The organism is Pseudomonas sp. Root569 (assembly GCF_001427465.1).
Lineage (GTDB): Bacteria > Pseudomonadota > Gammaproteobacteria > Pseudomonadales > Pseudomonadaceae > Aquipseudomonas > Aquipseudomonas synxantha.
This window is the reverse complement of the sequence record NZ_LMGQ01000014.1, coordinates 1-57,671: the sequence shown is the minus strand read 5'-3', so window position 1 is coordinate 57,671 and position 57,671 is coordinate 1. Positions and strand designations below refer to the sequence as shown.

45 protein-coding genes and 1 pseudogene (1 of these 46 running past the window's edge) are annotated in these 57,671 nt (G+C 62.4%); 17 read left to right on the top strand and 29 right to left on the bottom strand.

The genetic code is table 11. The annotated features are described in order from the left end of the window. A protein-coding gene (locus tag ASD70_RS14580; RefSeq protein WP_043049514.1) for a type II toxin-antitoxin system VapC family toxin crosses the window boundary here: on the top strand, positions 1-189 show its final stretch. Its footprint begins 189 nt before the window's first position; only the last 189 of its 378 coding nucleotides appear in the window; its start codon lies beyond the left edge, outside the window; its stop codon occupies positions 187-189. Positions 190-216: 27 nt separating this feature from the next. Here ASD70_RS14580 and ASD70_RS14575 read toward each other — a convergent pair whose 3' ends face one another. From ASD70_RS14575 to ASD70_RS14555, 5 genes are all read right to left on the bottom strand, one after another. Then, positions 217-1,536 (bottom strand): Nramp family divalent metal transporter, encoded by a 1,320-nt coding sequence (locus tag ASD70_RS14575; RefSeq protein WP_056846795.1) that lies wholly within the window; start codon positions 1,534-1,536, stop codon positions 217-219. 42 nt (positions 1,537-1,578) lie between these two features. Continuing rightward, the gene (locus tag ASD70_RS14570) at positions 1,579-3,132 is read right to left on the bottom strand and encodes a DUF726 domain-containing protein (RefSeq protein WP_046072203.1); all 1,554 of its coding nucleotides are present in this window, start codon (positions 3,130-3,132) and stop codon (positions 1,579-1,581) included. Positions 3,133-3,427: 295 nt separating this feature from the next. After that, positions 3,428-3,733 (bottom strand): XRE family transcriptional regulator, encoded by a 306-nt coding sequence (locus ASD70_RS14565; protein ID WP_034120120.1) that lies wholly within the window; start codon positions 3,731-3,733, stop codon positions 3,428-3,430. Next, positions 3,726-4,091, bottom strand: a complete 366-nt coding sequence (locus ASD70_RS14560; RefSeq protein ID WP_046072202.1) for a type II toxin-antitoxin system RelE/ParE family toxin — start codon at positions 4,089-4,091, stop codon at positions 3,726-3,728. Before ASD70_RS14560 ends, ASD70_RS14565 begins: the two co-directional genes overlap by 8 nt. 199 nt (positions 4,092-4,290) lie before the next feature. Beyond that, a complete protein-coding gene (locus tag ASD70_RS14555) occupies positions 4,291-15,681 on the bottom strand; it encodes an autotransporter-associated beta strand repeat-containing protein (protein ID WP_056846812.1) in 11,391 nt (3,796 codons plus the stop codon). 329 nt (positions 15,682-16,010) lie between these two features. Between ASD70_RS14555 and ASD70_RS14550 the strand changes: the two genes are divergently transcribed. Then, positions 16,011-17,819 carry a monovalent cation:proton antiporter-2 (CPA2) family protein gene (locus ASD70_RS14550; protein ID WP_046072201.1) on the top strand — a complete coding sequence of 603 codons (1,809 nt, stop codon included), beginning with the start codon at positions 16,011-16,013 and terminating at the stop codon, positions 17,817-17,819. A 72-nt stretch (positions 17,820-17,891) separates the two neighbouring features. Then, positions 17,892-18,446, top strand: a complete 555-nt coding sequence (locus ASD70_RS14545) for a hypothetical protein (RefSeq protein ID WP_056846794.1) — start codon at positions 17,892-17,894, stop codon at positions 18,444-18,446. 255 nt (positions 18,447-18,701) lie between these two features. Here the strand turns inward: ASD70_RS14545 and ASD70_RS14540 are convergent, their stop codons facing one another. From ASD70_RS14540 to ASD70_RS14515, 6 genes are all read right to left on the bottom strand, one after another. After that, positions 18,702-19,421, bottom strand: a complete 720-nt coding sequence (locus ASD70_RS14540) for an alpha/beta hydrolase (RefSeq protein WP_046072199.1) — start codon at positions 19,419-19,421, stop codon at positions 18,702-18,704. Positions 19,422-19,433: 12 nt separating this feature from the next. After that, positions 19,434-20,189: a precorrin-6A synthase (deacetylating) gene (gene cobF, locus ASD70_RS14535; RefSeq protein ID WP_056846793.1), complete on the bottom strand. Its 756-nt coding sequence runs from the start codon at positions 20,187-20,189 to the stop codon at positions 19,434-19,436. 45 nt (positions 20,190-20,234) lie between these two features. Next, on the bottom strand, positions 20,235-20,789 hold the full coding sequence (locus ASD70_RS14530; RefSeq protein ID WP_056846792.1) for a histidine phosphatase family protein: 555 nt from the start codon (positions 20,787-20,789) through the stop codon (positions 20,235-20,237). 88 nt (positions 20,790-20,877) lie between these two features. Continuing rightward, complete coding sequence (locus ASD70_RS14525; RefSeq protein WP_056846791.1) at positions 20,878-22,197, bottom strand: MFS transporter; 1,320 nt, start codon at positions 22,195-22,197, stop codon at positions 20,878-20,880. Positions 22,198-22,230: 33 nt separating this feature from the next. Continuing rightward, positions 22,231-23,760: a class I adenylate-forming enzyme family protein gene (locus tag ASD70_RS14520; protein WP_056846790.1), complete on the bottom strand. Its 1,530-nt coding sequence runs from the start codon at positions 23,758-23,760 to the stop codon at positions 22,231-22,233. 3 nt (positions 23,761-23,763) lie between these two features. After that, positions 23,764-24,942 (bottom strand): acetyl-CoA acetyltransferase, encoded by a 1,179-nt coding sequence (locus tag ASD70_RS14515; RefSeq protein ID WP_043051716.1) that lies wholly within the window; start codon positions 24,940-24,942, stop codon positions 23,764-23,766. Between the two features lie 129 nt (positions 24,943-25,071). On the opposite strand from ASD70_RS14515, the gene ASD70_RS14510 reads away from it, so the two are divergent. Continuing rightward, the gene (locus ASD70_RS14510) at positions 25,072-25,644 is read left to right on the top strand and encodes a LuxR C-terminal-related transcriptional regulator (protein ID WP_046072192.1); all 573 of its coding nucleotides are present in this window, start codon (positions 25,072-25,074) and stop codon (positions 25,642-25,644) included. Between the two features lie 615 nt (positions 25,645-26,259). On the opposite strand, the gene ASD70_RS14505 is transcribed toward ASD70_RS14510, so the two are convergent. Further along, positions 26,260-27,327 (bottom strand): NAD(P)-dependent alcohol dehydrogenase, encoded by a 1,068-nt coding sequence (locus tag ASD70_RS14505; protein WP_046072191.1) that lies wholly within the window; start codon positions 27,325-27,327, stop codon positions 26,260-26,262. A 142-nt stretch (positions 27,328-27,469) separates the two neighbouring features. On the opposite strand from ASD70_RS14505, the gene ASD70_RS14500 reads away from it, so the two are divergent. The 3 genes from ASD70_RS14500 to ASD70_RS14490 all read left to right on the top strand — a co-directional run bounded on the left by ASD70_RS14500 (position 27,470) and on the right by ASD70_RS14490 (position 30,670). Then, positions 27,470-28,366: a hypothetical protein gene (locus ASD70_RS14500; RefSeq protein ID WP_056846789.1), complete on the top strand. Its 897-nt coding sequence runs from the start codon at positions 27,470-27,472 to the stop codon at positions 28,364-28,366. Next, complete coding sequence (locus tag ASD70_RS14495) at positions 28,363-29,751, top strand: alginate export family protein (RefSeq protein WP_056846788.1); 1,389 nt, start codon at positions 28,363-28,365, stop codon at positions 29,749-29,751. Before ASD70_RS14500 ends, ASD70_RS14495 begins: the two co-directional genes overlap by 4 nt. Positions 29,752-29,851: 100 nt before the next feature. Continuing rightward, positions 29,852-30,670: an alpha/beta fold hydrolase gene (locus ASD70_RS14490; protein WP_046072188.1), complete on the top strand. Its 819-nt coding sequence runs from the start codon at positions 29,852-29,854 to the stop codon at positions 30,668-30,670. A 54-nt stretch (positions 30,671-30,724) separates the two neighbouring features. Here the strand turns inward: ASD70_RS14490 and ASD70_RS14485 are convergent, their stop codons facing one another. Beyond that, positions 30,725-31,111: a DoxX family protein gene (locus ASD70_RS14485; RefSeq protein WP_046072187.1), complete on the bottom strand. Its 387-nt coding sequence runs from the start codon at positions 31,109-31,111 to the stop codon at positions 30,725-30,727. Between the two features lie 80 nt (positions 31,112-31,191). Continuing rightward, entirely contained in the window at positions 31,192-32,067 is an 876-nt protein-coding gene (locus ASD70_RS14480) for a LysR family transcriptional regulator (protein ID WP_056846787.1), read from the bottom strand. Positions 32,068-32,278: 211 nt separating this feature from the next. On the opposite strand from ASD70_RS14480, the gene ASD70_RS14475 reads away from it, so the two are divergent. Next, positions 32,279-33,277: an NAD(P)H-quinone oxidoreductase gene (locus tag ASD70_RS14475; protein WP_056846786.1), complete on the top strand. Its 999-nt coding sequence runs from the start codon at positions 32,279-32,281 to the stop codon at positions 33,275-33,277. A 192-nt stretch (positions 33,278-33,469) separates the two neighbouring features. Here the strand turns inward: ASD70_RS14475 and ASD70_RS14470 are convergent, their stop codons facing one another. The 3 genes from ASD70_RS14470 to ASD70_RS14460 all read right to left on the bottom strand — a co-directional run bounded on the left by ASD70_RS14470 (position 33,470) and on the right by ASD70_RS14460 (position 35,982). Next, the gene (locus tag ASD70_RS14470) at positions 33,470-34,600 is read right to left on the bottom strand and encodes an alkene reductase (RefSeq protein ID WP_046072184.1); all 1,131 of its coding nucleotides are present in this window, start codon (positions 34,598-34,600) and stop codon (positions 33,470-33,472) included. Positions 34,601-34,678: 78 nt separating this feature from the next. Beyond that, entirely contained in the window at positions 34,679-35,356 is a 678-nt protein-coding gene (locus tag ASD70_RS14465) for a type 1 glutamine amidotransferase domain-containing protein (RefSeq protein WP_056846785.1), read from the bottom strand. After that, positions 35,353-35,982 (bottom strand): TetR/AcrR family transcriptional regulator, encoded by a 630-nt coding sequence (locus tag ASD70_RS14460; protein ID WP_056846784.1) that lies wholly within the window; start codon positions 35,980-35,982, stop codon positions 35,353-35,355. Before ASD70_RS14460 ends, ASD70_RS14465 begins: the two co-directional genes overlap by 4 nt. Positions 35,983-36,155: 173 nt before the next feature. On the opposite strand from ASD70_RS14460, the gene ASD70_RS14455 reads away from it, so the two are divergent. Next, the gene (locus ASD70_RS14455) at positions 36,156-37,094 is read left to right on the top strand and encodes a GlxA family transcriptional regulator (protein WP_046072181.1); all 939 of its coding nucleotides are present in this window, start codon (positions 36,156-36,158) and stop codon (positions 37,092-37,094) included. Positions 37,095-37,272: 178 nt separating this feature from the next. Here ASD70_RS14455 and ASD70_RS14450 read toward each other — a convergent pair whose 3' ends face one another. Then, positions 37,273-37,911 (bottom strand): GNAT family N-acetyltransferase, encoded by a 639-nt coding sequence (locus tag ASD70_RS14450; RefSeq protein WP_046072180.1) that lies wholly within the window; start codon positions 37,909-37,911, stop codon positions 37,273-37,275. Positions 37,912-37,959: 48 nt separating this feature from the next. Between ASD70_RS14450 and ASD70_RS14445 the strand changes: the two genes are divergently transcribed. Next, positions 37,960-38,832, top strand: coding sequence for an undecaprenyl-diphosphate phosphatase (locus tag ASD70_RS14445; protein WP_056846783.1), 873 nt, complete (start codon positions 37,960-37,962; stop codon positions 38,830-38,832). A 115-nt stretch (positions 38,833-38,947) separates the two neighbouring features. On the opposite strand, the gene ASD70_RS14440 is transcribed toward ASD70_RS14445, so the two are convergent. Genes ASD70_RS14440 through ASD70_RS14420 form a run of 5 tightly spaced genes read right to left on the bottom strand, consistent with a single transcriptional unit; the run spans position 38,948 to position 43,416 of the window. Further along, positions 38,948-39,901, bottom strand: a complete 954-nt coding sequence (locus tag ASD70_RS14440) for a Dyp-type peroxidase (RefSeq protein ID WP_056846782.1) — start codon at positions 39,899-39,901, stop codon at positions 38,948-38,950. A gap of 50 nt (positions 39,902-39,951) precedes the next feature. Beyond that, complete coding sequence (locus ASD70_RS14435) at positions 39,952-40,770, bottom strand: sugar phosphate isomerase/epimerase family protein (RefSeq protein WP_056846781.1); 819 nt, start codon at positions 40,768-40,770, stop codon at positions 39,952-39,954. Between the two features lies 1 nt (position 40,771). After that, a complete protein-coding gene (locus ASD70_RS14430; RefSeq protein WP_056846780.1) occupies positions 40,772-41,971 on the bottom strand; it encodes an NAD(P)/FAD-dependent oxidoreductase in 1,200 nt (399 codons plus the stop codon). Next, a complete protein-coding gene (locus ASD70_RS14425) occupies positions 41,968-42,294 on the bottom strand; it encodes a MocE family 2Fe-2S type ferredoxin (RefSeq protein WP_046072175.1) in 327 nt (108 codons plus the stop codon). The genes ASD70_RS14430 and ASD70_RS14425 overlap by 4 nt, the downstream gene beginning before the upstream one ends. Before the next feature lie 30 nt (positions 42,295-42,324). Continuing rightward, a complete protein-coding gene (locus ASD70_RS14420; RefSeq protein ID WP_056846779.1) occupies positions 42,325-43,416 on the bottom strand; it encodes a fatty acid desaturase family protein in 1,092 nt (363 codons plus the stop codon). A 163-nt stretch (positions 43,417-43,579) separates the two neighbouring features. Between ASD70_RS14420 and ASD70_RS14415 the strand changes: the two genes are divergently transcribed. After that, positions 43,580-44,629 carry a LacI family DNA-binding transcriptional regulator gene (locus ASD70_RS14415; RefSeq protein WP_056846778.1) on the top strand — a complete coding sequence of 350 codons (1,050 nt, stop codon included), beginning with the start codon at positions 43,580-43,582 and terminating at the stop codon, positions 44,627-44,629. A gap of 712 nt (positions 44,630-45,341) precedes the next feature. Here ASD70_RS14415 and ASD70_RS14410 read toward each other — a convergent pair. Then, positions 45,342-47,303 (bottom strand): sigma-54 interaction domain-containing protein, encoded by a 1,962-nt coding sequence (locus ASD70_RS14410; protein WP_056846777.1) that lies wholly within the window; start codon positions 47,301-47,303, stop codon positions 45,342-45,344. A 184-nt stretch (positions 47,304-47,487) separates the two neighbouring features. Between ASD70_RS14410 and ASD70_RS14405 the strand changes: the two genes are divergently transcribed. From ASD70_RS14405 to ASD70_RS14395, 3 genes are read left to right on the top strand one after another with little or no spacing between them, the layout of a single operon-like run. Then, complete coding sequence (locus ASD70_RS14405; protein WP_046072171.1) at positions 47,488-48,507, top strand: Gfo/Idh/MocA family oxidoreductase; 1,020 nt, start codon at positions 47,488-47,490, stop codon at positions 48,505-48,507. Further along, entirely contained in the window at positions 48,504-49,283 is a 780-nt protein-coding gene (locus ASD70_RS14400; protein WP_056846776.1) for a TIM barrel protein, read from the top strand. The genes ASD70_RS14405 and ASD70_RS14400 overlap by 4 nt, the downstream gene beginning before the upstream one ends. Before the next feature lie 19 nt (positions 49,284-49,302). Then, positions 49,303-50,229 (top strand): sugar ABC transporter substrate-binding protein, encoded by a 927-nt coding sequence (locus tag ASD70_RS14395; RefSeq protein WP_056846775.1) that lies wholly within the window; start codon positions 49,303-49,305, stop codon positions 50,227-50,229. Between the two features lie 59 nt (positions 50,230-50,288). Here ASD70_RS14395 and yghU read toward each other — a convergent pair whose 3' ends face one another. Both yghU and ASD70_RS14385 read right to left on the bottom strand, forming a co-directional pair. Beyond that, complete coding sequence (yghU, locus tag ASD70_RS14390) at positions 50,289-51,119, bottom strand: glutathione-dependent disulfide-bond oxidoreductase (RefSeq protein WP_056846774.1); 831 nt, start codon at positions 51,117-51,119, stop codon at positions 50,289-50,291. A 42-nt stretch (positions 51,120-51,161) separates the two neighbouring features. Beyond that, complete coding sequence (locus tag ASD70_RS14385; protein WP_046072167.1) at positions 51,162-52,388, bottom strand: MFS transporter; 1,227 nt, start codon at positions 52,386-52,388, stop codon at positions 51,162-51,164. A gap of 65 nt (positions 52,389-52,453) precedes the next feature. On the opposite strand from ASD70_RS14385, the gene ASD70_RS14380 reads away from it, so the two are divergent. Both ASD70_RS14380 and ASD70_RS14375 read left to right on the top strand, forming a co-directional pair. Continuing rightward, positions 52,454-53,440 carry an AraC family transcriptional regulator gene (locus ASD70_RS14380; protein ID WP_056846811.1) on the top strand — a complete coding sequence of 329 codons (987 nt, stop codon included), beginning with the start codon at positions 52,454-52,456 and terminating at the stop codon, positions 53,438-53,440. An 85-nt stretch (positions 53,441-53,525) separates the two neighbouring features. Further along, positions 53,526-54,122: a glutathione S-transferase family protein gene (locus ASD70_RS14375; protein WP_056846773.1), complete on the top strand. Its 597-nt coding sequence runs from the start codon at positions 53,526-53,528 to the stop codon at positions 54,120-54,122. A 152-nt stretch (positions 54,123-54,274) separates the two neighbouring features. Here the strand turns inward: ASD70_RS14375 and ASD70_RS14370 are convergent, their stop codons facing one another. Then, positions 54,275-55,042, bottom strand: a complete 768-nt coding sequence (locus tag ASD70_RS14370; protein ID WP_046072165.1) for an SDR family NAD(P)-dependent oxidoreductase — start codon at positions 55,040-55,042, stop codon at positions 54,275-54,277. Positions 55,043-55,181: 139 nt separating this feature from the next. Between ASD70_RS14370 and ASD70_RS14365 the strand changes: the two genes are divergently transcribed. Then, positions 55,182-56,330: an aldose epimerase family protein gene (locus tag ASD70_RS14365; RefSeq protein WP_056846772.1), complete on the top strand. Its 1,149-nt coding sequence runs from the start codon at positions 55,182-55,184 to the stop codon at positions 56,328-56,330. A 53-nt stretch (positions 56,331-56,383) separates the two neighbouring features. Here the strand turns inward: ASD70_RS14365 and araH are convergent, their stop codons facing one another. Together araH and araG are read right to left on the bottom strand one after the other, a co-directional pair. After that, entirely contained in the window at positions 56,384-57,352 is a 969-nt protein-coding gene (gene araH / locus ASD70_RS14360; RefSeq protein ID WP_046072163.1) for an L-arabinose ABC transporter permease AraH, read from the bottom strand. Between the two features lie 9 nt (positions 57,353-57,361). After that, positions 57,362-57,671: pseudogene (gene araG, locus ASD70_RS29075) on the bottom strand (L-arabinose ABC transporter ATP-binding protein AraG); the annotation flags it as partial.

Sequence of the window (57,671 nt, the reverse complement as noted above, 5' to 3'; positions counted from 1 at the left end):
TGCCTGGAAAGCGGTTTCGTCGAACTCCCCATCACCTCGGAGCACGCCATTGCGGTCAAGGATCTCGAACATCATCACAAGGACCCTTTCGATCGGCTGATTATTGCAACCGCGATGAGTGAACCAATGAAGCTACTAACAGCCGATCCGCAGGTTGCCCAATACACATCCTTAGCGATGTTGGTTTAGGTCATGCCCCAGTAGCGCTATGTCCAATCAAAACAACCACTGCCCAATCAACCACGCATTCGCGCCGCTGATCACCGCGAACAGGCACCACGCCAACAGCCGCGTGGGCAGCCTGTTAACGAACGGCCCCATCAATTGTTTGTCGCCGGTCATGCGGATCAGCGGGTATAGCGCAAAGGGCAACTGCAGGCTCAGGACCACCTGGCTGAGGATCAACAGCTTGCCGATAGCGTCGTCACCCATCAGCCACACGCCGAGGAATGCCGGGATCAGCGCCAGCCCGCGAGTAATCAGGCGTCGTTGCCAGCAGGGTATGCGCAGGTTGAGGTAGCCTTCCATGATCACTTGCCCGGCGATGGTGCCAGTAAAGGTCGAGCTTTGCCCGGAGGCGAGCAAGGCGATACCGAACAGGATGCTGGCAAAGGCGCCGCCTACGAGCGGGTCGAGCAGGTGGTAGGCGTCCTGGATTTCCACCACATCGGTATGACCGGTCTTGTAGAACGCCGCCGCAGCCAGCACCAGGATCGCCGCGTTGACCAGCAAGGCCAGGGCCAGGGAGCCGATGGTGTCGATACGCGCCAGCTTGACCGCATCCTGCTTGCTCGCCAGGTCCTTGCCGACCAGGCGGGTTTGCACGATGGAGGTGTGCAGGTAGAGGTTATGGGGCATGACCGTGGCACCGAGGATACCGATGGCCAGGTACAGCGGAGCAGCGTCGCTGATGGCCGACAATGACGGGCTGAAACCGCTGAGCACATCGGGCCAATAGGGTTTGATCAGCACCAGCTCGATAAAGAAACACACGCCAATGGTCGCCACCAGCGCCAGCATGATCGCTTCCAGGCGGCGAAAACCGCGGTTTTGCAGGGCCAGGATCAACAGCGTATCAAAGGCGGTGATGACGATGCCGGTGGTCAGCGACACGCCAAGCAACAGGTGAAACGCCAGGGCGCAGCCGAGCACTTCGGCAAGGTCAGTGGCGATGATGGAGATTTCCGCCAACAGCCACTGGGTGCGCGAAGAGCGCTTGCTGTAGCGCTCACGGCACAGCTGCGCCAAGTCTTTGCCAGTGGCGATACCCAGGCGCGAGCACAGGCATTGCACCGCCATGCCCGCCAGGCTGGCCAGCAGCACCACAAACAACAGGCTGTAGCCGTAGCGTGACCCGGCTTCGATGGCGGTCGCCCAGTTGCCGGGGTCCATGTAGCCGATGGAGATCAACAGGCCGGGGCCGGCGAACATCAGCATCCGTTTGAAAAACGATGCCTTCGGGTCGACGATGACGGAGCCGGCCACTTCCGGCGGGCAGAACGGGGCGGTAGCGATTTTAGGCAGGCTGAATTTCACACGGTATTCCAGGCAAATACACAAGACTTGGGCAGCAGCTTATCAGTCGGACGCGACCGTGCGCATCACTGTATCCCGCGGCAAGTCGAACGCCTCCACCACTTGCACCACCAGGTCCAGCTCCTGGTTCAGCGCTTCGCGCTCCATGCGCTGGCGAATCACGCCAATCACCAACACCGCCAAGGTGGTGATCGAATACGCCGGGCCGGAAAACGCCCGGACACCGCTGACCAGCAGCATCGCCGCGGCCAGCGCCTGGCCCACCAGCGGAATCGCGGTGGCCGCACCCCGGCGCAGGATAAACCCGGTCAGCCCTGCCAGCGCGGTGCCGCTCAAGGCGGTGGTGGCCGAGCGGCCCACATCGAAGCGGGTGAACAGCCCCTGCTCTTTTTGCGCCGCAGCCTTGAGTTCGGCGTCGAACGCCTGGCGGTCGGCGCGGCTGAGTTTGTCCTTGTACTGCTCGATGAGCTTTTCTGCGACCTGCCCTTCGATATCCGCCAGCGCCACGCTTTCAAGCGCAGCGTCGAACTTGATGCCCAAGCGTTGCGCCACATCTTCGGCAATCTGCCGATAGCCCACGCCATGGCCACGGGCCAGGTTCATAAAGCTGTCGCCACCCATGCGCTGCAACTCGATGGCCAGCTTCAGCGGTTCGCGCACGCTGGCATCAATGGAGGCACTGCGTTTTTGCGCCATCAGCTCGGCAAGAAACTTCAACTCTTCCGGCCGCGCCTGCACCAGTGCCGGGTACAGGTCCCCATCCTCCTCGGCAAAACGCACTTCACTGCTGCGCAGGTCGGCGCGGATCAAACCGCGCCGCTCCTGCAGCAGGTCGGTGTATTGCACCACCGTCTTCAATTGCGGCCAGTAGGCGGCGTGATCGAAGCTGGCCAGGTGCACATTAGTGACCTTAGTCTTCAATGCGGGCGTTACGTCAATGGCATAACGGCCGATACAGCGCTCGGTATCCGGCTTCATCGCCAAGGCCCAGTCCTTGCTCGAATGACAATTGATCAGCCGGCCCTTGAGCGGCGCCGACACGTCATCCCAAGGGCTCGACGTACAGATCGCCCCGCCCATCAGCAATAGGTTATTCAACGGCAGTTCACGGGCGACTTCGGGGCTGGCCAGCAGGCTCTTGACCAGGATGCGCGCGCCCAGGGAATGGCCGATCAGGTTGATGCGCCGCACCGGCAGCGACTCGGCGTGCAGGTAGCCGGCCAGCTCGGGCAACAAGGTCTTGGCCACCTCGTCGACCCGCGCTTCGACACTTTTGTAATGGTCAAGAAAATAGGCAATCGCCTTGCCTACGCCTACCGTCGCCGCGCCCAGGCCACCGCCGCCAAGCATCGAGGTGATCACATCCTTGAACGGTGCAAACAGGTTTTCCAGGAAATGCCCCGCCGGCCAGAACAACATCAGGTTGGTCGAGCCTTCGATACCTGCCAGTTGTGCCTTGAAATTGCCCAGTTGCTGGCGGTTGAAGAAGGCCGAGTAACCGTGAACATAGAGATTGAGCACATCCCCCTGGGGCTCGCCACACAGGACAAACGTTGGCTTGCGGGTGCGGTGCATTTCATCCCACTGGTGTTGCATGGGCCGGTGACTCCTGGTGGCAAGGGAGGGCGATAGTAACAAACCGAGCCGAAAAAGAAGGTGAATCCTGACCAGCGTTCGGTCCTATCAGAACAAGAGTGCCGCCTTGGACCTGCCCAGGCAGGGCGTTGGGGAGTCTTCCAGATTACGGTGGAACACCGCGGTAAATGCGCTGCAAGAGTGATCGTGCACGACGATAGATAGTCATGTCAGGAATCTGGAACTTTGACTGTCCCACTACAAAGCAGATAGCAAAAAGCCCGGCTTGGCCGGGCATACGGTAGCTGTATCAGTATCAGCAAGCAAAGTTGTCAATCTTGACCTGGCCATCTGGGAAGGTAGCGATGATTTCCAACTCACCGCCCATCGCACGAATATAGTCACGCAACGTACTGATGTACATGTCAGTACGCCGTTCCATCTTGGAAACTGCAGCCTGATTGATGTTCAATGCCTTCGCCAGGCTTGCCTGGCTCAACTGCTGGGCCTTGCGTAGCTCATGCAGCGGCATTTCTTTCAAATGTTGCTGAAGTATCTGCTCGGCATCGGCGCGCGACTCGGGCGTCATGCGAGCTTTCAGTTCCGCGAATTTCTTAGCCATGGTCACGGCCCTCTTTACGCAATGTTTCTAAATGTACGTCGTACAACTTCTCTGCCAAGGGTACGTACCCGTGGTACCAACGGTGCTGTGCAGTTTTATCGCCACCTATGAGCAGCACCGCACAACGCCGGAAGTCAAAGGCGTACAACACTCTGTAAGGTCGTCCTGCATGCTGTACCCGCAGCTCTCGCAGGTTGCCGTGTCGAGCGCCCTTGATATCGCTGCTATGGGGAAAGCGCAGCCCCGGCCCGAACAGCCCCAGCAAATCAACACTGGCAGCCACCGAAGATTGCTCCTTTGCATCCAAGCCATCCCAACAGTCCCCGAATTCATCCGTGTATTCAATGTCCCAGACCATGCAAATATGCCACCCAAGGAATATAAACTCAAGGGCATAACTTTAGGTCGACGTTGGTTAGCCAGCCAACCGCGCTCCGGAATAAATTGTGTGCGCATTCTTCAGCCTGACGGTTGAGCAATAAACTCTGCGCACTCAGGAGCCAGTATTACTTCAAAAAAAACCGCCCTTTCGGGCGGTTCAAAAAACTCGGCCTTGATCAAAAACCGAGGGAGAAACTGACCGTTACCGCATGGTCCTTGTCATTGCGCGAGAGCTGACCCGAATAGCCCAGACCCAGCTTGCCGTTCTGGCTGATCTGGTAGTCCAGGCCCGCTTCCACCACCGCGCTGTCCTTGGCAATCGGCACGCCCTGGGTGCTGAACGAGCCACCGCCGTTGATAAAGCTCAGGTCGGCGTCAGGCTTGGTATCGCCGAACGCATGGCGCCAGCCGATGCTGCCCCTTGGGGTGAGTTTCGAGCCGTTGCCCAAGGTGATGGTCTGGCCGATGCGTACGCCCAAGGTCGAGTAGGTGATGTCCTGGTCGGCATCACCGCGCAGGGCTGCCGAACCGCCTTTTTCCTTGATGGTGTCGCTGTCGTAGTTGACATACGCCAGGCCGGCGAACGGTTCCAGGGCGACGCTGGCTGTCTGGATGGTATAGCCGACTTCACCGAACACCTGCGCACTGCGTGCCTTGTAGTCGGCTTTCAGGCGTTGGCCCTCGCCGCCCACGGCCACGTTGCGTTTGCTTTCGATGTCATGCCAGCTATATGCCACGCCCATGCGTGCGGCGAAGGCTTCCTGCTGGTAGGCGGTGTACGCCATCAGGTGGTAGCTGTCGACGTCGGCGCTGGAGTTGCGGCGCTTGGCATCCAGGTCGCTGCGGGTGTAGCCGGCAGCCACGCCTACGCGCCAGGCGTCATCCACTTGCTTGTCGGTGCCGAGCAGGAAGCCACTGAGGTTGCGATCCAGCTTGGCGGTGTTGCTGTCGCCGCCCAAGTGACCCCAGGTGCCGAGTACGCGCATCCAACCGACCATCTCGCCATGGCAACCGGCGCTGGTCAGGCGGTTTTCGCTTGGCGCCAAGGCATTGCGTGGGTCGTCCTCGCGGTAGCAGCCGGGTTGGCGCAGGCGCTCGTTGACCGCGTCACGTACGTAACGCGAATCTTCGAGCATCGCACTGGCGGTGCTGGCGTGGATCTCGCCGGACAAGCTGTCGAAGGCTGCACGTGCGCCTGCCACGTCAGCGTTAAGCAGTGCGTTCTGCACTGCCGCACCACCGACTGCCGCCCCGCTGCCCAACGCCGCCGCCACGCCGCGCTGGTTATCGGTGGCCGCCACGCTGGCGTAGCTGACGTTGTTACGGCTGACCGCCAGGGCCACCTGGGTCGGGCTGTAGTTGAAGGCGGTATTGAGAAACGCCAGGTTCTCCAGGTTAGTGGTGGCGAAGGTGCCGTTGACCGCACCTGCTGTCAGCAGTGTGTAGGTGGTCGCGCCAGCATAGGGTGCCAGGTTGATCACATTCAAGGTGCCGCCCAGGTTGGCAGTGCCGCCCACGGCCAGGGAGCCGGTGGTGGATGGGGTGATCACCAGGTTCAGCGCCCCGGTGCTGGCGTTGGTGAAGTTGCCAGCCACGCTCAACTTGCCGCCGTCAGGCGTCACCGAGCCGTTGTTGACCAGCGAACCGACACTGCCATTACCGGTGAGGCCCGCACCGCTGGCCACGCTGACTTGGCCGCCAAGCACTGCGCCAGGATTGGCCGCGTTACCCACCTGCAACACGCCTTCGTCCACCGCCACGGTGCCGCTGAAGGGCTGGTTGCCGGTCAACAACAGCGCGCCTGCGCCTTGTTTGACCAGTGCACCGGTACCGCTCAAGGTGCCGCTGAACTGTCCGTTGGTGCGCTGGACAAACAGCAGCCGCGCATTGTTGAGGATCCTGCCACGCAGGCTGGTGGTGGTACCCGCCAGGGTACCGCCGCTGACCGTGGTACCACCGGTGTAAGTATTGGCGCCGGTCAGCAGCAAGGTGCCGGCGTCGAGCTTGTTGATCCCGCCTGTGCCCACCAGCGGTGCATCGATCTGGGTGGTCACGCCGGAGTTGACCCGCACCGCAGCCAGGCTGCCATCCGCCGCATTGGTGGGGCTCAAGCTGCCGCCTTCCCCCGCCGCCAATGTGTAGCCGGCGTCGAGGAACTGCAGGCCGGTGAAGCCTTGGTTGCCGACCACTGTCACGGTGCCGCCCTGCCCGCCAAATACGGCGAACTGATTAGTGGTGGCCTGGCCCTGGGTGCCGGTCGGATCGGTCCAGTTGGTGCCTGGGCCCCAGGTGCCGCTGCCGCCGTCAATGCTGCCATCCGGGTTGGTGGTGCCGCCGTTCCAGAACTGGATCTGCCCGGGGGCGGTCTGCACCACCAGGTTGAGTTGGTTGGCCAGAGCGGTCTGCAGGCTCACATTGCTCAAGGCGACGGGCAAGGTACCTAAGGTGAGGCCGTTATCGGTCAGGCTGCCGCCGTAGCGGAACAGTTGGTATACCCCAAGGCCAAAGCTGCCCGCATCGCTGACGTTGAGCGTACCGTCCAGGGTCAGGTTGCCGCCGACATTCACCGCCGTGCTCGATGCACCCGGCGCGCCGAGGGCAAAGTCCAGGGTGGTGCCCGACGACAAGGCCAGCGCGCCCAGCGTCAGTGGCGTCGCTGCACCGGCCTTGAGTATCGAACCGTCCGCCATGTTCACCGCACCGCCCAGCGTGCCGCTGCCACCGAGGGTCGCACCGCTGGCAACTTGCACCGCAGCACTGCTCAAGGTGCCGTTGACCAACAGGCTACCGGTGTTGACGTTGGTCGTGCCGGTAAACGTGTTGTAGCCGGTCAGCAGCAATGCGCCGGTGCCGGTTTTGTTCAACACGCCAGTGCCGGTGAGGTTGCCGGTGTAGGTGCCGTCAGTGGCTTGCTCGAAGGTCAATGCTGCATTGTTGACGATGGCGCCTTGCAGGCTGTTGGTGCTGCCGGTGGTGCTGCCGCCATTGAGGGTAGTGCCGCCGCTGTAGGTGTTGGCAGCGGTGAGCAACAAGGCGCCACTACCGTTTTTCACCAGGCTGCCGCTGCCGCTGACCACGCCGTTGAGGGCCAGGTCGTGGCTGCCGGCCAGGCTCAGCGGGCCGCCCAGATTGATGGCATTGGCCAGTTGCAGGTCAGTGCCGCCATCCAGTTGCGCGGCGCCGCCTACCGTCAGTGCACCACTGCCCAGGGCGGCGTTATTGCCGAGCACCAATTGACCGGCGTTCAGGCCGGTGCCGCCGCTGTAACTGTTGGTGCCGTTGAGGGTCAGCGTCGCAGCGCCGTTTTTAACCAGGCTGCCGCTGCCGCTGATGCCACCATTGAGGGTCAGCGCATTGCTGCCGCCCACCGCCAGGGCACCGTTGAGTACCGCCGCGTTGGCCAGGGTGACCGCCGCGTTGCTGTCCAGCGTGGTGCCAGCGGCCGCCGACAATGCGCCGGTGCCCAGGGCACTGTTGTTACCGACCACCAGCGTACCGCCATTCAGCGCGGTACCACCGGTGTAGCCGTTGGCGCCGTTGAGCACCAGAGAGCCGCTGTCGAGCTTGGCCAGGGTGCCGGCGCCGTTGAGGGTCACGCCCAGGGTCGCGGTGACGTTCGGGTCGACGCGTACCGCGGTGTTGCCGGTGCCGCCATTGACCAGGTTGAGCACGCCCGCCGTGCCGGAGGCCAGGTTGTAGCCGTCGCTGACGAACTGCAGGCCGGTGATGTTTTGCGTGCCGTCCACCGTCACAGTGCCCGCCGCCCCTTGGAACACCGCGAAGCTGTTGTTCCAGTTTTGGTTGAGCGTGCCGTCGACATTGGTCCAGTTAGTGGTGCCTGCGGTCCAGGCACCGTTACCCCCGTCGATGGCACCGTTGCCGATCAGGCTATTACCGTCCCAGAACTGCACGGTGGTGTTAGGCGCAGTCACCAGCAGGTTGACCTTGTTGCTGATGGCGGTCTGCACTTGCAGGTCGCCCGGGATCACGCTGCCCGGCAGCGTGCCGAGCGTCAGGCCGTTATCGGTGAGTGCCCCGCCATAGTTGATGAGGTTGTAGACACCGCTGCCAAAGCCGCCGATATCGGTGACGTTGAGGTGGCCGTCCAGGGTCAGGTCGCCGCCGACATTCAGCAGCCCGCTGCCGCCACCCACGACTGGAGCGCCGAGACCGACATCGAGGTTGGCATTGCCACCCAGCACCAGCGAGCCCACCGACAGTGTGCTGCCGGCGTTCAGGCCGATATGGCCACCGTCGGCCACGGTAACGGCACCGGCAAGGGCACCGCTGCCGGCCAGGGTCGCACCGTTGTTCACTGCCACCGTGCCGCTGGCCAGGGAACCTGTGACATTCAAGGTGCCGCCGTTGACGTTGGCCGCGCCGGTGATGCCGTTGGTGCCGGTCAGGTTGAGCACGCCGCTGCCGTTTTTATCCAGGCTGCCGGCACCGCCCAGCGAGCCACCGAAGGTGTTGTCCAGGTTGCTGCCACCCACTGCCAGCGTACTGCCGCCAGCCACTTGCACCGCACCGTTGCCGGCCAGGCTGTTGAGGCTGGCATTGCCGCCCAGGTTGAGGCTCGCGCCTGTGCCAACGGTGACGCCGGAAGTATTGCCCAGTGCGCCATTGCCCAGCGTGGTCACGCTGCCGGCCGCCACGGTGAGTGGGCCGCTGAAGCTGTTGTTGCCAGTCAGCAATAAGTCTGCCGCGCCATTCTTGATCAGCGCCGCATTGCCGGCGAGTACACCGGCCAGGGTCAGGTTGTTGTTGCCAGCGACGGTGAGGTCGCCATTGAGGCTGACCGCATTGGCCAGCACCAGCGGCGCGCTGTTGGTCAGGCTCGCCGCACCGCCAACGGTCAAGGCGCCTGAGCCCAGGGCCGTGGCGTTGCCGAGGGTCAGCGTACCGGCATTGAGAGCTGTACCGCCGCTGTAGGTATTGGCGCCGTTGAGGGTCAGGTTGGCGCCACCGGCTTTGGTCAGCGAACCCGCGCCATCCACTATGCCGTCAAGGCTCAGGTCGTTGCTGCCGCCGACTGTCAATGCCGCATTCAGGCTGGTGTTGTTGGCCAAGGCCAGCGCGGTGCTGGTGTCCAGGGTCGCCACGCCGTTGACCGCCAAGGCGCCGCTGCCGAGTGCCGACGCGTTGCCCAGGGTCAACGACCCCGCGTTCAGTTGGGTGCCGCCGAGGTAGGCATTGGCGCCATTGAGGGTCAGGTTGCCCACACCGGTTTTGGTCAGGCTGCCGGCGCCACTGACCAAGCCGTTCAGGCTCAGGTCGGCGCTGCCCAGAATGCCCAGGTTACCGGCCAGGTTCACCGTGTTGGCCAAGGCCACTGCGGTGCTGCTGTCCAGGGTAGTGCCGGCGGCTGCGTTCAAGGCGCCGCTGCCGAGTGCGGTGCTGGATGCGAGGATCAGCCCGCCCGCGTTCAGTGTGGTGGAGCCTGTGTAGGTGTTGTTGCCGCTGAGGGTCAAGCTGGCGATGCCGTTCTTGATCAGGCTACCGGTGCCCGCCACGCTACCGGCCAGGGTCAAGGCATTGCTGCCACCGACAGTCAAGGTGCCGTTGACGTCCACAGAGTTGCCCAGGCTGACCGCGGCATTGCTGTCCAGGGTGGTGCCATTGGCGGTGGTCAGCAAGCCGCTGCCCAGGGCACTGTCATTGCCAACGATCAAGGTGCCGCCATTGAGCGCGGTGCCGCCGGTGTAGCTGTTGGCACCGTTGAGCACCAGGGTGCCGGTATCCAGCTTGGCCAGGGTGCCGCCGCCGTTAAGCGTGACGCCCAGGGTGGCGGTGACGCCAGGATCGACTCGCACGGCGGTGTTGCCACCGACGCCATTGAACAGGGTCAAGGCACCCGCCGCGCCGCCGGCCAGGTTGTAGCCATCGGTGACGAACTGCAGGCCAGTAACGCCTTGCGCACCGTCAACGGTAACCGTGCCTGCAGTGCCTTGGAACACTGCAAAGCTGTTCGGCGCCCAGCCTGTATCGAACGCGCCATTGACGCCGGTCCAGTTGCTGCCGCCTGCGCTCCAGGTGCCGCTGCCGCCTTCGATGGCGCCGTTGCCGCTGGTTTGGCTGCCGTCCCAGAACTGCACGTTGGTACTGCCGTTGACCAGCAGGTTGATCTGGTTGCCGATGGCGGTTTGCAGGTCCAGGTCAGCGGCCGGGATATTCACCGGCAGGCTGCCCAACAGCAGCCCGTTGTTGGTCAGGCCGCCGGTGTAGTCGATCAGGCGGTAGATACCTGCGCCGAAGCCGCCGATATCTCTGACATTCAGCGTGCCATCCAGGGTCAGGTTACCGTTGACCTGTACCAGTGCCGTACCGCCAGTGGATGGCGCGCCGAGGCCCGCGTCCAGGTTGGAGTTGGCGTTGAGCAACAACGAACCGGTGGTCAAAGTAGTGCCCGAGTTGACGGCCAGGTGGCCGCCATCGGCGATGCTCACATTACCCAGCAAGGTGCCGGTACCGCCCAGGGTCGCGCCGCTACCCACGCCTACATTGGCGCTGGCCAATGAGCCGTTGACGAGCAGGCTGCCGGCGTTGACCAGCGTATCCCCGGTCAACGCGCTGAGGCCGCCGAGGGTCAAGGCGCCGGTGCCTTCTTTGGCAAAGTTGCCGAGGCCTGCCAATACGCCATCGAACGAACTGTCGAGGTTATTGGCCCCGACGCTCAACGTGTTGCCCGCACCTACTGTCGCCATACCTGTGCCGGTGAGTGCGCCCAGGCTGGCGGTGCCGCCCAGGTTCAGGGATGTGCCGCTCGCCAGGTTGACGCCGGCGCCGACACCCAATGCCCCGCTGCCCAAGGTAGTAAGGCTGCCCGATTGCACATCAAACAAGCCGTTGAAGGTGTTGTTGCCGGTCAGGCTCAAATCAGCCGTGCCGGTTTTGATCAGGTTCCCACTGCCTGCCAGCACACCCGCGAGGGTCAGGTTGTTATTGCCGCCACCCACGTTCAGGTTGGCATTGAGGTTGACCGCATTAGCCAGCACCAGCGGTGTAGTGTTGGCCAATGTCGCTGCGCCGCCGACCGTCAAGGCGCCGGTGCCCAAGGCTGCGGCCGTGCCCAGGGTCAAGGTGCCGGCATTCAGGCTGGTGCCGCCTTGATAGGTGTTGATGCCATTGAGCGTCAGGTTGGCTGCACCGTCCTTGACCAGCGCGCCGGTGCCGGTGAGCAGGCCCCCCAGGGTCAGGTCATTGCTGCCGGCCACCGTCAGCGCCGCGTTCAACACGGCATTATTGCCGACGGTCAGCGCGGTGTTGTTATCCAGGGTCGCTGCACCGCCAACGGTGAGGTCGCCCAATCCCAAAGCCGTCGCATTGCCCAGGGTCAGCGTACCGGCATTCAGGGAGGTGCCACCGAGAAAGGCATTAGCGCCAGCGAGGGTGAGATTGGCCGCGCCTTCTTTGGTCAGTCTGCCGGCGCCATTGATCGCGCCCGCCAAGGCCAGGTCGGCCGTGCCGCCGATGCCCAGGTTGCCGGCCAGGTTGATTGCATTGTTGACGGTCAGTGCAGTGCTTGCATCCAGGGTGGTACCGCCTGCCGCATTCAGGGTGCCGCTGCCCAACGCTGTATTCGCCGCCAGGACCAGCCCACCTGCGTTCAGGGCCACCGGGCCAAGGAAGGTATTGCTGCCGCCGAGGGTCACGCTGGCCGCGCCATTTTTGATCAAGCCACCCGCGCCGCCAATCACGCCGTTGAGCGTCAGGGCGTTGCTACCCGCCAGGTTCAGGTTGCCGTTAAGGGTGATGGCATTGCCAAGCGTTGCCGCGGTATTGCTGTCGAGTGTGGTGCCCGCCGCAGCAGTCAGGGTGCCTGTGCCCAACGCACTATTGCCACCGACTACCAGTGTGCCGCCATTGAGCAAGGTGCCGCCGGTGTAGCCGTTGGTGCCATTGAGCACCAGGGTGCCGGTATCGAGTTTATCCAGGGCGCCCGCGCCGGTGATATCAACGCCCAGGGTCGCAGTAGCCAGCGGGTCGACGCGCACCGCGAAGTTGCCACTGCCGGTGTTCAATTGGCCGCCAGTGCCATTGGCCAGGGCGTAGCCATCAGTGACGAATTGCAGGCCGGTGAGGGTTTGCACGCCATCAACGCTGACAGTCCCCGCCGTCCCCTGGAACACCGCGAATCCGCCGCCCCAGGTCTGGTTGAGGATGCCGTCGGCCGAGGTCCAGTTAGTACCGCCCGCCGTCCAGGTGCCGCTGCCACCGTCAACACTGCCGTTGGCCACGTTGTTGCTTCCGTCCCAGAACCGAATGTTCGGCGCCGACACCACCAGGTTGACCTGATTGCTGACCGCGGTTTGTACCAACAAGTCGCCCAGGCCATAGCCCAATGGCACGCTGTTGACGTTCAACGCGCCGGTCAGGCCACCGGTGTAGTTGATCAACCGATACACACCGGCACCGAAGCCACCGGCATCGCTAACATTGAGGTTGCCGCCCAGGTTCACATTGCCGCCGACATTCAGCAGCGAGGTCAGCGAAGGCGCGCCGAGGGCCACATTCATATTGGCGCCGACATTCATATTCAAGCTGCCGGCCGACAAGGTCGTGCCACTGCTCAGCGCCAGTTGCCCACCACTGTTGATATTCACCGCCCCCAACAGCGAACCGCTGCCGGTGAGGGTGCCACCGCTATTGACGTCGACCACAGCGCTGCCCAGGGAACCGCTGAGGTTCAGGGTGCCCGCGTTGATCGTCGTGTTACCGGTAATGCCGTTGATACCGGTGAGGTCCAGGGTGCCGGTGCCGACCTTGATCAAGCCACCTGTGCCGCTAAGGCCACCGTCAAAGGTACTGCTGGTGCTCAGGCCACCCACGCTGAGGTTAAAACCGCCACCTACCGCCACGTCGCCCGTACCAGTGAGGCCGGCCAGGCTGGAATCGACATTCAGGTTCAGCGCGGCACCGGCTGCCACGTTGGCACCCGTACTGCCGGCCAGGGCATCGGCACTCAACAGCGTGACGCTGCCGGACAGAATATCCACGGCCCCGGTGAAGGTGTTGCTGCCGGACAGTGCCAGATCAGCCAGGCCATTTTTGATCAGCGCACCCGCGCCGCTGATCACACCGTTCAGGGCCAGGTCGTTGTTGCCGGCGATGCTCAAGTCGGCGTTCAACGCAATGGCGTTGCCGATGCCGAAGGCCGCGCTGTTATCCAGGGTGGCTGCTCCGCCGACCGTCAACGCACCACTGCCCAGGCCATTGGCATCGCCCAGGGTCAGGGTGCCGGCATTCAGTGTGGTACCGCCGCTGAAGCTGTTATTGCCATTGAGGGTCAGGTTGGCCCCGCCCTCCTTGACCAGTGCACCGGTGCCGCTGACGACGCCGCCCAACGTCAGCCCATTGCTGCCGCCCACACTCAGCCCCGCATTGAGGGCTATGTTGTTGCCCAGGCTGACGCTTGCATTGCTGTCCAGGGTCGCCGCACCGCCGACGATCAGGTTGCCAAGGCCGAGGGCCGAGTTGCTGCCGACGGTCAGGGTGCCGGCATTCAGGGTGGTGCCGCCGAGGAAGCCATTGGTGCCGTTGAGGATCAGGTTGGCCGCGCCATCCTTGGTCAGGCTGCCGGCGCCATTGACCGTACCGCCCAGAGTAAGGTCGGCCGTGCCGCCGATGCCCAGGTTGCCCGCCAGATTGACGGCGTTGGCCAGAGTGACCGCGGTGCTGGCATCCAGCGTCGTCCCCGCCGCCGCATTCAATGCACCCGTGCCAAGCGCAGTAACGGAACCCACCACCAGCCCACCGGCATTCAGCGCGGTAGTCCCGGTACGGGTGTTGTTACCGGTCAGGGTCAACAGGCTTGCACCGGTTTTGATCAAGGTGCCGGCGCCGGACATCACGCCGCCCAGGGTCAGCGGGTTGGTACCGGTCAGCGTCAGGTTGGCGCCCAGGTCCACATTATTGGTGAGTAACGACGCGCCGCCAGCGTCAAGGTTGGCAGCGCCGGTCACACTCAATCCACCGCTGCCCAGCGCAGTGTTACTGCCCAGCACCAAGGTGCCGGCGCCCAGGCTGGTGGTGCCGCTGTAGCCGCTGTTGTCGCCATTGAGGGTCAGGCTGCCCGTGCCGCTGTGGATGATGCCACTGGCGCCGGACACCGCACCGCCCAAGGTCAGTGCGCCAGCCACGTCAGTGGTCAGGTTGCCGTTCAAGGCCAGCGTGTTGCCCAGGTTGATGGTACCCGGGGCCTGCAAGGTGGTGGCCGCGCTGACGGTCACCGCGCCAGTGCTCAACGCCAGGTCATTGCCCAGTTGCACCGAGCCGCCGCCCAGGGTCGTCGCGCCGGTGTAGGTATTGGCACCGCTGAGGATCAGTTGGCCGCTGCCGGCCTTGGTCAAGCCGCCGATTCCCGAGAGCACACCGCTCAAGGTCAGCCCGGTCGAGGCACCCTGCACTGTCAACCCGCCAGTGCCCAGGGTCAGCAAGTTGCTCAGGGTCAGGCCATTGCCAGTGGCCTCGATGGTCCCGCCGTTGACGGTCAGCACACCACTGCCGAACGTGGCGTTGTTATTGAATTGCGAGAGGCCGCCATTGAGCGTGGTGCTGCCGCTGACCAGTGGCCCTTGCAAAGTCCAGGTGCCGCTGTTGATGGTCAGGTTGTTGAAGTTGACATAATTGGCGCTCGACGCGGTGCCGGTGCCGGTAATACCACCGCCGGCGCCGAGGGTGTTCTGCAGGATCAAGGTGTTGCTGCCCAGGGCGCCGCCATCCACCTGGCCGGTGGGTGCGAATGTGAGATTCACGCCAATCAACCCGCCCAGACTCAAGCCGATACCACCGCCGGCCGTCACGCTCGAACCGGTGACGGCGGTGAAGGTGTTGGTACTGGCGGCCCCCATCGACACACCGCCGGAGAGGGTGCCGGTGTTGAGGAAGGTGTTGCCGGTAGCAGAGCTTTCAAAGGCTACGCGCCCGGTCAGGGTGCCGTTGTTAGTCATGTTGACTTGCCCGCCGCCTTGCACCGCCACCACCGGCGTGTCGGAGGTGAACAGGCTCAAGCCGAGCAAGGACGAAGAGCCGATGGTGCCGTTGTTGACGATCGTGGTAACGCCGCCTGCGCCGTTGGTGGCGTTCAGGGCCATGCCATCGAGCGAAGCCAGGTTAAGCCCGAGCAGCGCACCGGTGCCGCGCATGATTCCGCTGGCGGTGTTGGTGATGTTCAACGCACTGGCGGCCGTGTTGCCGATCACCACGCCACCGCTCAGCACTGAAACCAACCCGAGCAGTGCCGGGTCAATGGTGCCGGCGTTGTTCAACGTCGTGTCGTTGCCAGTCAGGGTCAACGCTTTACCGCCCAGAGTCGCGTTGAGCTGCGCGCCGGCGTTGACGTTGAGCGTGAGGTTGTTAACTGCACTGCTGAAGGTATTGAGGAACAGTGGCAATGACGGCACACCGGTACAGGTAACCGTCGCGCCGGGCGCCGGGCTTGCTGGGGTACAGGCGGCCAGCACATCAGGACTGGCCAGGCCCATGACCAGCCCCGCCATCCCCAGGCGAACGGCAAGAGAGAGCGCAGAGATACGAGGTGTAACGGCAGCCGCAAGTCTTCTATCCACGTTGTACTCCTTGTGGTCCAAGCGTTTCGTCCATGAATGCGTGAAAACCCTGGGTTGACGCTCCACACGCATCGAATTCGAAAAACCTGACCGTGGTGACTACTGATCCAGTTTTCGAAACGTTAGTAGAGCTACCCGAAAGCCATTGAATTAAATGGTATTAATACTTTCGTAAACCCGGCGTAAGAACGGGATGACACCCAACATCCATTGACTGTCGCGACAGAAATACAAGTTTCAAAATGTGAAAAAGAGTTTTAATAGCACCCTGTTTCCGTCCCCCCGTAGGAGCGGTCAGCTGTTGATCCAAGTAAACAATGGAGTTCGCAATGCCCCATGAAGGCAACCTGTTACAAGCGGCCGTGGTGTTCCTGTTCGCCGCCGTATTGACCGTGCCGCTGGCCAAGCGCCTGCAATTGGGCGCGGTGCTCGGCTATCTGTTCGCCGGTGTGATCATCGGGCCCTCGGTGCTGGGGCTGATCGGCAACCCACAAAGCGTGGCGCAGTTTTCGGAACTGGGCGTGGTGTTACTGCTGTTCATCATCGGCCTGGAGCTGTCGCCCAAGCGCCTGTGGGTAATGCGCAAGGCGGTGTTCGGCGTCGGCCTGGCCCAGGTGCTGCTCACCGGGATGGTCATGGGCGCAGTGGCGTTGTGGCTGTTTGGCCAGTCACTGAACAGCGCCATCGTACTGGGCCTCGGCCTTGCGCTGTCGTCCACCGCCTTTGGCCTGCAAAGCCTGGCCGAGCGCAAGGAACTCAACCAACCCCACGGGCGTTTGGCCTTTGCCATTTTGCTGTTCCAGGACATTGCCGCCATCCCGCTGATCGCCCTGGTGCCGTTGCTGGCCGGCAGCGATCACCCGACTACCGAGGCCCAGGGCCTACAACATGTGTTGCAAGTGCTGGGCAGCATCGCCGTGGTGATCATCGGCGGACGCTACCTGCTGCGCCCGGTGTTTCGCATCGTCGCCAAGACCGGCCTGCGCGAAGTCTCCACCGCCACCGCGCTGCTGGTGGTGATCGGTACCGCGTGGCTGATGGAGTTGGTCGGCGTATCCATGGCCCTGGGTGCCTTCCTCGCCGGCCTGCTGCTGGCCGACTCGGAATACCGCCACGAACTGGAATCCCAGATCGAGCCATTCAAGGGCCTGCTGCTGGGACTGTTTTTTATCAGCGTGGGCATGGGTGCCAACCTCAGCCTGCTGTTCAGCACGCCGCTGGTGGTGATCGGCCTGACCTTGCTGTTGATCGGTCTGAAACTGCCCCTGTTGTATGCCGTGGGGCGAATGGTGGGCGACCTCAACCGCGAAAGCGCCTTGCGCCTCGGTGTGGTGCTGGCGGCGGGCGGTGAGTTTGCTTTCGTGGTGTTCAAGATCGGCCGCGACCAGGGCTTGTTCGAACCGCACCTCTACGACGTGCTGGTGCTGACCATCACCTTGTCCATGGCCGTGACCCCGCTGTTGCTGCTGGTGTGCCCGAAGCTGTTCAAGCCCAAGGTCAAGCCGGTGGAAGTGCCGGAGGAATACCGCGCCATCGAGAGCGACGCCCCCCGCGTGGTCATCGCCGGCATGGGCCGGATGGGCCAGATCGTGGCGCGGATCCTGCGTGCGCAGAACATTTCGTTCATCGCCCTCGACACCTCGGTGGAAACCATCGAGCTGACCCGCAGCTTTGGTGGCATGCCGGTGTTCTACGGCGACCCCCAGCGCCCGGAAATCCTGCATGCGGCCAAGGTCGACCAGGCGGAATTTTTTGTCATCGCCATGGACGACCCGGAGATCAACATCAAGACTGCCGAACTGGTGCGCAACCTCTATCCGCATATGAAGATCATCGCCCGCGCCCGTAACCGCCAGCACGTACACCGGCTGGTAGACCTGGACGCCTCACCGGTGCGCGAAACCTTCTATTCAAGCCTGGAAATGAGCCGCCGCACCCTGGTCGGCCTGGGCTTGACCCAGGCTCAGGCTGACGCACGCATCAACCGCTTCAAGAATCACGACCAGCAAGTGCTCGCCGCCCAACACGCGGTGTACGACGACGCGGCCAAAGTCATGCAAACCGCCCAGGAAGCCCGGGCGGAGCTGGCGCGACTGTTCGAGATGGACAGGCTTGAGGAAGAGTCTGGCAAGGTCTGAGGCTGGAGATGAACGAAGTTACGAATTTTCTGACAGAATAGATCGCAATTTCGTTCATCCCTGGAGTGCTTCATGGCCACTTTCACCAAGACCGCACTACTGCTGAGCCTGGCGCTGAGCGCCGGCAGCGTATTCGCGGCCCCCAAGCCAGACACGCAGACGATCTCCACCCTGGGTGGCAAGTTCACTTTCGACCTGCCCAAGGCCTACAGTGCCGATGCCCTGCCCTCTGGCAAGGCCGATGACGGCACCGCCGATACCCAAGGCACCCTGTACGCCAACCCGACCACGAAAAGCGTGGTGATCGTCGCCGAAACCGTGCGCAAAGACGGCGCGGCCATCAAGGATAACGACCCACAGTTCCTCGATGGCGCGGTGGCCGATTTCGTCAAGGACCAGAGCGCCGCCCTGCCTGACTTCAAGAAACAGGGCGAGAAGAAACTCACCTACAAGGGCCTCGGTCTGCGCCAGGTGGACAGCACTGCTACCCAGGGCGGCGGCAAGACCTTGAACTCCACTATCCTCGGCGGTTCCGGCAACCAATTGTTGGTGATCCAGGCGATTTCCCGGGCTGATGATGTGAAGGGGCATGCGCAGTTGGTGAAGCAGATTACTGGCGGTAAGTAACCCAATTTTCCCAGACAACACAAATCAAATGTGGGAGGCAGCTTGCTCCCGATGAGGGAGTGTCAGTTGATACATCTATAACTGACGCACCGCCATCGGGGGCAAGTCCCCCTCTTATCAAACTTCAAGTAAGCCACTGATTTTAAATAGTTAAAATTCAGTCTTAACGCCGGATATTTTGGAGGCGGCCCAGGTTGCTGCGCGACAGCGCCACGTCGACGATGTGGTGGGGATTCCCACATTTTTAACCGCATTTCACTTCAAGTTTTTCTCTAGCCAGGCTTTCAGATCCTGCACTTCCGCCTCGCTGATCGTGTGATTCATCCCCGGATAACCATGAAACTCCGGCTTCAAGCCCAGCCCCGCCAACACCTCATAGGCCCGAGTGGCTGACGTATATGGCAGCGCCTGGTCTAACGTGCCGTGGCCGATAAAGATCGCCAGTTTGCCCATGGATTCATCCGGTTTGAGCGCAGACTTGAGCATGGGCAGCACACTGCCGCTGAGCGCCGCCATACCGCGTACCAACTCCGGATCACGCAGCGCTACTTCGTAAGACATGATCGCGCCCTGGCTGAACCCCACCAGAAACACCCGGTCGCTTTGTGTGTGGTATTTAGCCGTGGCCTTCGTAACAAATTCCCTGATCAGCCTGGCGCTGCTCTGCAAGTCTGCGGGCACGCCGTCGTACTCACCGTCACCGGGCGTCTTGGTAAACCAGCGATAACCCTGCGGCTCCACCGGCATCGGCGCGCGTACCGACAGGTAGGTCCAGGTGGACGGCAACGCGTCCTTGATGCCAAACAAATCTTCCTCGTTACTGCCAAAGCCGTGCAGGAAAATCACCAGCGGCTGGTTGCGCGCATCGCCCTGGGTCTGTTCCAGGTACGCCAGCGGCAAGTCGGTGTGCAAGGTGGAGTCGGCGTGGGCGGCACTTGCGACCAGGGTCAGCGCCAGGGCAAACAGTTTGAGCATGGGGAAGCGTCCTCAGGGTTTGCGCAACAGATAAGTGTCCATGATCCAGCCATTGGCTAGGCGCGCAGCCTTGCGTACCCGTTTGATCTCTTGCGCTACTTCACCGACTTTGCCGCTGATCAGGATCTCATCCGGCGTGCCCAGGTAGGCGCCCCAGTAGATCTCCAGGTCCTGGTCGGCGACGCTGCGGTAGGAGTCTTCGGCGTCGAGCATCACCACCAGGGTATCGGCATCACTTGCCTGCCCCGCTGCCAGGCGACGCCCGGTGGTGATCTCGATGGACTTGCCGATGCGATTCAGCGGCACCTTATGCTGGGCTGCCAGGGCCTGCACGCTGGTGATGCCCGGGATCACTTCGAATTCGAACACGCAACGGCCACTGGCAAGGATCGCCTGCAAAATGCGGATGGTGCTGTCGTACAGCGCAGGATCGCCCCAGGCCAGGAATGCGCCCACTTCACCGTCAGCCATTTCTTCGTTGATCATGCGTTCGAAGGTTTGCTGCTTATCGCGGTTAAGGTCCTGCACAGCAGTGGTGTAGTCGACCTCACCACGCACGCGCTCAGGGCAGTCGGCCTCGACAAAACGGTAGCCGGGCTCGGTGACATAGGTCTCGCAGATTTCGCGGCGCAGGTCGATCAGCTTGTCCTTGCTCTGGCCCTTATCCATCAGGAAGAACACGTCGGTACGGTTCAGCGCCTTCACGGCCTGCATCGTGATGTAGTCAGGGTTGCCGGCGCCAATGCCGATGATCAGGATGCGTTTCATGGGGTGCTCTCAGTGCGGGGCGTGGATGTTGCCATGATCCCGCAGTCAGGCGTGAGTTTCCAGGCGCAGGCGCCATACACCGTTGAAGCGCAGCTCTGTAGCGGACAGCGGCTCGACGTCGATCCGGTAGAACATCGAGGCCGGCAGCTGCATGACATTCAGCATCGCGGCGCGAATCACGAACGGGTGGGTCACGGCGACTACATGGCCGGGGTGGCTTTCGAGGGATTTGAGCCATTGGCCGACCCGCATGCAAAGCTGCTCCACCGACTCGCCGCCGTGGGGTGCGCTGGTGCTGTCTGTGCTCCAGGCTGTCAAGGCTTCGCTATCGAGTTGGCTGATATCCTGGCTTTTCCATGAGCCGAAATCAGCATCGCGCAACGCCATTTCAATCTCAGCGTTATCGCCGAACAAGCCGGCTGTCTGACGAGCCCTGGCCTCGGGGCCACACAGCAGGCGTGGCTGTTTTTTATAGCGCCCGGCCAGGGATAACGCCGCGCCCTGCCAGTCCATGACCACGGATTCGTCGTCGGGAAAACGCCCCTGTTTTTGCAGGGGGGTGACGGCGTGGCAGATCAAGGTCAGACGGGTAGCCAGCATCGCAACTCGCTCGGTTTTCGGTAGGTTACAGCACGCCCACTATTAACGATTAAGCAGACGTATGCAGCTCAAAATATGGGAGGAGCCATCAGGCCAACGCCGCATCTGCCGGCACTGCAACTGGCTGACCGCTGGCAATAAAGTCCTCCTTGCGCAACACCACCAACGCCACCAACGACACCACCCCGGTCGCCACGTAGAAATACCAAGGCGAAGTAATATCCCCGGTCACCTTGATCAACCAGGTGGAAATCAACGGCGCACTGCCGCCAAATACCGCCACCGGTACGTTATACGCCACCGCAATTCCGGTGGAGCGAATCCGCGTCGGCAGCAGCTCGCTCATCAACGCATAGGTCGACGATGCATACAGCCCGAACAAAATCGCCACCGCCATCAGCGGCGCAAAGAACGACGCAGGCGTGGTGGTGGGGGCCGACTTGAACAGCCAGAACATTGCCAGGGTTGCCAACGTACCGATCACCATCAGGAACGGTTTGCGCCCGTACTTATCGGTAAATGCCCCGCCAAACGGCATCACGAAGGCCGCCGAAAAGCTGGCGACGAACACGTAGAGCAAGGTCGTACCGCTGTCGAACTTGAGGATCTTGGCCATGTAGGTCGAGGCGAAAGTCAGCACCAGGTAAAAGATCGAGCTGTGCAGGGTGATGATAAAGAACACCAGGGCAATCGCACGCTTGTACTGCCACACGTCCCGCAGTGGCGCTCGCGAGGTTTGCCCGGCGCGTTGCAGGGCTAAAAACTCGGGGCTGTCTTCGAGCTTGAGGCGGATGTACATGGAAATAAAGCCCAGGGGGGCGGCGATCAGGAACGGGATGCGCCAAGCCCATTCCTGCATGACGTCTGCGCCCAGCACCCAGGTCATGCCGTTGGCCACGGCGCCGCCCAGCAACAGGCCAAGCACGGCGGTGACCATCAACCAGCAGGTGGCGAAGCCGCGGCGGCCAGGGCCGGCGTATTCGGAGATAAAGCTGGTGACGGTGCCGATCTCACCCCCGGCCGAGAAGCCTTGTACGCAGCGCACCAGGATCAGCAGGATCGGCGCGGCAATGCCCAGGCTGGCGTAGGTCGGCAACAGGCCGAGCATCACCGTGGAGCCGGTCATCATCACCAGCGCCATGATCAGGGTTTTGCGCCGGCCGATCTTGTCCGCCAGCGGGCCGAAGAACAGCCCGCCCAAGGGGCGGATAAAAAAGCTCAGGGCAAACGCAGCGAAGCTGGCCAACAGGCTGGTGGTGGGGTCATCGGAGACGAAGAACGCCTGACCGATATAGACGGCGAGAAAACCGTAGACGCCGTAGTCGTACCACTCGATCAAGTGGCCGGAGGTAGCACCCAGAAACGCACGGCGGCGCTTGCGGACAGTGTCTTGTGCGGGATTGCCCATCGAGGGGACTCCTTGTCTGATTGTCGATCCATGTCAAAGCGCGGCGATACTCGCTGCTTTCAACCACTGCCGCAAGTCGGTCTTGAGAATCTTGCCGTAGCTGTTCTTCGGCAGCTCGCTACGCCACACGTACTTTTTCGGTTTTTTGAACGAGGCCATGCGCGCCAGGAACCAGGCGGTGAGTTCGCTTTCGTCGAGGGGCTGGCCGCTACGGGTGACTATGAAGGCCACTACCGACTCGCCCCATTGCGCGTCCTGTTCTCCCACTACGCACACTTCAAATACGTCGGGATGCTGGGCCAGCACTTCCTCAACTTCACGGGGGTATACATTGCTGCCGCCGCTGATGATCACGTCCTTGGAGCGATCCGTCAGGGTCAGGTAGCCGGCCGCGTCGAGGTAGCCGATATCGCCGGTCAGCAGCCAGCCGTCCACCAGTGTCTGGCGCGTGGCCTGCGGGTTGCGCCAGTAGCCTTGCATGACCGTGGCGCCACGTACGGCGATTTCGCCGCGTTCACCCGTGGGCAGTGGCTGGTGCTCGGTATCGAGGATGCGGATTTCCACACAGGCTTGCGCATGGCCCACCGAGGCGGCGAGGCTGTCCCAGTCAGGGCGCTGGCGTTCGGCGATCACTGCACGGGGCAATACGCTGATGGTCATCGGGCTCTCGCCCTGGCCATAGATCTGCACCAGGCGCGAGCCGAAGGTGTCGACGGCTTCACGCAGGTCCGCCAGGTACATCGGCCCACCGCCATAGACGATGGTCTTGATGCCGGCGCCGTGATAATCCTGGCGTCGGGCCTGCTCGACCATGCGCTTGACCATGGTCGGCGCGGCAAACAGCGACACCTGGCCCACCTGCTCTGCCAACCCGAACAGCTCGGCGGCGTCGAAGCCGTGGGAGGCCGGCACCACATGCCGTGCGCCGCAGCGCACATGGATAAAGTTGTACAGCCCTGCACCGTGGGACATCGGTGCGGCATACACCGCCGCATCGTCAGCGTTGATCGCATCGACATCCGTGGCGTAGCACAGCGACATCGCGACCAGGTTGCCATGGGACAGCATCACCCCTTTAGAGCGCCCGGTGGTGCCGGACGTATAGAACAGCCAGGCGAGATCCTGATCCTGGCGCGGCACCGGGTGCTCCAGGGTCGGCCAGCCACGGTCTGGCGGCCGCAGGTGGCCGTCCAGTTCTTTGCAGCGCGGGGCCAAATCCCGCGATGAAAACACCCCGCCGCCATCGGTAAAGATCAACCGCGCCTCGGCGTTGTCCGCGATCCACGCCGCTTCGCTGGGGTGCAGCTTGGCGTTGATCGGCACCGCCACGGCGCCCATCCACCAGATGGCGTAGAGCAATTCCAGGTAGTCACAGCTGTTTTTCATCAGCAGCGCCACCGCATCTCCCGGCACCAGGCCGTGCTGGTCCACCAAGTGCGCAGCGCGTTGACGCACATGGGCGGCGAAGGTGGCGTAGTCGGCCACTTGCACGGGGCCGTCGAACAGCGCCGGGCGTTGGGGGGTACGACGCTGGGTATCGTGCAGCCAGTTGGCAATGTTCATGGCTCAGCTCCGGCGTGCCTGCAGGACCGAAGCATAGTTGGCCACCGCCATGCCGCCCATATTGAACACCAGGCCAAATTCCGGGTTGGGCGCCGCCAGGCCAATCGGCTCGCCGGTCAATTGCCGGAACGCCAAGGCATGCATGGAGACCCCCGTGGCACCGACGGGGTGCCCCTTGGCCTTGAGCCCACCGGAAAGATTCACCGGCAAGCGCCCGCCGGCGCGCACCACGCCGCTGTCGAGCACGCGATGCCCCTCGCCCTTGGGCGCCAGGCCCATGGCTTCGTAGATCAGCAACTCGGCGATGGTGAAGCAGTCATGAACCTCGGCGAAGCTCAGGTCGGCCAGGGTCACATTCGCCCCGCGCAGGGCTGAATGGATCGCCCGCTGCGGGCCCTCAAACGCCAGGATATCGCGCTGGGCGATGGGCAAGGTGTCGTTGACCTGGGTCATCGCCCGGATCTGCACATCGCGGCGAAACGCCCGCGCACGCTTGGGCGACGCCAGGATGATCGCGGCGGCGCCGTCGCTGATCAGCGAGCAGTCGGTCAGGCGCAGGGAATCGGCCACGAACGGGTTGCTCTGGGACACGTTGTTGCAGTGCTCGAAATTCATTTCCCGATGCATCTGTGCCAGCGGGTTGGCCATGGCGTTGGAGTGATTCTTGGTGGCGATGGCCGCCATCGAGCCCAGCGGGCAGTGGTAGCGCTCGGCGTATTGCTGCGCAGCGCGACCAAACAGTTGCGGGAAACTCAGGCCGGCTTCGGCCGGGTCATTCTGGTAGCCGGCACCGGCGAGGGCCTGGGTGACGGCGGCGGTGCTGGTGTGGGTCATCTTTTCGGCGCCCACCACCAGCACCAGTTCGGCGCTGCCGGAGAGAATCGCATTGACCCCCGCCTGGATCGCCGCCGAGCCGGACGCGCAGGCGTTTTCGCAGCGGGTGGCGGGTTTGAAGCGCAGCCCGGGGTCGGCCTGCAACAGCAACGAGGCAGCAAACCCATCGGGCACCAGCCCCGAATTGAAATGGCCGAGGAACAGCGCGTCGATTTGCGACGCGTCAATCGCGGCGTCGCTCAGGGCTTCACGGGTGACCTGGACGATCAAGTCTTCCAGCGTGGTGCCTTCCAGGCGACCGAAACGGGAGTGACCAGCGGCAACAATGGAGACGCAATCAGCAGGCATAATCAATTTCTTCTGTTCTTGATCCGGACTTTACCTACAATGACCCACCCCCGGTCGCGCGCCAATTCGTGTAACTACTTACATAGGTAAGTAGCGCGCCAGGGTATTGAACAACGAGGCAGGACGCCCATGAACGCGCTAGCACAACAATTCCAAGACCTCGAACGCCTGGCGTTCAAGCTGTCTCCTGCCCCGCAGATCGTCACGAGCAATCGTGTGATACTCGACTGCAACGACGCCTTCCTGAAACTGTTCGGCTATACACGCGACGCGCTGGTCAATCAGTTGACACTGCTGATCTACCCGTCCCAGGCCGACTACCACGCCATCGGCAAGCGCAGCCATGACTGGCTGCTCGACAGCGACAACGGCTTTTACTCCGATGAGCGCTTCATGCAGCATCATAACGGCGAAGTGTTCTGGGCCAAGTCCCACGGCTACACCCTCACCCCCAAAGACCCGTTCAAACTGATGATCTGGCACTTCGAACGCCTGGACCGCCTGCACCAGGGCACCGGCGACCTCACACCGCGGGAGCGCGAGATCGCCATGCACATCGTCAATGGCTTCAAGTCCAAGGAAATCGCCCTGCGCCTGGCGATCTCCCATCGAACGGTGGAGGTGCATCGGGCGCGGTTGATGAAGAAGCTGCAGGCCAAGACCGTGGTGGAGTTGGTGTCGAAGATCATTATGGTGGCGTGATACCCAACTGCGAGCTGTTTAGCCTACTCGGTCAAAATGTGGGAGGGGGCTTGCTCCCGATGACGCTGGGACAGCCTCAGATATGTTCATCTGACACTCCCTCATCGGCTCATGAATATCTACACAACTCACGCAGCCACCATCAGTAACCACGATGCGAAGCGAGCCGCTCTTGATCTTGATCTGCTTTTGATCTCAGGCGCCCCGTCAAACCACGCTGGCCGGAATTCGACAGGGATTCGGGGGGTAAACCGGCAGGGATGCCGGTTTAGCCGCCCCGCGCCATGGATGGCGCGTGGCGGCGGCCCCCCAAATCCAAGTCGGATTACGGGCACACCGAGCCTGGGCGAGGTGCCGAGTGGTGGGGCGAGGACCTTATGCTTACTTTTGGCTGGGCCGGCATTCCGGTCCTTCCAAAAGTGAGCCGCTGTAAGAGCGGAACCGATGGCGGCCGTTACCTACATAATGGATATGTACAGGGTCCAACATCCTCGTCGGCTGTGAGGCCGCTATCGGGAGCAAGCCCCCTCCCACAGGTCCAGCGGCGTAACCAAAGTTGTGTAAATACCCATGGTCATTGGGGCTCCGCCCCTCCCACACTGGACCCGCGGCGTTTCAGGCTGCGTGGTTTTCTCGCTTCAAGCTGTCCATATCGATCACAAAACGATATTTCACATCGCCCTTGAGCATGCGCTCATAGGCTTCGTTGATGCCCTGGATATCGATCATTTCCACATCCGAGACAATCCCGTGCTTGGCGCAGAAATCCAGCATCTCCTGGGTTTCCTGGATGCCACCGATCAGCGAGCCGGCCAGGCTGCGGCGCTTGAAGATCAGGTTGAACACCGTAGGCGACGGGTGCGGGCTGTCGGGGGCGCCGACCAGGGTCATGGTGCCGTCGCGCTTGAGCAGGTTGAGGAAGGCATCCAGGTCATGGGGTGCAGCGACGGTGTTGAGGATGAAATCCAGGCTATTGGCGACCTTGGCCATTTCATCCGCGTTTTTGGACACCACCACCTGGTCGGCACCCAGGCGCAGGCCGTCTTCGCGTTTGTTCGGTGAGGTGGTGAACAGCGTCACGTGGGCGCCCATGGCGTGGGCAATCTTGACCGCCATGTGGCCCAGCCCGCCAAGGCCGACCACACCGACTTTCTGGCCGGGGCCGACCTTCCAGTGGTGCAGCGGCGAGTAAGTGGTGATGCCCGCGCATAACAACGGCGCCACGGCTGCCAGGTTCGAGGCGTCGTGGGAGATGCGCAGTACGAACTGCTCCTTGACCACGATATTGTCCGAGTAGCCGCCGAAAGTGTTTTCACCGCCGAACACCGGGCCGTTATAGGTACCGGTAAAGCCGTTCTCGCAGTACTGCTCCTCGCCCTCCGCGCAGGATGCGCACTGCTGACAGCTGTCGACCATGCAGCCGACACCGGCCAGGTCGCCGACCTTGAATTTTTTCACATTGGCGCCCACCGCCGTCACCCGGCCAACAATTTCATGCCCGGGCACCGAAGGGTAAAGGGTGTTGTGCCATTCGTTGCGCACGGTGTGCAGGTCGGAGTGGCATACCCCGCAATAGAGAATGTCGATCTGTACATCGTCAGCCCCCGGCGCACGGCGCTCGAAGGTGTAGGGCTTGAGGGTGTCCTTGGCGTTCTGGGCGGCGTAGCTGTAAGTCTTGGCCATTTCGTTCACCTGTGTGATCTGACGTTGAGAAGCAGTTGACCCGCTTAGACGCTGAACCGTTCAACCAAGCACGCCCATACAATCGGCGTCACTGCCTGAGCCCCTAAGCTTTTGACTTTCTTGACAGCGCTGGAGACTAGGCATGAGTAGGCAAGTGAGGGCGGTATCCCTGGCAGTGACATTGCTGGCTGGGGCCATGATGGGCAGCGCCTGGGCGGCTACGCCGATGGTCGCCGTAGCGCCGCAATATGACACCAGCCATGTGTATGTGGCACCGGCGGATGTGGAGCGTTTTGCCCAGAGCTTCCTGGCCACGTTCGGCGGCAAGAGTACGCCCCAGGTAGTGGTCAATGTACTGCCAGTGCCAAGCAGCACCACCTCGCAATTGCTGCAGACCCCGGCCGGTACGGTGTCGCTGTTCGGTTTCACCACGCCCATCCCCCATCCGTTTGGTCAGGAACGCAATGGCTACCTGGTCAAGGACATGGACGTAGCGCTCAAGGCGGCCCGGGAAAACGGTGCCGCGGTGATCGTCAGCGACTTTCCCGACCCCATCGGTCGCGATGCCGTGGTGCAGTGGCCAGGCGGCGTGAACATGCAACTCTACTGGCACACCAAGACTCCGGATTACGCCGCCTTCCAGACGGTGCCGGAAAACCGCGTGTACCTCAGCGCAGACCGTGCCGACCGCTTTATCAAGGCCTTCGTCGGTTTCTCCCATGGCAAAGTCATTGCCGATGACAAGCAGGCGCCCGGGGCCGACGTCGGCCAGGCCGGCGGTATGTACCGACGCGTCGACATCCAGTCGCCATTTGGGCGCATGGCGGTGCTGGTCACCAACGGCCAACTGCCCTACCCCTTTGGCCATGAAACCACCGGTTACCAGGTGGCCGACCTGACCGCCACGCTGGCCAAGGCCACCGGCTCAGGGGCCAAAGTGCTGGTGCCGAGCTTCGACAGCAAACGCCGTCGCAGCGCGTTGGTGGAATTCCCCGGCGGCTACGTCGCGGAAATCCATCAGCTCACCGCGGCAAAATGATTCGCCGTACAGGCTGGGGCCTGGCCGTGCTGTGGCCGCTGCTTGCCGGCAGCGCCCACGCCGACGCGCAACCGACCCGTCCGGCGATCAAGGCCAATCGTTGGCAGGAGGACTGGTCCGTGCTCAAGGATCCGGCACTGCGCACGCAACCATTGGACAATCTCAAGTACATCCCGCTGTCCGCCGCCAACCCGTTCACCTATCTGTCTTTGGGTGCGACGTTGCGCGAACGCTTCGAGATGAACGACGCCAGCGGGTTCGGCGTGCGCGATGTGCAGCGTGACCGCTACCTGATCCAGCGTTTCCAGGTGCATGCCGACTTGCACCTGGACGAGCATTGGCGGCTGTTCACCCAGCTGGAGGATGTGCGGGCTTATGACAAGACCACGATCGGCGGTGCCGACCAGAACCGTGTCGACCTGCGCCTGGCCTTTGCCGAGTACGTAAAGACCTTCAGCGCCGGCACGTTCAAGGCACGGGCTGGCCGCCAGGATTTTGCCTTCGACTTGCAGCGCTTCATCTCGTCACGGGACGGCCCGAATGTGCGGCAGTCCTTCGATGCTTTGTGGGCCGATTGGGAAACGCCACAATGGCGTTTTATCGGGATTGCCAGCCAACCGGTGCAGTACCAGGATGGCCGGCATTTCGATGACAAATCCAACCGTGATGCGCGCTTTCACATGCTGCGGGTCGAGCGTCTGGTGGGCGGCAGCAATGAGCTGTCAGCCTATTACGGCGTCTACGAACGCAGGGCCGCGCACTATCTGGACGCCGACGGCGACGAGACCCGCCAGCTGCTCGACGCACGTCTGGGTGGCGCGGCCCAAGGGTTCGACTGGGATATCGAAGCCATGCTGCAAAGGGGCTCGGTGGGCAGCAAGACCATCCGCGCCTGGGCGGGCGGCAGCCGCACTGGCTACACCTTCGACACACTGGCATGGAAACCACGTATCGGCATGCAACTGGATATCGCCTCCGGTGACCGCAAGAGCGGTGACGGTCGCGTCGGCACCTTCAACCCGCTGTTCCCCAATGGCTACTATTTTTCCCTGGCCGGTTATACGGGCTACAGCAACCTGATCCACGTCAAGCCGTCGATCACCGTCAAGCCCATCGCCAAGCTCAGCGTGCAAACCGCCATCGGCCTGCTCTGGCGGCAGACCACCGCGGACGCGGTCTACACCCAGCCGAACCTGGCCGTCGCCGGCACCGCTGGCCAGGGTGAACGCTGGACTGGCGCCTACGGTCAACTGCGCACCGACTACGCTTTTACGTCCAACCTCAGTGGCGCAGTCGAAGCTGTGCACTATGCCGTCGGCCAAACCCTGCGCGATGCCGGCGGACACGACAGCAACTACCTGGGCATGGAGCTCAAGTTCAGTTAGTAAGCCCATGCAAGCACACCCGTACAAGCCTGTGGTTGGGTTTACGGCAATAGTAACGCGGATTTTTCACTGCTCTTATCACTCAAGCAAGGAGATTCAGATGAGCACATTCGTTGCCAAAGACGGTACCCAGATCTACTTCAAGGACTGGGGCAGCGGCAAGCCCGTGCTGTTCAGCCACGGCTGGCCGCTGGATGCCGACATGTGGGAATACCAGATGGAATACCTGAGCAGCCGCGGCTTTCGCACCATTGCGTTCGACCGCCGTGGTTTCGGCCGCTCGGACCAGCCCTGGACCGGTAATGACTATGACACCTTCGCCGATGATATCGCCCAGTTGATCGAACACCTGGACCTGCAGGACGTGACCCTGGTGGGCTTTTCCATGGGTGGCGGTGATGTGGCGCGCTATATCGCCCGCCATGGCAGTGCCCGTGTCGCCGGCCTAGTGCTGTTGGGGGCGGTGACGCCGATCTTTGGTCAGAAGCCTGATTACCCCCAGGGCGTCCCCGCTGACGTATTCGATGGCATCAAGGCGGGCCTGTTGAAAGATCGCGCGCAATTCATCAGCGATTTCAACACCCCGTTCTTCGGCCTCAACAAAGGCCAGGAAGTCTCGGAGGGCGTGCTCACCCAAACCCTGCAGATCGCCCTGCAAGCCTCGCTGAAATCCACCGTGGACTGCGTCACCGCATTCTCACAAACCGACTTCCGTCCCGACATGGCCAAGATCAACGTGCCGACCCTGGTGATCCACGGCGATGGCGACCAGATCGTACCGTTCGAGACCACCGGCAAGGTCGCGGCCGAGATGATCAAAGACGCGCAATTGAAAGTCTACAAGGATGCACCCCACGGGTTTGCTGCAACCCACACCCAGCGGCTCAATGAAGACCTGCTGGCGTTCCTGAACCGCTGAACCGCTTGAAACATCCTCTCCTTGTTTGGCCGGGCTCGCCCGGCCTTTTTTTGCTCAGGCAAAACGCTGAGCCACTACCAGCCGGCCCGGTCCGGCAATGAGGATGCTGGTAAAGATGATCAACAGCAGCCAGCCGAACTGTCCCTCGAACAGCGTCCACTCCGGGTGCACCACCAGCAAGGCAATCACCAGCACCGCCAGGATCGGCAGGCAGGCCAGGCGCACCAGCACACCCGCGATGATCAGCAGCGGGCACAGCACCTCGGCGAAAATCGCCAGCAACAAGGTGACCTGGGCCCCAAGATGAAACGGGTCTTCGATCAGCTTCAACTGTTCGCTGAAGTTGAGCAACTTGGGCAACCCATGTACCCACAACAGGAACAACGCCCCGCTGGCCCGCAGGAACAACAGCCCGATATTCTGATTTCTTGCTTCGTTCATAGACCACCTGTGTCCGTCGACAATGACTGACCGCAGTGTCCCCACAGTCGCACCCATGCGCTTGCAGGCTTGTGCTGACCTCAGGCCATCGCGGCCGCGAATCCCGCGACGATTTCATCGATCACCACTCGCACCCGCGCGGTATGGCGCAGGTCGGCGTGGGTGACCAGCCACACGTCATAGGGCAACGGCCGCGTGCGTTGCGGCCACAGGCGTACCAGGCCGTCGCGCTCGCCGGTGAGAATCGGCAGCTCACCGATGCCGATCCCGGCGGCGATGGAGCGGCGTACCAACAGGCTGGAACTCAAGGCGGCGACGATGCGCCCGCGACCCAAAGGTTCGCACGCCAGGGTCAGGTCCTTCTGGCTTTGCAGGTGCGGCTGGTAAACCACCAGGTCATGCCCATCGAACAAGCTGCCCGGCTCCGGCGCGCCGTGGCGGTCGATATAAGCCTTGGACGCAAACAACCCCACCGGCCAACGCCCGATAAGACGGGCAAGCAGGTCGGGGCTGTCCGGGCGCGCGTTGCGTACGGCGATATCGGTCTCGCGCTTGGCCAGGCTGAGGAATTGAGTGGAGGCGTCCAACTGCACGCGCACATCGGGATGCTGGTCGTGCAGCCGGGCAATGGCCGGGATCAGGAAATCAATGGCAAGGGAGTCGGTGGTGCTGACGCGCACAGTTCCGGTGAGGCGATCATCCATGCCCTGGATCTGGCGCTCGAGGTCCAGGGCTGAGCGCTCCATTTTCTCCACCGAACGCAACGCCGCCTCCCCCACAGCCGTCAGTGCAAAGCCGTCGCTGGTGCGCAGGAACAAGGTGGCACCCAAGGATTTCTCCAAAGCATTGATCCGTCGCCCTACCGTGGCCTGATCCACCCCCAGCACCCGGGCGGCGCCGCGCGATGTCGTCGCACGGCACACCGCCAGGAACACCCGCGCATCATCCCAATTCATAGCGACCCCCAACGATGCGTAGTTGCAGCATTGCGCTGCCTATTCGCTGCATTATTGCATCACCAGAGCACGCTATGCTAAGCAGCGAAGAAAGACACCCGTGTGCGCCCCCTAGGGTTGCATTGCCACCGTAACCCGGCATGATCTGGCTGAACTGCCGACTATGCGCCACGGTCCCAACTCATACGCTCACCGCTACAGGAACTCATCCATGACGCTTCCCCAAGAAATGACCCTGATCGAAATCACCACCCCTGGCGGCCCCGACGTCCTGCAGCCACGTCGAGCAGACGTGCCGGTGGCCGGGCCAGGCGAGATTCTGATTCGCGTGCACGCCGCCGGGGTCAACCGCCCCGATGCCTTGCAACGCGCCGGCAAATACCCGATGAAACCGGGCATGAATCCGATTCCAGGGCTGGAAGTGGCCGGTGAGGTGGTGGCACTGGGTACGGGTGTGACCGAATACCGCCTGGGCGACAAAGTCTGCGCCCTGACCAATGGTGGCGGCTATGCCCAGTTTTGCGCGGTGCCGGCCAGCCAGGCGCTGCCAGTCCCTGCAGGCATGGACTGGATCCAGGCCGCTGCCGTGCCGGAAACCTTTTTCACGGTCTGGGCCAACCTGTTTGGCCTGGGCGGTGCGCACAAAGGCCAGCGCGCCTTGATCCACGGCGGCACCAGCGGCATCGGCACCACCGCGCTGATGCTCTGCCAGGAGTTCGGTATCCAGGCATTCGCCACCGCCGGCAGCGCTGACAAATGCGCAGCGATTGCCAAGCTGGGCGCCGAGCCGATCAACTACCGCGAACAGGCGTTTGCCGAGGTCATCGCCCAACAGACCGACGGCAAAGGCGTGAACGTGATCCTCGACATCATGGGTGCCTCATACCTGAACGACAACCTCAAGTCCCTGGGCATGGACGGCCACCTGGTGATGCTCGGCTTCCTCGGCGGCGGCAAGGCCCATGACGTCGACCTGCTGACCATCATGGCCAAACGCGCAGTGATTACCGGCTCGCTGCTGCGTGCCCGCACCCGCGACGAAAAGGCCGCGATTGCCGAGCAACTGCGCGAATACGTATGGCCGGTATTGAGCGCTGGACGCTGCCTGCCGATCATCGACAAGGTCTACGAATACACTGACGCCGCCCAAGCCCATGCACGGATGGAGGGTGGGGATCATATTGGCAAGATTGTGTTGCGGGTCGAGTGAGGTGCTTTCTCAATCCCTGGCGACCGGCTTAAGCGTACATCGCCCTCTGTAGGAGCGAGCTTGCTCGCTCCTACATAAAGCCTTGACTGACCGGCATTAGGGCTTGCCTGCGAAGACGTCGGCCCAGCAAACATTGATGTTGGCTGACCCACCGTCATCGGGGGCAAAGCCCCCTCCCACTTAGTGCGTGTGTCACTCTGGTTCGGCATACACCGGATAATCCACATACCCCGCCTGCGTCCCGCCATACAAACCCTCTGCCTTCAACGCATTCAACGGCCAGCCATTGAAGATCCGCTGGGGCAAGTCTGGGTTGGCAATGAACGGCCGCCCGAACGCGATCAGGTCCGCCAGCCCGGCCTCGACCAATCGAGCACCGCGCTCGGCGGTGTAGCGGCCGGCGTAGATGATCCTGCCGCTGAAGGTACTGCGCACCGCCTGGCGAAAGGTTTCGGGCAGGTCGGGGGCGTTTTCCCAATCGGCTTCGGCGATGGACACATAGGCGATGCCTGACGCTTCCAGCACCTTGATCGCTTCGATATAGGTGTGGTGCGGGTCTTCCTCTACCAGGCCGATGTAGACACGGTCCTGGTCGGTGCCGCTGAACAACGGTGAAAAGCGCACGCCCAGGCGCTCAGGCCCGACCACCTTGCACACGGCCTCAACAATCTCGCGCAACAAACGCAGGCGATTGTCCAGCGAACCGCCGTATTCATCTTCACGAATGTTGGAATGGGCCGAGATGAACTGGTTGACCAGGTAGCCGTTGGCCGCGTGGATTTCCACGCCATCGAACCCGGCATCCAGGGCATTGCGTGCGGCCTGGGCGTAGTGCCCAACCAACTCTTCGATCTCCAGCGTCGTGAGCGCCCGGGGCACAGGCGGTTGCACCAGCTCTCCGACACCCGGGCCGGTTTCGATAAAGGCCTTGGCTTGCAACGCCGACAACGCAGAGGGCGCTACCGGCGCCGCACCATCGGGCTGCAAGGCGTTATGGGACACCCGCCCTACATGCCACAACTGCGCAAAGATCACCCCGCCCTCGGCGTGCACCGCCGTCGTGACCTTGCGCCAGCCATCGATCTGCGCCGGGCTGTAGATGCCCGGCGTCCAGGCGTAACCCTGGCCACGGGGCTCGATCTGCGTGCCCTCGCTGACCATGAAGCCGGCACTGGCGCGCTGGCGGTAATACTCGGCCATCAGGTCGGTGGCGATATCCCCCGGTTGGGCGCTGCGCTGGCGTGTCAGGGGCGGCAGCACGATGCGATTGTTCAAGCGGTGATGCCCCAGTTTTATCGGGGTGTTCAAGATGCAGTCAGGCATGGGGTAGTCCAAATTCAGGGCGAACGAAAACAGTGGCGACTCCGGGGAGTCGCCAAATGCGCATAGCGGTTAATTGAGTTAAGCGATGAGGGTCAGCAGGGCCTTGGCCACTTCGCTGGAGCTACCAGGGTTCTGCCCGGTAACCAGCAGGCCATCGACGATCACGAAGGACTGCCAGTCGGTGCCCTTCTCATACTTGCCGCCCAACTTCTTGAATTCATCTTCAATCAGGAACGGCACCACATCGGTCAACTCCACCGCTGCTTCTTCCGAGTTGGAGAACCCGGTTACGCGGCGACCCTTGATCAACGGCTCACCATTGACCGCCTTGACGTGACGCAAGGCACCCGGGGCATGGCAGACAAAGCCGATGGGCTTGCCGGCCCGTTCGAACGACTCGATCAGCGCGATGGACACCGGCGACTCCGCCAAATCCCACAACGGGCCGTGGCCACCTGGGTAGAACACCGTATCGAAGTCGTTGGCGTTGACGGTGTCCAACTTGAAGGTGTTGGCCAGGGCCTGTTGCGCCGCAGGATCGGCGGCGAAGCGACGGGTTTGCTCGGTCTGGAAGTCCGGCAGGTCGCTGACCGGGTCCAGAGGCGGCTGGCCGCCCGCTGGAGAAGCCAGCACCACCTCGGCGCCGGCGTCCTTGAAGGCATAGTAGGGTGCGGCAAATTCTTCGAGCCAGAAGCCGGTCTTGCGCCCGGTATCGCCAAGCTGGTCGTGAGAGGTCAGTACCATTAATACGTTCATTTTCCAGTGCCTCGATCAAAGTGAATAACAGGGTTTTCAGAGCCACCCAACAACTGTCGGGTCAGCAACAGCGCCTCGGCGAACGGCGCAGTGGTACGGGTAATCTTGGCCATGACGCTAGTTCCCAACCACAGCGCATACAGGCGTTGGGCGAGGCTTTCGGGGGCTTGCTCGAACGTGAGCGAGCCGTCTTCCACGCCGCGTTGCAGGGCTACGGCAAGCAATTCGATGGTGCGTGCAGTACCGCGTAGCAGGGCCAACCGCATCGGCTCTGACAGGTCTGATACTTCGGCCCCGAGCTTGACCGCCAGGCATTTGCCTGCATCCGTGCAGCCCGTGTGGTTGTCGATCCAGCATTGCCAATAGCGCATCAGCTTGGCGTGGTGGGATAACCCCGGCTGATCGAACAGAGCCTGCATGCCTTGGACGTAATGGTCGAAATAGGTATCGAGCAACACCACACCGAACGCATCCTTGGAATCGAAGTAGTGATAAAACGAGCCCTTGGGCACTTCGGCAGCCTGCAGGATTTCGTTCAAGCCCACTGCGGAAAATCCCTTGGCACCGACAATCGATTGCCCACGTTCAAGGATCGCCTGCCGTGCACTTTTGCTTGGGTGGTTCATGCTTGACCTCATCCGATTAGACCAGTCGTCTAGTTCGTTGGGGCCATGTTAGGCAGCGAGGCAACGGCTCACAATGTCATATCCGCAAGGATTCCGGACATGAACCAAAGTCGGTTGCCGTTTACCTGGCACACGCCGACAATCGCCTCTCCCCCGCCCCTTGGAGAGATGCAATGCACAGCGTTGCGCTGATGGTTTACCCGAATTTCCAATCCTTGAGCCTCAGCCTGGGCTCGGTGTTCGAGTGCGCCAACCTGCTGCGCGGTGAGCCGGCCTACGAGTTTCACCTGGTGTCGGAAAGCGGCGGCGCGGTGATGACCTCCCAGGGCTTTTCGGTGAACACCACAGCGATCCGGCCAGAGGGCTACGACACCCTGATCGTCAGCGGTTACCTGGAGTTTCGCCTGCCGGAGGCCAACCTGCTGGAGCTGGTCAAGGCGGCGTCGGCTCAATCGCGGCGCGTGGCCTCGTTGTGCATGGGCATTTTTGTGCTGGCCGAGGCTGGTTTGCTGGCAGGCAAGCGCACTACCACCCACTGGATCCACGCGCCGGCGTTCCGCAAGCGCTACCCGGATATCCGCCTGGAAGAAGACAAGCTGTTCGTGGTGGACGGCCAGGTGTGGACCGGCGCCGGCATGAGCGCCGGGGTCGACCTGGCGTTGGCCATGGTCGAGAACGACCTGGGCAGCGACCTCGCCCGGCGCATCGCACGCAAGCTGGTGATCGCCCAGCGCCGCGGCAGCGAGCAATCGCAACTGTCGGCCTTGCTGGAACTGGACCCCAAGTCCGATCGCGTGCAACTGGCCCTGGCCTATGCCCGTGAAAACCTCACCCACGATTTATCGGTAGAAGCCCTGGCCGACGTCGCCCGGCTCAGCCCGCGCCAGTTCAGCCGGGTGTTTCGCGAAGAAACCGGGCAGACCCCGGCCAAGGCCATCGAAGCCCTGCGGGTGGAAGCGGCGCGGGCGATGATGGAAACCAGCCGTCACCCCGTGGAAGTGGTGGCCCGCGAAACCGGCTTTGGTGATCGCGAGCGCATGCGCCAGGCGTTTCTCAGGGCCTTCGGGCAACCGCCCCAGGCGATGCAGCAGGTGTTGTTCAATCCAGGCTAGGCCCGTAGCCGAGTTGTTGGCGTTCGAACTGTGGGAGGGGGCTTGCTCCCGATGGCGGTGAGCCAGTCGCCTGATACTGGGCCTGACCCACCGGCATCGGGGGCAAACCCCCTCCCACATTTTGATCTCGGGGCATCAGTTACGGTGTGCAGCCTTTAACCTCAGCAAAACCCGCCCGTCAATGCAGCAAAACCCGAGTAATCAGGTAGCTCACCAACTGCGGCTCATCCTCCAGTTCAATCATCTGTACCGGGCGCGGCAGGTTATCCAGCACGGTGCGCCAGAACGCCTGGGACACTTCGTCCTGATCATAGAATCGCACCAGCCAATTGGCCTCTGCGCTGCACAGCACCTGGCTGGCAATGGCGCGGCCGATGCCTTTGCGGCGGTAGCGCTTGAGGATAAACAGGTCGGCCAGTTCCAAGGCGTCGATGCCCGGCAGTTCGCTGCCTTCGATCAACAGGAAACCGGCGATATAGCCATCGACCAGCAACAGGTTGGCGCTCCACTGTGGGTCGTGCCAGTAGCGGGCCAGGTGCTCGTCATGGATATAGAAACGGCCATCGGCCTCGACATCTTCCTGTTCCCAGTCCGAAGACTCGTAGGCGTAGTACTGGTAGAGATTGCGGATCAGCTCGGCGTCTTCGGGGCCGGTCTGGATCAATTCGACGGTGGTTTCAGGCATGGGGCTCTCGGTGAAAAAACGCAGGGCGCCATTGTTCACAAAAGTGCCGGTCACGCCAATGGATTGTCGAATCCTTTCTATTGGCTGAACCGATTGCAGATAGCGCTTGCCCGGGCAAATTTCCTGAAACATTTAGAATAAACTTCGCCGGCTTCCACCTTTCACTCAAGGACTTGTATTTTGACCAACGTCTGTACCGCCGGCCTGGATGTAGGCTTTGCCTCCCTGGATTACCTGCAGATTTTCATCCTCGGTGTAATCCAGGGCATTACCGAATTGCTGCCGGTGTCTTCCACAGCGCATATGCGCGTGGTGCCCGCCCTGCTCGGCTGGCAAGACCCGGGCTCGGCGTTTTCCGCAGCCATGCAGTTGGCGGCGCTGGCGGCGGTGGTCAGTTACTTCTGGCGGGATGTGCGCCAGGTCACCACCGGCAGCATCAGTGCGGTACGCCGGGGCGACTACAACGACCCGTGGTTCAAGCTGGCGGTGGCGATCGTGCTGGCGACCCTGCCGATCGGCATTGCCGGCCTGGCGTTGTCTTCAACCTTGAATACCTGCAACTCGCCATTGCGCGGGCTGATGGTAATCGGCATTGCCTGCGTGGTGATGGCGATATTGCTGGCGCTGGCCGAAGTACGCGCCCGCCACACCCGCAACGTCAGCCAGATGCGCCTGCGCGATGCGCTGATCGTGGGGGTTGCGCAGATCGGCGCGCTGATTCCCGGGGTGTCGCGTTCGGGCTCCACCCTGACCGCAGCGCTGTTCCTGAATTTCAAACGCGAAGAAGCGGCGCGGTTTTCCTTTCTGCTGGGCCTGCCGGCCATCGCCCTGGCCGGTTTAAAAGAACTGTGGGTGCTGCTGCACGCCGACATGCCCGCCCACGCCTGGCCGCACTTGATCTTCGGCCTGGTGGTGGCAAGCATCTCGGCGTTCTTCGCGATCTGGGGCCTGATGAAGTTCCTGGAGCGCTTCTCCACCTGGCCGTTCGTGATCTACCGTGCGCTGCTGGGAGTCTTCCTGATTGTGGCGGTCAGCACCGGGTTGCTTACCTGACGCGATCATTTTTTGTAGGAGCGAGCTTGCTCGCGAAAAATCCAAAGGTACCGCGTACATTCAGGATGCCCGCGTTATCGTTGACGCTTTTCGCGAGCAAGCTCGCTCCTACAGGTTACTGGCGGTCGGCCAGTTCTTCGAGCAGGTCGGCCGAGGGCACGAAAAACAGACCGCCAGTCACGGCGGTACTGAAGTCGAGCAAGCGGTCATAGTTGCCGACCGGGCGGCCGACGAACATGTTTTCCAGCATCTGTTCCAGAGGTTTTGGCGAGCGCGCATAGCCGATGAAGTAGGTGCCGAACTCACCGGCGCCCGGGCGGCCGAAGGGCATGTTGTCGCGCAGGATCTTCACTTCCTCGCCGTCCTCGTCCGTGATGACGGTCAAGGCACTGTGGGAGTTGCTCGGCTTGGCTTCTTCGTCAAGTTCGATATCCGCCAGCTTGGTGCGCCCGATCACCTTCTCCTGGGCTTCTACCGTCAAGCTATTCCAGGCGTTCATGTTGTGCAGGTATTTCTGCACCAGCACGTAGCTGCCACCCTCGAACTGGGGGTCTTCGTCACCGACCAGGGTGAATCTTTCGGCCTTGCGCCCTACCGGGTTTTCGGTGCCGTCGACAAATCCGATGATGCTGCGCATATCGAAATAACGGAAACCCTGGACCTCATCCACCACCTTGACGCTATCGCCCAAGGCCGCCATCAGTTGGGTCGCCAGTTCGAAGCACAGGTCCATCTGCTCGGCGCGGATATGCAGCAGGATATCGCCCGGGGTCGACACAGCCCTGCGCCCTTCTACACCGAACTCGCGGAACGGATGCAGCGACGCCGGGCGCGGGGCACCGAACAGCCGGTCCCACGCATCCGAGCCAAAGCCGCAGACGCAGGTCAGGTTGCCCGACGGCACGCGCTTGCCCACCGAACGCACAAGACCCGCGATGTCGGCACACCAGCCACGCACGTTTTCAACCGCGTCAGGGGCCAGGGTGGCGACCATGAAAATCGCGCTGCTGGTGATCGGGTGGCACACGGACTGCGGTTCGAGAGGTGGCTGGACAGGGCAGGTTTTCATCGGGCGGATCCATAGGCTAAGGTCGGTTTGAACCCGCGCAGGTTAGCAGATCAGCCGTGACAACTGGCCCACACCTGGCGAATCAGCGCCTTCATCTTGAGCGCTTCGGCCCAGCGATCAGTGAGTTCCCGACCCTTTGCATCGGTGATCGCATAGGGTGGCGGGCCCAGTTCGCAGGTGAAGGCCAGGCTCTGGGGCGTCTCGGCGCGGGTCAGCCAGTCGTCGATCCCATAGCGCCACCAGCTGGTAAAGCGCTCGACCCAGGGCAGATGCTGGGGAAAGTCCAGGCCGACCTGCACCTGTTCGCTGCTGGCGATGCGGCCATGAAAGCCCCAGCTATGGCGCAGGATCGTGCGTATCTGCTCGTCGTCTTCCAAGGCTCCGGGCTCGGGCAACTCGCGGCCGACGACGTAGTGGGACAGGTCCGCGAGCAGTTTCAGGTCAGGCATCTGCGTCAGCAGGTCGAGGGTGAACAACAGGTCGTTGGTCAGTCGATAACGGTGGGTTTCCAGCAGGATCGGGAAGTCCACCTGTTCGGCCAGGCGTTGCCAGCCTTCGATCAGCCTGGCCGCCTCGGCCTGGGTACGCGGGCGCACATCGGCCTGCAGGGTGAGGTGGTGACAACCATAGCGGCTGATCACCTCCAATGCGGTGGCCAGGTCATCCACCGATTGCGGGAACAGCTGGCCTTCGATCTGCAAGCCCCTGGCCGTGGCGGCAGCGTGCAGGCGCGGGACAGCGGCAGGCGTCCAGTAATGATCGGTGATGCCGTCGAAACCGGCGGCGGCGATGCGGTCCAGCTGCGTGTCGAGGCTGCCAGGCTCGGTTTGCATGGCCCACATCGATTGGAATACCAGGAGTTGACGCATATCAGCCTCGCAACAGTAGCTTGAGGGACACATCGGCATCTGCCAGGCTGCCCGGGTTGAGCACAGTGCCCGCGGCAATCAGGCGTTCGCACAACTTGATGTCCCTGGCCGCACCGTTGCCCGGTGCCCAGCCGCACGCGCCTTGCAACCGGGCATCGTCGTCGAGGTAAAACAGCAGCAGGCCAGCGCCAGGCAACGCACGGCTGACCGTGCGTGCAGTCATCACCCCGACAGTCTGCAAACCCCAGTGGTATTGGTCGGACCAGAAACCGGGGAGCGTCTCGAATGGCAGCGCGCGCCCCAGCAGGTTCAACGCGGCGTGCCGCCCCTGAGCCTCGGCGTTGCGCCAGGTTTCCTGGCGCTGATAGACGCCAGCGAGGCGAAACTCGCAGACATCCCCTGCCGCATAGATATCCGATGCACTGGTGCGCAATTGCGCGTCGACACGAATGCCCTGCCCGACTTCCAGCCCTGCCGCCGCCGCCAGCTCGATATTGGGTTGCATGCCGATGCCCGCCACCACCAGGTCACAGGGCAGCCGCTGCCCATCGACCAGTTGTACGGCGTCGGCGTGGATGCATTCGAGGGCGACGTTCAAACGTACGTCCACACCTTGCTCACGATGCAGCGCCAGCAGCGCCGCACTGATCGGCGCCGGCAACACCCGGCTCGCCAAGCGTGGCCCGGCTTCAAGCAGCGTGACCTCACACCCCAGCCCCCGTGCGGTCGCGGCCACCTCGAGGCCAATAAAACCACCGCCGACCACGACCACCCGGGTGCCGGGGCGCAACCTATCACGCAGGGCCAAGGCTTCATCGTGGGTACGCAGGTAAAGCACAGGGGCCTGCGCCTCGGGCAAGCGTCGGGCCCGGCCACCGGTAGCCAGCAACAAACCGGTATAGGTCAACCATTGGCCGTCGGCCAGTTGCAGCCGGTGTTGCTGCGGGTCCAGGCGGCTCACCGGGTTGCCGGCGATATGCTCGATGCCCAGCGCTGCCAGCCGTGTGCTGTCGCACAGGCTGCATCCGGCCAGGTCCGTCGAGCCTTGCAGCACAGCCTTGGACAGCGGTGGCCGTTCATAGGGCAAGTGCGCTTCATCACCGATCAGGATCAGGCTCCCGGTGTAGCCTTCTTCGCGCAAGGTCAGTGCCGCACGGCCACCGGCGTGACCGGCGCCAACGATGATCAGGGCTTGGCTCATATTTCGGCCGTGACGGCGAGCAGTACCCGCCCCGCTTCGACCCGCACCGGGTAGGTCTTGAGGTTGACGCACACCGGCGCGCCCAGGGCTTTGCCGGAACGGTAATCGAAGCGTCCGTTGTGCTTGGGGCATTCAATCACGTGGTCCATCACCAGGCCGTCCGCCAGGTGGATTTTCTCGTGGGTGCACAGGCCGGCGGTGGCGAAGAATTCATCCTCGGCAGAGCGGAACACCGCATAGGTGTGCGCGCCGTGGTCGAAGCGCAATACGTCTTCGGGGTCTATTTCGCCCACGGCGCAGACGTCGATCCATTGATCGTTCATGGCATTGTTCTCTTGTTCGGGGGATGAAGATCAGCCGGCAGAGGCTTCTGCGTGCAGAGCGGCAGGGGCGGATTGCGCCTGCGGGCGAATCGGGCGCTGGACGAAATAGCTCGGGTCGCTGCGCTGTTTGCGGATCGTCGCGATGATTTCCCTGTAGGCCCCGAACAGATTGGCGTACGGCGGCGGGCAGTCGCTGCGGATTTCTTCGTGCAGTTGTTCGAGTGCGTGGTAAGGCACCATCGGGTACATGTGGTGTTCGAGGTGGTAGTTCATGTTCATGTAGATAAAGCGCAGCACGCGGTTCATGTAGATGGTGCGGCAGTTGCTGCGGTGGTCGAGCACATCTTCGGCCAGGCCCACATGCTGGCTGAGGCCGAACACGTAGCCGAGCCAGGCACCATAGAGACTGGGCAGGCCCACCAGCATCAGCGGTAGCCAGCTGTGCAGGTACAGCGCGGTGCCGATGATCAGCGCATAAATCCCAATCCATATACGGGCGGCGCGAAACACCTTGGGCCACTCGGACTCGGGGATGAAATCCTGCTCCTGGGCACTCATACGGCCCACCGCATGGCGGGCCACGCCGCTGAAGGTCTTCCAGGCCAGCGGCAGGTTGAACAGGCTGAGGGCCATCATCCACAGGCTCGGCGGGCGCGGCTCGACGATCTCCGGGTCGCGGCCGACGACAATGGTGTCGGTGTGATGACGGGCATGGCTCCAGCGCCAGACGTGGGGTTCGAACAGGCACATGAAGCTCGCCACCTGGTACAGCCCGTCGTTCATCCAGCGGGTCTTGAACGCAGTACCGTGGCCGGTTTCATGCCAGCGTGGGTTGGACGCCGTGCCGTAGAGCACGCCATAGGCGAGAAAAAACGGTACGCAGGCCCAGGAGCCCCAGAACCAATAACCACCAAAGCCTGTGACCAACAGCGTCGAGACCCAGATGGCGGTGTCGAGCAAGGCAGGGCCGTCGCGGCGCTGCATCAGTTCTTTCATGCGTTTGCGCGAGATAGGCGACTGGTACCAGTTGGCCGAGACCAGACCCTTTTCGGCGGCGCGGGCCGCTTCGGGGCCAGTGAGGCTGTAGTCGCGCCGAGCGCGGTAAGCGGTGTGTTCAGGCATTGTTATTGTTCTCCGCAAGCGTGGGGTTTCAGGTGCTTTGCGGAACCAACCATAGAGCGCAGCCAAATCACCCTCAAGGCCTTGAATCCATTCCCTATCAAGCTATCATCCAGGCCCAGCGGGGCTTGATAGTTTTCTATCAAGACGCTCAAGGGGCCTGCCAATGCACAACCATAAACGCCCAACCATCGCCACCGTCGCCGCCCACGCGGGGCTTAGCGTGGCCACCGTCGACCGGGTATTGAACGCCCGCGCGCCGGTCAACCCGAGCACGGCCGAACAGGTGTTCCAGGCCGCCGAAGCCGTGGGCTACTTCGCCGCGCGACTGATCGGCCAGCGCATCCGCGAACGGCGGCCCACCTACCGTTTCGGCGTGCTGTTGCTGGGCACCGCCCAGGCCTTCTATGCCAACCTCGCCCAGTCAATAAGCGATGCCGCGCAGCATCACGCCACCGCCAACCTGAGCTGCCAGTTCGACTACATCAACGACCGTTCACCGAATGCCATCGTCGCGCAGATCGAGCAACTGGCGGTGCAGTGCGACGCCCTGGCGGTGGTCAGCTTCGCCCATCCGCTGATCAACGCCTGCCTGGCGCAGATTCGTGAAGCCGGCGTACCAGTGGTTGCGCTGCTGTCGGATATCCATGAGCAGGCCCTCGAACCCTATGTGGGCCAGGACAACCACGTGGTCGGGCGCACCATGGGCTGGCTGCTGGCACACACCTGCGGCGCACGCAAAGGCAGCGTTGGCATTTTACTTGGCGGCCATCGTTTTCTCGGGCACCAGGCACGGGTCAAAGGCTTGCACAGCTACCTGGCCGAACACGCGCCAGGGCTCAAGCCGTTGGAACCGCTGATCAACCTGGATAACTGCGATATCACCGAGGAAGCCACCCTCGACCTGCTCGCCCGCCACACCGACCTGCGCGGCCTGTGCGTGGTGGGCGGCGGCGGTGACGGCGTGATCAACGCCCTGGCGCAACTGCCTAAGCGCCCGGCGCTGTGTTGCATTCTGCAGGAGTCGACCGAGCTGTCGCGCCAGGCGTTGAGCCGCGGCTTGATCGATGTAGTGATGGACTCGCAGCCGCGGCAGACGGCGGCGGCGTTGGTGCAACTGCTGGTGCAGTTGCTGAATGAAGAAGGCTTCGATCCGGTGCGGCATCGGGTGCATATACCACCGCAGATAGTGACCTCGGAAAATATGGGCACCTGATACACAAAAAACACAATGTGAGAGGGACAGTGCGAAGATTCGACCTACCCCGAAGGCGACGGCCCCGCCAAAAACTCAGAGGCTGACACACCGCTAGCGCAGCATGGATAACTACACAACTCTGTAGCAGCCCCCGGTAACCACGATGCGAAGCGAGCCGCTCTTGATCTTGATCTTGATCTTGATCTGCTTTTGATCTTAGGCGCCCCGTCAAACCACGCTGGCCGTAATCCGACCTGGATTTGGGGGGTAAACCGGCAGGGATGCCGGTTTAGCCGCCCCGCGCCATGGATGGCGCGTGGCGGCGGCCCCCCAAATCCAGGTCGGATTACGGGCACACCGAGCCTAAGCGAGGTGCCGAGTGGTGGGGCAAGAGCGTTTTGGTTACTTTTGCGCTTTTCAAAAGTGACCCGCTGTAAGAGCGGAACGAAGGGCACACCGAGCCTAAGCGAGGTGCCGAGTGGTGGGGCAAGAGCGTTTTGGTTACTTTTGCGCTTTTCAAAAGTGACCCGCTGTAAGAGCGGAACCCATAGTGGCCGTTACCCAAATAACGGATATGTACTCGGCCCAATCCAACATCCAGGTCGGCTGTCAGGCCGCCATCGGGAGCAAGCCCCCTCCCACATTTGGATCGCGGGGCATCCGCTGGTTAGCGGTCGGCTGTCAGGCCGCCATCGAAGCCCCCACCTTTAATCTGCACACGGGCAATCATTCACCGCCCGCGAAAATCCCCTGCATCCAAGCCAAACCGACCCATCTTGTTGTACAGCCCACCCCGCGACACGTTGAGTTGCCGGGCCGCCAGGCGGATATTGCCGCCCGTGTTTTTCAGCGCGGCGACGATGGCGTGCAGTTCATGACTGCTCAGATCCTGCGCGGGCTGGGGCTGGTAAAGGCGCAGCGTCGCCCGTTGCTGGGTTTCCAGCGGCAAGTCAGCCGGCTGGATCAACTCGCCCATCGCCAGGTTGGTCGCCCGTTCAATCGCGTTTTCCAGTTCACGCACATTGCCCGGCCAGCCATGGGCTGACAGCAGCGCCAGCGCCTCCGGCGAGAAACCCTGCACTGGCTTACGCAACGAACGCGCACAGCGCTGCAGGAAATGCCGTGCCAACAGCGGGATATCCTCGCGGCGCATACGCAACGGCGGCACGGTGAGGTTCAACACATTGAGGCGGTAGTAAAGATCCTCACGAAACGCACCTTCGGCCACTGCCTGGCTCAAGTTGCGATGGGTGGCGGCGATGATGCGCACGTCCACTGGCCGCGAATTTTTCGCGCCCACGCGGGTCACTTCCCCCTCCTGCAACACTCGCAACAGGCTGACCTGGGCATCGAAGGACATGTCGCCAATTTCATCCAGGAAGATGGTGCCGCCATCGGCTAATTCAAACTTGCCCGCCGACCCACCTCGCGCCGAGCCGGTGAACGCGCCTTCGACATGCCCAAACAGTTCGCTCTGCACCAGGTCCCGGGGGATGGCGCCGCAGTTGACCGCCACGAACGGGCCGTTGCAACGCTCGCTGGCGTTATGAATGGCCTGGGCAAACAGCTCCTTGCCGGTGCCGCTTTCGCCGAGGATCAAAGTGGTGGCGTCGCCGCGACTGGCAATGCGCCCCAGGTGCAGCGCGTCCTGGATCGCCCGTGAGGTGCCCTGGATGGTGTCGAAGGTATAGCGCGCCTGAGTACCGATAAGACGCCGGGTGATTTCGCGGATGCGGCGGTTTTCGCGCACCGACACGATCACCCCGCCCTGCTCCAGCGGGCATACCGAGACCAGGCAGGCGAGTTGGCTGCGGTCGTGCAACTCGAAGGTGCAGTCGAGGTCGCGCACCGGCTCACCCAGCACGTCGCTCAACTCACTGCGCCCCAGGCGCTGGAACGAACTGCCGATCAGCTCCAGCCCCACCCCGAACAACTGCCGCGCATAACGGTTGAGCGCCTTGATGCAGCCGCGCTCATCCAGCACCACCAAGCCTTCGTTCAGCACTTCGAGCACCGCTTGTTGTTCTTCCAGCAACACCTGCAGCGCCATCTGCCGCGACACCGCTTCGGCGGCCGCCTGGACGGTGCCCAGGGTATGGAAATGAAACCAGCCGGGCTCGGCGGTCAGCGTGAGCATGGCCAATGTCAGGCCCTGGGCATCCTTGATCGGCGCAGCGGCGCAGTGCATGCGACGCTGACGCAGGGCGCCGGCGAAGTTCTCCTCGGCCAACACGTACATCAGGCGATCTTCGGCCAAGGCCAACCCGGTGCAGTTGGTGCCCTGTACCGATTCCAGCAGGCGACTGCCCACTGGGGTGATGTCCAGCCCGCAGAAATACAGGGTGGTGCCCTCAGCATCGGTAAGGTTGATATGGCCGCGCGGGTTATAGGCCAGCAAGCCGTGCATGACTTGCGCGGCGGCGGCGATCAGTACGCGGTGATTGGCCAGGGTTGCCGCCAGCGCTTGGGCGGCAACGAAACGGTAGTGGCTGTGATCGGGATCGATCCTTGCCTCGAGACTGCGCCGCCACGAATCCCAGATGACCTGGCGCACCTCGGCCGGGCGTTCGACCTGGCCGGACAGACACGCTCGCCAGCCCTGCTCCAACGCAGCGACGGGTCCGTCATTCAGCGCATCAGGTCCAAGGGCCGTGAGGTATTCGAGGTCTTGCACGCTGAATGTGAGGCTCATCAAGGCATCCATGTTCATATTTTTGACATGTCAGTATAGACATGTCATCTGAATGAACACATTTTGTTTACTGATTTTAATAACCTATTAAAAATCAGTTAGTTATGAGTTGGCACACCCCTTGCTCTTACCTCTATGCCAGCCAGGACTGTCCTGCGGGCCAACAATAAAAAGGGGTCACTTCATGAGTACACAGAATATCCGCCTGGGCTTGATCGGTGCCGGTCGCATGGGCAGCTTCCACGGCCTTACGGCGGCGCGCCACATCCCCGGTGCCTGCCTCGCCGCCATCGCCGATCCTACCCCAGGCCAGGCCGCACGCCTGGCAGCAGAGCTGGGGGTGGACAAGGTCTACACCGACCCGCAACAGCTGTTGGACGACCCGGAGATCGACGGCGTACTCATCGCCGCCCCCGCCCGCAGCCACGCCGAACTGGTGATCAGCGCCGCCCGCGCCGGCAAGGGTATCTTCTGCGAAAAACCCATGGCGATCACCCTGGATGAAGCCGATCGCGCCATCGCCGCTGCCGCCGACGCCCGCGTGCCGTTGCAGGTCGGTTTCAATCGGCGTTTCGCCAAGAGCTTCCGTACCGCCCACCTCGATGTCGCCGCCGGCCGCATCGGCACGCCGCAATTGCTGCGCTCGTTGACCCGCGACCCGGCGCTGAACAACCCAGCCGCTTCACCACAATGGGTGATCTTCCTGGAGACCCTGATCCACGACTTCGACACGCTGCGCTACCTCAACCCCGGCGCCGAAGCGGTGCAGGTATATGTGATGGCCGACGCGCTGATCGCCCCAGCGTACAAAAGCCAAGGCTTGCTCGATACCGCCGTGGTCACGATCCGCTTCGACAACGGCGCCATCGCCACCGCCGAGGCCAACTTCCAGGCGGTGTATGGCTACGATGTGCGCGGTGAAGTGTTCGGCAGCCAAGGCATGCTGAGCATGGGCAGCCTCAATGACTGCGACCTGGTGCGCTACCTGGCCGAGGGCATCCAGGCCGACACCCAACGAATGGACACTGACCTGCTGCGCGACGCCTACATTGCCGAACTCAACCACTTTGTCGACTGCCTGCGCAGCGGCGCCAAGCCCCTGGCCAGCGGTGAGGATGCGCGCGCGGCCCTGGCGATTGCGCGCGCTTGCATCGAGTCGTACGAAACCGGCAAGTCTGTGGCCGTGCAAGGGGCGCGGCCATGATGCCGTTCAAATTAGCCGTCAGCGCCGAGATGGTGTTCCTCGACCTGCCCTTCATCGAACGGGTCAAACGTATCCACGCCCTGGGGTTCAGCGCCGAAATCTGGAGCTGGACCGACAAGGACATCGACGCCCTGGCCGCGACCGGCGCGGACTTCACCTCGATGACCGGCTACATCAGCGGCACCCTCACCGACCCCGAAGGCAGTCGCCAACTGCTCGACAGCGCCCGCGAATCCCTGGGCATCGCAGAGCGCCTCAATTGTCCCAGCCTCAACCTGCACGGCACCGGCCTGGGCGCCGGCGGCCTGCCGGTGCAGCCGGTCAACCAGGCCACCGGCCGCATGTGGCTGAGTGCCTGCAAGACCCTGGAAAAAATCGCGCGCCTGGGGGAAGACGCCAGCCGTGTGTTCCTGCTGGAAAACCTCAACACCGCCGTCGATCACCCCGGCACGCCGTTCGCCCGCGCCGACGAGACCCTTGCGCTGATCGAAGCCGTGGGCAGCCCGCACCTGAAGATGAACCTGGACCTTTACCACGCGCAGATCGGCGAAGGAAACCTGATCGAACTGATCCAGCGCGCCGGCAGCGCCATTGGTGAAATCCAGGTGGCCGACGTGCCCGGGCGCAAGGAGCCCGGCACTGGCGAAATCCACTACCCGACGATTGCCCGCGCGTTGCACGCCATGGGCTACACCGGCGTGGTCGGCCTGGAGGGCTGGGCCAGCGGCACCAGCGAATTGGCCCTGGAGCGCTTCCGCCAGGCATTCACCCTATAACAATAAAAGGAACACCCTTATGCATCGTTATTCATTGCTAGTGGCCGCGCTGCTGTTGCTGTTCAGCCAATGGACTTTCGCCGCGTACCGCATTGGCGTGAGCATTGCCCGGGTCGACGATAACTTCATGACCTATGTACGTAGCGGCCTTGAGGCCGCGGCGAAACAGCAGGACGTGCAGATCCAGTTCGAAGACGCCCAGGGCGATGTCGTGCGCCAGCTCAACCAGGTCGAAGGTTTTCTCAACCAGAAAGTCGATGCGGTTATCGTGCTGCCGGTCGACACGGCTGCCACTGCCAACATCACCCGCGCCGCCGTGGCGGCCAAGACGCCACTGGTGTACGTCAACCGCCACCCGGATGAACGCACGCTGCCAAAGGGCGTGGTTACGGTGGCGTCCAACGACATCGAGGCTGGGCAATTGCAGATGCGCTACCTCGCGGAAAAACTCGGCGGCCAGGGCAACGTGGCGATCATCATGGGCGATCTTGCGCAGAACGCCACCCACGACCGCACCGAGGGCGCCAGGCAGGTGCTCAAGGACTTTCCCGGTATCAAGATCGTCGAGCAGCAAAGCGCCGAGTGGCAACGCAACAAAGGCATGGACCTGACCAGCAACTGGCTGCTGGCAGGCACGCAGTTTGATGCGATCGTGGCCAACAACGATGAAATGGCAATCGGTGCGGCCATGGCATTGCAGCAAGCGGGCAAGGCCAAGGGCCAGATTGCGATCGTCGGCATCGACGGTTTGCCCGATGGTTTGGCGGCAATCAAGCGTGGGCTGCTTGCTGCCTCAGTGTTCCAGGACCCCAAGGCCCAGGCGACCCAGGCGGTGCAAGCGGCGATCAAAATGATCAAGGGCGAACCGATTGAAGCCGAAGTGTGGGTGCCGTTTGAACTGATCAAACCTGAGCAGGTGGCGGTATTCGAACAGCGCTACAAGTAAACCGAAGCTAAGGAGATCCAAATGTGGGAGGGCAAGCCCCCTCCCACACTGGATCTGAATCAGTCCAGGTCACTCGCGTCATGCCGTTCGGGCAACTGCTCCTCACCCGACACCCTGTTCACCCGCCGGCCGCGCTGCACCGCCGGCCGGGCGTCAATTGCGTCGGCCCAGCGCAGCACGTGTTTGTATTCATGCACCGAGAGAAACTCCGCCGAGTCGCCGTACAAGCGGCCTTTGACCAGCCCGCCGTACCAGGGCCAGATGGCGATATCGGCAATGGTGTACTCATCGCCGGCGATGTACTCGCTCACCGCCAGGCGCTTGTCCAGCACATCCAGTTGGCGCTTGGCTTCCATGGCAAAACGGTTGATCGGGTACTCCATCTTGCTCGGCGCATAGGCATAGAAATGCCCGAAGCCACCCCCCAGGTAGGGCGCGCTGCCCATCTGCCAGAACAACCATGACAGGCATTCAGCCCGGGCCGCAGGCTCTCTGGGCAAGAACGCGCCGAATTTCTCGGCCAGGTACTGCAGGATCGCGCCGGACTCGAATACCCGAATCGGCGTGGCATCACTGCGGTCCATCAGGGCCGGAATCTTCGAATTCGGGTTCACCGCCACGAAGCCACTGCCGAACTGGTCGCCGTCGCCGATCTTGATCAGCCAGGCGTCGTATTCGGCGCCGGTGTGCCCGAGGGCCAGCAACTCTTCAAGCAGGATCGTGACCTTCTGCCCGTTGGGCGTGGCCAGGGAATACAGCTGCAGCGGATGCTTGCCGATCGGCAGCTCTTTATCGTGGGTAGCACCCGCGATGGGCCGATTGATACTGGCGAAGGTGCCGCCGCTCTCGGTGTCCCAGGTCCAGACCTTTGGGGGTAGATAGTCAGCCATGCCACTGCTCCTCAGGGATTGTGATCAACGAAGCGTTCCAGACTAAACCAAAGACGGGTGGTGCGTCACACCGGCATCCCGGTCTTGTCGAGGCACCTGTACGCGCAGGGCGATAAGCAAGGCCGCGAGCAACATCAATACACCCGCACCCACAAATACCCCACCAATGCCGCTGACGCTGAACATCAACCCGCCACCGGCAGCCCCTGCGGCAATCGCCGACTGCACCGAAGCGACCACCATGCCGCCAGCACTTTCGGCCTGGTCCGGCACGGCACGGGCGACCCAATTGGACCATGCCACCGGTACGCCGCCGAACGCCATGCCCCACAGCGCCAGGAGCAACGCCTGGCCCGGCAGTGACACCGGCAGCCAGACCAGGGCCAGCGCTGCAATGCCTACCAGCACCGGCATCAACACCAACGTCCCACGCGGGTGGCGCACCAGCAGCCAACCGGCGAGCAAGGTGCCGACGAAATTCGCCACGCCGAAGCCCAGCAGCATCAGGGCCAGCCCTTGGGTATCGACGCCGGTGGTGCTTTCCAGGAACGGGCGAATATAGGTGAACAATGCGAAATGCGCGGTATGTACCAGCACGCAACCGAACATGCCCATGGCGATACCCGGGCGCAGCAGCACTTCCAGCACGGTACGCAGGCGCGCGGTACCATTGGGCACCAGGCGCGGCAGGGTGAACGCCTGGAACGCCAGGGTCACCGCACCCACGGCAGCCGCCGCGATAAACGCACTGCGCCAGCCGTACAGGCCACCCAAGTAGCTGCCCAGCGGCACGGCGACCACGGTACCCGCCGCAATCCCGCTGAAGATGATCGACAGCGCCCGTGGCAGGGAAGCCGCCGGCACCAGACGCATGGCCACCGCCGCCGCCATGCTCCAGAAACCGCCCAGGGCGATGCCCAGCAGGATGCGCATCAACAGCAGCACGGTCAGGCTGGAAGACAGCGCCACCAGCAGGTTGGAGGCAATCATCAGCGTGGAGAACCCCAGCAGCACCACGCGCCGGTCGATGCTTCGGGTCAGGCCGGGCACCAGCAAGCCGGCAAACAACGCCACCACCGCCGTCACCGTCACGGCCTGGCCGGCCAGCGCTTCCGAAACACCCAGGTCCAAGGCCATGGGGGTCAACAAACTGGCCGGCAGGTATTCCGCCGTCAGCAAACCGAAAACCCCCATTGCCAAAGAAAATACCGCCAGCCAGGCCGGCTCCGTCACCACCCCGGCAGGGGCTTGAGCTGCATATTCACTCATCACAGGTCATCCTCAGATCATTAGCAAGGCGACAAGTCTAGGTTTGCCTGGCAGGATGATCTATGATGCAAACCCTTGAGTTTATGACCGAAACCCCGAACATGACCGCTGCGGATGCTTTTACCCTGTCTTCCGACCTGATCAATGAACTGTTGCGCGGTATGCGCCTGCGCGGTGTGCAGTACCGGCGCATCCAGGCCGGGCCGACCTTCGGCATGGGCTTTGGCGCCAAGCCCGGCCATGCCTATTTCCACTTTCTCGCGGCCGGCCACGTGACCTTGCGCGGCGAGGATGGCGACCTTTTCGAACTGTCGGCGGGCAATGCGGTGTTCATCGCCCATGGCGGCGCGCATGCACTGTTATCCGACGCGAGCATCGATGTGCAAGACATCGGCGATTTCGACAGCGCACCGCTGGGAGACGCCGTCTGCGCCGTGGATGCGTCACCCGAAACCGTTCCCAGCACTCTGCTGTTCAGCGCCTGCATGGAGTTCGAACTCGGCAGCATCCAGGGGCTCGGCAACCTGATGCCGGCGCTGATGCTGATCGATGCCGGGGGCCAGCGTTACCCCGGCCTGATGCCGATACTGGCGGTGATGGAACGGGAAGTCTCCACGGCCCGCATCGGCTTTGCCGGCATCCTGGCGCGCCTGGCCGATGTGGTGGCGGCGATGATCGTACGCGGCTGGGTCGAATGCGCCTGTGGCAACGCCTCGGGCCTGGTGGCGGCGCTACGCGACCCACGCCTGGCCCGCGCCCTCCTCGCCCTGCACCAGCAGCCGGGCCGCGACTGGAGCGTGGCGGAACTGGCAGCGCAGTGCCATACCTCGCGCTCGGTATTTGCCGATCGCTTCCAGGCCATCCTCGGCATACCGCCGTTACGCTACGCCACGGAGCTGCGCATGCGCCTGGCCAGCCAGTGGCTGACACTGGAGCGCATGCCCATCGAAACCGTCGCGCAACGCCTCGGCTACACCTCCCAGGCGGCGTTCAGCCGTGCCTTCAAGCGTATCACCGGGCAACCGCCCGGGGCGGCCCGCAGTTCAATGTAGCGACCGCCGCTTCAAGCATTGCGCCCCCCTATCATGAAGCCTTAATCTCGCAAGCCACTCACACCGCGAAAGCAATGGAGGCTGCATGAAACTGGTCGGAATGCTGGACTCGCCCTACGTACGCCGCGTGGCGATTTCCCTGGACTTGTATGGGGTGGAGTTTGTGCATGAACCGCTGTCGGTGTTCAGCACCTTCGCGGAATTCGCCCAGATCAATCCAGTGGTCAAGGCGCCCACCCTGGTGCTGGATGACGGGACGGTACTGATGGATTCGAGCCTGATCCTCGATTACCTCGAAACCTTGGCGCCAGCTGACAAGAAGCTGCTGCCTCAACAACCGGCGACACGCGCCCACGATCTGCACTTGCTCGGGCTGGCCCTCGCGGCTTGCGAAAAAAGTGTGCAGATCGTCTATGAACACAACCTGCGCCCAGCCGAAAAGCTGCATGCGCCGTGGCTTGAGCGCGTCAGCGGGCAATTGCTGGCGGCTTATGCGTTGTTGGACAAGCAACTGGGCGATAGCGAAGCGCTGACCCAGGCATCAATTACGGCGGCGGTCGCCTGGTCGTTCAGCCAGTTCACTGTGGCCTCGGTGGTGAAGGCGGATGCGTTCCCCAACCTCAAGCGCCATGCTGAACGCCTCGAACAGCACCCGGCGTTCAAGCGTTATCCCATCGCATAAACGCCTTATCTCAAAAATGTGGGAGGGGGCTTGCTCCCGATGGCGCCGGATCAGCTACAGATGTATCAGCTGACCCGCCGCCATCGGGAGCAAGTCGAATCGTCGCACCGCCCCTCCCACATTTGAACAGTGGTGTTTTGATAATCGCGTTTCTACACCCAACCGCCGTCAACGATGAAATTCTGCGCCGAGCACATTGCCGAGGCATCCGAGGCCAAAAACAACGCCATATTGGCGATATGTTCCGGCATCACACTGCCGGGCAGGCATTGGCTGCGGGCAATGAGTTCCTTGGCCGCATCGTCAACCCACATGGCCAGTTGCTTTTCCGTCATCACCCAGCCCGGCACCAGCGTATTGACGCGGATATGGCTGGGCCCCAGTTCCCGCGCCAGGCCGCGGGTCATGCCGTGGGCCGCGGCCTTGCTGGCGGCGTACACCGGGTAACCGGCCGAGGCCATCATCCAGCCGACCGAGCCCAGGTTGATGATCGAACCGCCACCGGCCTCTTTCATCATCGGCACCACCGCCTTGGCGGCAAAGAAAGCGTGCTTGAGGTTGACTGCGATCAACTGGTCGAACATTTGCGAGTCGATTTCTTCCAGGCTGTGGCGCACGTCATTGGCCGCATTATTTACCAGCACCGTGATCGGCCCCAGCGACTGCTCGAAGCGCCCGATGGCGGCGCGATAGCCAATTTCGTCGGTGATGTCGCAGCACTCGAACTCCACGGTAAATCCTTGGGAATTCAACAGCGCGGCCAAGCGTTCGCCCTGGCTTTGCGCACGGTCCACGAAACCCACCTTGGCGCCTTGCGCGGCGAAGGCGCGCACCATGAACTCGCCAATCCCCGAGGCACCGCCGGAAATCAGCACGGTTTTGTCCTTGAGGTCGGGATAAATCGCTTGCTGGGTAGTCATATCAGTGATCGCTCCACTTAATTAGTCTTATTTTATTTTGCAAATACGCCGTTAAAGGCTATAAATCCGGGGTCATTACGACAAAATATCTCAAATTAGTAGAACTATTCCATCCAAAACAACAAAAGGAAGTTCGACCATGAAGCACCCTCGTTACCTGCTGTCCGGTCTGGCGTTGTCCATGCTGGTCGCCAGCGGCGGCACCCAGGCCGCCGGCCTGACCAGCGAACACAAACCCTTCGGCAAAACCAATGACGGCACCGCCGTCGAACAGTACATATTGCGCAACAGCCATGGCATGCAAGCCACGGTGATCACCTACGGCGGCGTATTGCAGTCGTTGAAGGTGCCGGACAAACACGGCAAGGTCGACGACGTGGTGCTGGGTTTCGATGACGTGCAGGGCTATCAGGCCGGCGCGGCATTTTTTGGCGCGACCATCGGCCGTTTCGGCAATCGCCTGGCCGGCGGCGCCTTCGAACTCGACGGCAAACGCTACCAGGTGCCGCTCAACGACGGTCCCAACTCCCTGCATGGCGGCGCCCAAGGCTTCGACAAGCAGGTATGGCAAGCCCAGCCGGTCAAGGACAAGGACTCGGTGGGCGTCACCCTCACCTACCTGTCCAAGGACGGTGAAATGGGCTTCCCCGGTAACCTGAAGACCGAAGTCACTTACCGCCTGAACGACAACAACGAACTGCACATCGACTACAAGGCCACCACCGACAAACCGACGGTGCTCAACCTGACCAACCACAGCTACTTCAACCTCGCCGGCGCGGGTAACGGCGACATTCTCAAGCAGGTCGCCACCCTGCATGCCGGCCACTACACCCCCGTGAATGCCACCTTGATCCCCACCGGTGAACTGGCGCCCGTCAAGGGCACGCCAATGGACTTCCTCAAGCCCACGCCTATCGGCCAGCACATCAAGGCGGACCATCCGCAGCTCAAGTTCGCCGAACCGAAACAGGGTGGGTTCGACTTCAACTGGGCGCTGGATACCAAGGGTGACATCAAGCAGCTCGCCGCGGACGTGCATGACCCTGAGTCCGGCCGGCGCTTGCAGCTCTACACCAGCGAACCGGGTGTGCAGTTCTATACCAGCAACTTCCTCGATGGTTCGGTGAAGGGCAAAGGGGGCAAGACGTATCAGCACTGGAGCGGGTTTACCTTGGAAACCCAGCACTTCCCGGATGCGCCTAACCAGCCAGGCTTTGCCTCAACTCGCTTGAACCCTGGGCAGACCTATACCCAACACACCCTCTTCAAGTTCTCCGCCGATTAGAACTGTGGGAGGGGGCTTGCCCCCTCCCACATTGGATCTTCGTATGGCTCGGGTTAGCGTTGTTTCATGCGGTCGATGACCACGGCCAGCAGCAGGATCGAGCCGCGAATCACGTACTGGTAAAACGTGTCGATGTTCTTCAGGTTCATCGCGTTCTCGATGATCGCCAGGATCAGCACACCCGCAATCACGTGGCGGATCATGCCGATGCCGCCGCTCAGCGATACCCCGCCCAATACGCACGCAGAGATCACCGTCAGCTCGAAGCCCTGGCCGATCATCGGTTGGCCGGAGGTCATGCGCGAGGCCAGGATCACCCCGGCCAGTGCGCCGATCAGGCCATGGACGGCGAAGATCAGGATCTTGGTGCGGTCCACGTTGACCCCAGCCAACAGCGCCGCTTCCGGGTTGCCGCCGATGGCCATGGTGTTGCGCCCATAGCTGGTGTAGTTGAGCAGCCAGCCGAAGAACAGGAAGCAAACAATGGTGATCAGGATCGGCACCGGCACGCCGAACAGTTGGCCGTTGCCGAAGACGAAGAACTGCTCCTCGGACACCCCTACTGCCTTGCCGTCGGCAAAAATGTACGCCAGGCCGCGCACGATCTGCATGGTCGCCAAGGTGGTGATCAAGGCGTTGACCCGTAGCTTGGCGATGACAATGCCATTGATCAGGCCCACCATCAGGCCCATCAGCAACGCCGCGCCAATGCCCAGCATCACGCTGTCGGTATCGCGCATCACAATCGCCGCCACCACCCCGGCGCAGGCAATCACCGAGCCCACCGACAAGTCGAAGTGCCCCGAGGCCAGGCAGAACAGCATGGTGCACGCGGCTATGCCGACGGTGGAAATCGCCAGGCCCAGGCCGCGCATGTTCAGCGGCGAAAGGAAGTTATCAATCAGCAAGGCGCACAGCACAAAGATGCCCACTGCCGCCAACAGCATCGCCCAGTTGTCGAGCAATGCGCGCATATCGAGGGGTTTGCGTGCCGAGGGCAACGCGTTGGGTTGGGTTGTCATCGTCTTCTCTCAGTTCGCCGCGCCGCGTGGCAAGGCCAGTTGCAGCAGGTTGGATTCGGTGGCGTGTTCACGCCGTTGTTCGCCACGCAGGGCACCTTCGCACAGCACCAGAATGCGGTCGGCAATGCCCATCACTTCCATCAGGTCACTGGACACCACGATCACCGCAATGCCGCTGGCCGCCAGGTTATGGATGATCTGGTAGATCTCTGACTTAGCGCCGATATCGATGCCACGGGTGGGTTCGTCCAGCAGCAGCACTTTCATCGGCATCGACAGCCAGCGACCCAGAATGGCCTTCTGCTGGTTGCCGCCCGCC

Bases quoted from the DNA above. Each gene is read 5' to 3' on its own strand.
- ASD70_RS14570 (WP_046072203.1), bottom strand. From the start codon at position 3,132: ATGCAACACCAGTGGGATGAAATGCACCGCACCCGCAAGCCAACGTTT.
- ASD70_RS14565 (WP_034120120.1), bottom strand. From the start codon at position 3,733: ATGGCTAAGAAATTCGCGGAACTGAAAGCTCGCATGACGCCCGAGTCG.
- ASD70_RS14560 (WP_046072202.1), bottom strand. From the start codon at position 4,091: ATGGTCTGGGACATTGAATACACGGATGAATTCGGGGACTGTTGGGAT.
- ASD70_RS14550 (WP_046072201.1), top strand. From the start codon at position 16,011: ATGCCCCATGAAGGCAACCTGTTACAAGCGGCCGTGGTGTTCCTGTTC.
- ASD70_RS14545 (WP_056846794.1), top strand. From the start codon at position 17,892: ATGGCCACTTTCACCAAGACCGCACTACTGCTGAGCCTGGCGCTGAGC.
- ASD70_RS14540 (WP_046072199.1), bottom strand. From the start codon at position 19,421: ATGCTCAAACTGTTTGCCCTGGCGCTGACCCTGGTCGCAAGTGCCGCC.
- cobF (WP_056846793.1), bottom strand. From the start codon at position 20,189: ATGAAACGCATCCTGATCATCGGCATTGGCGCCGGCAACCCTGACTAC.
- ASD70_RS14530 (WP_056846792.1), bottom strand. From the start codon at position 20,789: ATGCTGGCTACCCGTCTGACCTTGATCTGCCACGCCGTCACCCCCCTG.
- ASD70_RS14525 (WP_056846791.1), bottom strand. From the start codon at position 22,197: ATGGGCAATCCCGCACAAGACACTGTCCGCAAGCGCCGCCGTGCGTTT.
- ASD70_RS14520 (WP_056846790.1), bottom strand. From the start codon at position 23,760: ATGAACATTGCCAACTGGCTGCACGATACCCAGCGTCGTACCCCCCAA.
- ASD70_RS14515 (WP_043051716.1), bottom strand. From the start codon at position 24,942: ATGCCTGCTGATTGCGTCTCCATTGTTGCCGCTGGTCACTCCCGTTTC.
- ASD70_RS14510 (WP_046072192.1), top strand. From the start codon at position 25,072: ATGAACGCGCTAGCACAACAATTCCAAGACCTCGAACGCCTGGCGTTC.
- ASD70_RS14505 (WP_046072191.1), bottom strand. From the start codon at position 27,327: ATGGCCAAGACTTACAGCTACGCCGCCCAGAACGCCAAGGACACCCTC.
- ASD70_RS14500 (WP_056846789.1), top strand. From the start codon at position 27,470: ATGAGTAGGCAAGTGAGGGCGGTATCCCTGGCAGTGACATTGCTGGCT.
- ASD70_RS14495 (WP_056846788.1), top strand. From the start codon at position 28,363: ATGATTCGCCGTACAGGCTGGGGCCTGGCCGTGCTGTGGCCGCTGCTT.
- ASD70_RS14490 (WP_046072188.1), top strand. From the start codon at position 29,852: ATGAGCACATTCGTTGCCAAAGACGGTACCCAGATCTACTTCAAGGAC.
- ASD70_RS14485 (WP_046072187.1), bottom strand. From the start codon at position 31,111: ATGAACGAAGCAAGAAATCAGAATATCGGGCTGTTGTTCCTGCGGGCC.
- ASD70_RS14480 (WP_056846787.1), bottom strand. From the start codon at position 32,067: ATGAATTGGGATGATGCGCGGGTGTTCCTGGCGGTGTGCCGTGCGACG.
- ASD70_RS14475 (WP_056846786.1), top strand. From the start codon at position 32,279: ATGACGCTTCCCCAAGAAATGACCCTGATCGAAATCACCACCCCTGGC.
- ASD70_RS14470 (WP_046072184.1), bottom strand. From the start codon at position 34,600: ATGCCTGACTGCATCTTGAACACCCCGATAAAACTGGGGCATCACCGC.
- ASD70_RS14465 (WP_056846785.1), bottom strand. From the start codon at position 35,356: ATGAACGTATTAATGGTACTGACCTCTCACGACCAGCTTGGCGATACC.
- ASD70_RS14460 (WP_056846784.1), bottom strand. From the start codon at position 35,982: ATGAACCACCCAAGCAAAAGTGCACGGCAGGCGATCCTTGAACGTGGG.
- ASD70_RS14455 (WP_046072181.1), top strand. From the start codon at position 36,156: ATGCACAGCGTTGCGCTGATGGTTTACCCGAATTTCCAATCCTTGAGC.
- ASD70_RS14450 (WP_046072180.1), bottom strand. From the start codon at position 37,911: ATGTTTCAGGAAATTTGCCCGGGCAAGCGCTATCTGCAATCGGTTCAG.
- ASD70_RS14440 (WP_056846782.1), bottom strand. From the start codon at position 39,901: ATGAAAACCTGCCCTGTCCAGCCACCTCTCGAACCGCAGTCCGTGTGC.
- ASD70_RS14435 (WP_056846781.1), bottom strand. From the start codon at position 40,770: ATGCGTCAACTCCTGGTATTCCAATCGATGTGGGCCATGCAAACCGAG.
- ASD70_RS14430 (WP_056846780.1), bottom strand. From the start codon at position 41,971: ATGAGCCAAGCCCTGATCATCGTTGGCGCCGGTCACGCCGGTGGCCGT.
- ASD70_RS14425 (WP_046072175.1), bottom strand. From the start codon at position 42,294: ATGAACGATCAATGGATCGACGTCTGCGCCGTGGGCGAAATAGACCCC.
- ASD70_RS14420 (WP_056846779.1), bottom strand. From the start codon at position 43,416: ATGCCTGAACACACCGCTTACCGCGCTCGGCGCGACTACAGCCTCACT.
- ASD70_RS14415 (WP_056846778.1), top strand. From the start codon at position 43,580: ATGCACAACCATAAACGCCCAACCATCGCCACCGTCGCCGCCCACGCG.
- ASD70_RS14410 (WP_056846777.1), bottom strand. From the start codon at position 47,303: ATGAGCCTCACATTCAGCGTGCAAGACCTCGAATACCTCACGGCCCTT.
- ASD70_RS14405 (WP_046072171.1), top strand. From the start codon at position 47,488: ATGAGTACACAGAATATCCGCCTGGGCTTGATCGGTGCCGGTCGCATG.
- ASD70_RS14400 (WP_056846776.1), top strand. From the start codon at position 48,504: ATGATGCCGTTCAAATTAGCCGTCAGCGCCGAGATGGTGTTCCTCGAC.
- ASD70_RS14395 (WP_056846775.1), top strand. From the start codon at position 49,303: ATGCATCGTTATTCATTGCTAGTGGCCGCGCTGCTGTTGCTGTTCAGC.
- yghU (WP_056846774.1), bottom strand. From the start codon at position 51,119: ATGGCTGACTATCTACCCCCAAAGGTCTGGACCTGGGACACCGAGAGC.
- ASD70_RS14385 (WP_046072167.1), bottom strand. From the start codon at position 52,388: ATGAGTGAATATGCAGCTCAAGCCCCTGCCGGGGTGGTGACGGAGCCG.
- ASD70_RS14380 (WP_056846811.1), top strand. From the start codon at position 52,454: ATGCAAACCCTTGAGTTTATGACCGAAACCCCGAACATGACCGCTGCG.
- ASD70_RS14375 (WP_056846773.1), top strand. From the start codon at position 53,526: ATGAAACTGGTCGGAATGCTGGACTCGCCCTACGTACGCCGCGTGGCG.
- ASD70_RS14370 (WP_046072165.1), bottom strand. From the start codon at position 55,042: ATGACTACCCAGCAAGCGATTTATCCCGACCTCAAGGACAAAACCGTG.
- ASD70_RS14365 (WP_056846772.1), top strand. From the start codon at position 55,182: ATGAAGCACCCTCGTTACCTGCTGTCCGGTCTGGCGTTGTCCATGCTG.
- araH (WP_046072163.1), bottom strand. From the start codon at position 57,352: ATGACAACCCAACCCAACGCGTTGCCCTCGGCACGCAAACCCCTCGAT.